Origin of the sequence: uncultured Phocaeicola sp. (genome assembly GCF_948499155.1) — a bacterium.
Classification (GTDB): domain Bacteria; phylum Bacteroidota; class Bacteroidia; order Bacteroidales; family Bacteroidaceae; genus Phocaeicola; species Phocaeicola faecalis.
Map to the genome: position 1 here is coordinate 1 of NZ_CAOOSE010000030.1, position 46530 is coordinate 46530.

The following is a 46530-nucleotide window of genomic DNA, read 5'->3' on the forward strand; positions in this document are numbered from 1 at the left end:
GAGAAAAGCAAAACCAAAAAAACGTGTGATCCTTCCGGATCCGGTATTTAATGATCAGAAGGTTTCTAAATTCGTAAATCACTTGATGTATGATGGAAAAAAGAATACATCTTATGAGATCTTCTATGCAGCACTGGAAACAGTGAAAACAAAACTTCCTAATGAAGAAAAATCAGCTTTGGAAATCTGGAAGAAAGCTTTGGATAATGTAACTCCGCAGATTGAAGTAAAGTCTCGTCGTGTAGGTGGCGCTACTTTCCAGGTTCCTACTGAAATTCGTCCTGATCGTAAAGAGTCAATCTCAATGAAAAACTTGATTCTTTTCGCTCGTAAACGCGGTGGTAAATCAATGGCAGATAAACTGGCAGCTGAGATTATTGACGCTTTCAACGAACAGGGTGGTGCTTATAAGCGTAAAGAAGATATGCACCGTATGGCTGAAGCTAACCGTGCATTCGCTCACTTTAGATTCTAATCAAGTAATAATTAATAAGTAAAGGACGAAGATGGCTAAACATGATTTGCATTTGACCCGCAATATCGGTATCATGGCTCACATTGATGCTGGTAAGACAACGACTTCAGAACGTATTTTGTTCTACACTGGCTTGACTCACAAAATTGGTGAGGTGCATGATGGTGCAGCAACAATGGACTGGATGGAGCAGGAGCAGGAACGTGGTATTACTATTACATCTGCTGCTACTACTACTCGTTGGAAATATGCGGGAAATACTTATAAAATAAACTTGATTGACACTCCGGGACACGTTGACTTTACTGCTGAAGTAGAACGTTCTTTACGTGTCTTGGATGGAGCTGTTGCAGCTTATTGTGCGGTTGGTGGTGTTGAACCTCAGTCAGAAACCGTATGGCGTCAGGCTGATAAATACAATGTGCCTCGTATTGGTTACGTTAATAAAATGGACCGTTCTGGTGCTGACTTTTTCGAAGTTGTTCGCCAGATGAAGGATGTATTAGGCGCAAATGCTTGCCCTGTGGTAATTCCTATTGGTGCTGAAGAGAGCTTCAAAGGAGTTGTTGATTTGATCAAAATGAAAGCTATTTTGTGGCACGATGAAACAATGGGTGCAGATTATAGCGTAGAAGAAATTCCGGCGAACTTGGTTGATGAAGCTAATGAATGGAGAGAGAAAATGCTCGAAAAAGTGGCTGAATTTGACGATGCTTTAATGGAGAAATTCTTTGATGATCCTTCTACAATCACTGAAGAAGAAATCTTGCGTGCTTTGCGTGCAGGTACATTGAAAATGGATATCGTTCCGATGTTCTGCGGCTCTTCATTCAAGAATAAGGGAGTTCAGACATTGCTTGACTATGTTTGTGCGTTCTTGCCTTCTCCGTTGGATACACCTGCTATTGTAGGTACTAATCCGACTACAGGAGCAGAGGAAGACCGTAAACCTAGCGAGGATGAAAAAACATCAGCTTTGGCATTTAAGATTGCAACTGACCCCTATGTCGGACGTTTGACTTTCTTCCGCGTTTACTCTGGTAAGGTAGAGGCTGGTTCATATATCTATAACACTCGTTCGGGTAAAAAAGAACGTGTATCACGTTTGTTCCAAATGCACTCAAACAAACAGAATCCTGTAGAGGTGATTGGAGCTGGTGATATTGGTGCCGGTGTTGGTTTCAAGGATATCCGTACAGGTGATACGTTGTGTGATGAAGATGCACCGATCGTATTGGAATCAATGGAATTCCCTGATCCTGTAATTGGTATTGCAGTTGAACCTAAGACTCAGAAAGATTTGGACAAGTTGTCTAATGGCTTGGCTAAACTGGCTGAAGAAGACCCGACATTTACTGTTAAGACTGATGAGCAGTCCGGTCAGACTATTATTTCCGGTATGGGTGAGCTTCATTTGGATATTATTATCGACCGTCTGAAACGTGAGTTTAAAGTAGAATGTAACCAGGGTAAACCTCAGGTTAACTATAAGGAAGCTATCACTAAGACTGTTGAATTGCGTGAAGTTTATAAGAAGCAGTCTGGTGGTCGTGGTAAGTTTGCCGATATCATTGTGGCAATCGGTCCGGTTGACGAAGACTTTACACAAGGTGGTTTGCAGTTTATTGATGAAGTGAAGGGCGGTAATGTTCCTAAGGAATTTATCCCATCAGTTCAGAAAGGTTTCCAGACCGCAATGAAGAATGGTGTGTTGGCAGGGTATCCGCTTGATTCACTGAAAGTAGTTTTGAAGGATGGTTCATTCCATCCGGTTGACTCTGACCAGTTGTCATTCGAGATCTGTGCTATCCAGGCTTACAAAAATGCATGTGCTAAAGCAGGTCCTGTATTGACTGAACCTATTATGAAACTGGAGGTTGTAACTCCTGAAGAAAACATGGGTGATGTTATTGGTGACTTGAATAAGCGTCGTGGTCAAGTAGAAGGTATGGAATCAAGCCGTTCTGGAGCTCGTATTGTAAAAGCTAAAGTACCTTTGGCAGAAATGTTTGGTTACGTAACAGCTTTGCGTACTATTACTTCGGGTCGTGCTACATCGTCTATGACTTATGATCATCATGCTCAAGTTTCCAGCTCTATTGCTAAGGCTGTACTTGAAGAAGTGAAAGGTCGCGTAGACTTAGTATAATAAAAAAAAGCAGGGGCTACGGGTTAGCGAATGACTCTTAATCCGGCCCCACTTTATATTTAATCATTTTTTAATTTAAAATTTAATGAGTCAAAAAATTAGAATTAAACTGAAATCTTACGATCACAACTTGGTAGACAAGTCTGCTGAAAAGATCGTTAGAACAGTGAAGGCAACAGGTGCTATTGTTAGCGGTCCTATTCCATTGCCTACACACAAGCGTATTTTTACGGTAAACCGTTCGACTTTCGTTAACAAGAAGTCACGTGAACAGTTTGAATTGTCTTCTTACAAGAGATTAATCGACATCTATAGCTCAACAGCTAAGACAGTAGACGCTCTGATGAAGTTGGAATTACCGAGTGGAGTTGAAGTAGAAATTAAAGTTTAATGCATTTAAAAATTAACTGAAATGCCAGGATTATTAGGAAAGAAAATCGGAATGACATCCGTTTTCAGTGCTGATGGTAAGAATGTACCATGCACTGTTATCGAAGCTGGTCCTTGTGTAGTTACTCAGATTAAGAGTGTCGAAAAAGACGGCTATGCAGCTGTTCAGGTAGGTTTCCAGGACAAAAAGGAAAAACACACTACCAAACCTTTGATGGGACACTTTAAAAAAGCTGGTGTAACTCCAAAGAGACACTTGGCCGAGTTCAAAGATTTTGAAACAGAATTGAATTTAGGAGATGCAATTACTGTAGAATTGTTCAATGACGCTGCTTATGTAGATGTTGTTGGTACTTCTAAGGGTAAAGGTTTCCAAGGTGTTGTAAAAAGACATGGATTTGGTGGTGTAGGTCAGACTACTCACGGTCAGCACAACCGCGCTCGTAAACCGGGTTCTATCGGTGCTTGTTCATACCCTGCAAAAGTATTCAAAGGAATGCGCATGGGTGGTCAGATGGGCGGTGACCGCGTGACTACACACAACTTACAGGTATTAAAAGTGATTCCGGAACACAACTTGCTGTTGATTAAGGGTTCTGTACCGGGTTGCAAAGGTTCAATCGTAATAATTGAAAAATAATGGAAGTTAACGTATTAAATATTAAAGGTGAAGACACCGGAAGAAAGGTTACGTTAAACGAATCAATCTTCGGAATTGAACCCAATGATCACGCTATCTATCTGGATGTTAAACAGTTTATGGCTAACCAACGTCAGGGAACTCACAAATCTAAAGAAAGAAGCGAAATCAGCGGTTCTACTCGTAAATTAGGTCGTCAAAAAGGTGGTGGCGGTGCACGTCGCGGTGATATCAACTCTCCGGTTTTGGTAGGTGGTGCTCGTGTATTTGGTCCAAAACCTCGTGACTACTGGTTCAAACTGAATAAAAAAGTTAAGACATTGGCTCGTAAGTCAGCTTTGTCTTATAAAGCACAAGCAAACGCAATCGTTATCGTTGAAGACTTCACTTTTGAAGCTCCTAAGACAAAAGATTTCGTTGCAATGGTAAATAATCTTAAAATTGCTGACAAGAAGTTGCTTTTGGTTTTGCCGGAAGCTAATAAAAACGTATATTTGTCAGCTCGTAACATCGAACGTGCTAACGTAGCAATTGCTTCTGCATTAAATACTTACAAAGTATTGGATGCTGAAACCCTTGTTGTTACAGAAAGTTCGCTCAAAGCTATCGAGAATATCTTATCTTAATTTAAAAAGGAGGCTTAGATAATGGGAATTATTATTAAACCGTTGGTTACAGAGAAAATGACTGCGATTACCGAAAAGTTAAACCGTTTCGGCTTTATTGTACGTCCTGAGGCTAACAAGTTGGAAATTAAGAATGAGATTGAAGCTTTGTATAATGTTACAGTAGTAGATGTAAATACGCTAAGATATTCTGGAAAGAATAAGAGCCGTTATACTAAAACTGGACTTATCAGTGGCCGTACAAATGCTTATAAGAAAGCAATTGTTACATTGAAGGAAGGTGATACTATTGATTTTTATAGCAATATTTAATAAAGATGGCAGTACGTAAATTTAAGCCCACAACACCGGGGCAAAGACATAAGATTATTGGTACTTTTGAGGAAATTACTGCGTCAGTACCAGAAAAGTCTCTTGTAAGCGGAAAACGTGTATCAGGAGGTCGTAATAATGTCGGTAAAATGACGGTTCGCTATGTCGGCGGTGGTCATAAGCAAAAATACCGTTTTATTGATTTCAAGAGAAATAAAGACGGCGTTCCAGCAGTGGTTAAAACTATTGAATACGATCCGAATCGTTCGGCTCGTATCGCTTTGTTGTTTTATGCTGATGGTGAAAAAAGATATATTATTGCTCCTAATGGATTGCAAGTTGGTAGCACTTTGATGTCTGGAGTTAGTGCAGCGCCTGAGATTGGTAACGCACTTCCACTCGAAAACATCCCTGTCGGTACTGTAATTCACAATATTGAATTGCGTCCGGGTCAAGGTGCAGCTTTGGTAAGATCGGCTGGTAATTTTGCTCAGTTGACTTCAAGAGAAGGTAAGTATTGTGTAATCAAATTGCCTTCAGGTGAAGTAAGACAAATACTTAGTGCTTGTAAGGCTACTATTGGTAGCGTAGGTAACTCTGATCATGGATTGGAAAGCTCTGGTAAGGCAGGTCGTTCTCGTTGGTTGGGACGTCGTCCTCGCAACCGTGGTGTTGTTATGAACCCGGTTGATCACCCGATGGGTGGTGGTGAAGGACGTGCTTCAGGAGGTCATCCAAGATCACGTACAGGCTTGTATGCTAAGGGCTTGAAGACAAGAGCTCCTAAGAAACAGTCTTCTAAGTATATTATCGAGAGAAGAAAGTAATAACTGATTAATTGAGTAAATTATGAGTCGTTCATTAAAAAAAGGTCCATATATTAACGTAAAACTGGAAAGCAAAGTGCTTGCTATGAATGAAAGCGGCAAGAAGAATGTCGTTAAAACTTGGGCTAGAGCTTCAATGATTTCGCCTGATTTCGTAGGGCATACAATTGCAGTTCATAACGGAAATAAATTTATTCCTGTTTACGTTACTGAAAACATGGTAGGACACAAGTTGGGCGAATTCGCACCAACACGTACATTCCGTGGTCATGCTGGTAACAAGAAAAAATAAGCAGGATAATCTGAAGAAATAATAAAGTAATAAATAATGGGAGCAAGAAAAAAAATATCGGCTGAAAAAAGAAAAGAAGCCCTTAAGACCATGTATTTTGCAAAGTTGCAAAATGTTCCTACATCTCCACGCAAAATGCGTCTCGTGGCTGACATGATTCGTGGTATGGAAGTGAACCGTGCATTGGGTGTCTTGAAGTTTTCTTCTAAAGAAGCTTCTGCAAGAGTGGAAAAGCTATTGCGCTCTGCTATTGCTAACTGGGAACAGAAAAACGAACGTAAAGCAGAGGACGGTGAATTGTTTGTAACAAAGATTTATGTTGATGGTGGTGCAATGCTGAAAAGAATGCGTCCGGCTCCACAGGGAAGAGGTTACAGAATTCGCAAACGTTCAAATCACGTGACTTTGTTCGTTGATTCTAAGAATACTAATGATAATCAAAATTAAGACTAGATGGGACAGAAAGTTAATCCGATAAGCAACCGTTTAGGAATTATCAGAGGATGGGATTCTAACTGGTACGGTGGCAACGATTATGGTGACGCTTTGTTGGAAGACAGCAAAATCCGTAAATATTTGAATGCCAGACTTGCAAAAGCCAGCGTTTCAAGAATTGTTATTGAACGTACACTGAAATTGGTGACAATCACAGTTTGTACAGCTCGTCCGGGTATTATCATTGGTAAAGGCGGTCAGGAAGTTGACAAGCTGAAAGAAGAGTTGAAGAAAATCACGGATAAGGATATTCAGATTAATATCTTTGAAGTGAAGAGACCTGAGCTGGATGCTGTTATTGTAGCTAACAATATCGCTCGTCAGGTAGAAGGTAAGATTGCCTATCGCCGTGCCATTAAAATGGCTATCGCAAATACCATGCGTATGGGTGCTGAAGGTATCAAAGTATTGATTTCAGGACGTTTGAATGGCGCTGAAATGGCTCGTTCTGAAATGTATAAAGAAGGAAGAACTCCGTTGCATACATTCCGTGCAGATATCGACTACTGTCATGCTGAAGCTTTGACTAAGGTTGGTTTGCTGGGTATCAAAGTATGGATTTGCCGTGGTGAAGTGTATGGCAAGAAAGAATTAGCACCGAACTTTACTCAGACAAAAGAGAGCGGTCGCGGTGGAAATGGCAACAACAACGGTGGTAAGAACTTCAAAAGAAAGAAAAACAATCGCTAACGGATTTGAATTTTAGGAATTATGTTACAACCGAAAAAGACAAAATTCAGAAGACAGCAGAAGGGCAGTCAGAAAGGAAATGCTCAAAGAGGAAACCAATTGGCTTTTGGCTCATTTGGAATTAAATCTTTGGAGACTAAATGGATTACAGGTAGACAAATTGAAGCTGCACGTATTGCGGTAACAAGATATATGCAACGTCAAGGACAGATTTGGATTCGTATTTTCCCGGACAAACCTATTACTCGTAAGCCTGCTGATGTGCGTATGGGTAAAGGTAAAGGTGCTCCTGAAGGCTTCGTTGCTCCGGTTACTCCGGGTCGCATTATCATCGAGGCAGAAGGTGTTCCTTATGAAGTAGCTAAAGAAGCTCTGCGCCTTGCAGCTCAGAAACTTCCTGTTACTACTAAGTTTATAGTTAGACGTGATTACGATGCTCAAAACCAAAATGCTTAATTTATTATGAAGATTGCAGAAATTAGAGAAATAGCTACCAATGAATTGGCAGAAAGAATTGAAGCTGAAGTAGCCAATTACAATCAGATGGTTTTAAATCATTCTATCTCTCCGCTGGATAATCCTGCACAGATTAAGAAATTACGCAGAACAATCGCGCGTATGAAAGCAGAATTGCGTCAGAGAGAACTTAACAAATAATAATGGTCCTCATGGAAGCTAGAAATTTAAGAAAAGAAAGAACTGGTGTTGTAGTAAGTAATAAAATGGATAAGACCATTACTGTTGCTGCTAAGTTTAAGGAAAAACACCCTATTTATGGTAAGTTCGTTTCTAAGACGAAGAAATACCATGCTCATGATGAAAAGAATGAATGTAATGTAGGTGATACAGTACAGATCATGGAAACTCGTCCTTTGAGCAAAACTAAGAGATGGAGATTGGTTGAAATAATTGAAAGAGCTAAGTAATTATGATACAAGTAGAATCCAGACTTACAGTGTGTGACAACAGTGGCGCTAAAGAAGCTCTTTGTATCCGCGTTTTGGGCGGTACAAGGAGACGTTACGCCTCTGTAGGGGATGTCATTGTAGTTTCTATCAAGAGTGTAATCCCCTCTAGTGATGTTAAAAAAGGTGCAGTATCAAAGGCTTTAATTGTACGTACTAAGAAGGAAATCCGTCGTGCTGATGGTTCTTATATTCGTTTTGATGATAATGCTTGCGTATTATTGAACAACGCAGGTGAAATTAGAGGAAGTCGTATCTTTGGCCCTGTAGCAAGAGAGTTGCGTGCTGCAAACATGAAAGTGGTATCACTTGCACCTGAAGTACTTTAATTTTGTAAAAGATTTAAGTAATGAGTAAATTACATATTAAAAAAGGCGATACAGTTTACGTAAACTCTGGTGAAGATAAAGGTAAAACTGGCCGCGTGCTGAAAGTTCTTGTTAAAGAAGGACGTGCACTTGTAGAAGGTATCAATATGGTATCTAAGAGTACCAAACCTAATGCAAAGAATCCTCAGGGAGGTATCGTAAAGCAGGAAGCTGCTATTCATATCTCTAACTTGAATGTGGTTGATCCGAAGACTGGTAAACCGACACGTGTGGGAAGAAAAGAAAGTTCTGATGGAAGAACATTTGTTCGTTATGCTAAAAAATCGGGAGAGGAGATTAAATAATGAGTAATACTGCTAGCCTTAAGAAAGAATATGCAGAGCGCATTGCGCCTGCATTGAAGAATCAGTTCCAGTATTCTTCATCTATGCAAATTCCCGTACTTAAGAAGATTGTTATCAATCAGGGCTTGGGTATGGCTGTTGCAGACAAGAAGATTATTGAAGTTGCTATTAATGAGTTAACAGCAATTACTGGTCAGAAAGCTGTAGCAACAGTTTCACGCAAAGATATCGCTAACTTTAAGTTGCGTAAGAAAATGCCGATTGGTGTAATGGTAACTTTGCGTCGTGAAAGAATGTATGAGTTCCTTGAAAAACTGGTTCGCGTTGCTTTGCCACGTATCCGTGACTTTAAAGGTATCGAAAGCAAGTTTGATGGACGAGGTAACTATACATTGGGTATTCAGGAACAAATCATTTTCCCTGAAATAAATATCGATAGTATTACTAAAATTCTCGGAATGAATATTACCTTTGTAACTTCTGCTCCGACAGACGAAGAAGGTTATGCCTTGTTAAAGGAATTTGGTTTACCGTTTAAAAACTCAAAAAAAGATTAATATATTATGGCAAAAGAATCAATGAAGGCTCGTGAAGTAAAAAGAGCCAAACTTGTAGCCAAATATGCTGAAAAACGTGCTGCGTTGAAGAAGATTGTTAATTCAGGTGACCCTGCTGAAGCTTTTGAAGCTGCTCAGAAATTACAGGCTCTTCCTAAGAATTCTAATCCTATTCGTTTGCATAATCGTTGTAAATTGACTGGTCGTCCTAAAGGTTATATTCGTCAGTTCGGAATCTCAAGAATTCAGTTCCGCGAAATGGCTTCTAATGGATTGATTCCGGGCGTTAAGAAAGCAAGCTGGTAATTCTTTTTATTTTTAAATATTGTCAGGGTGGTCCTGATTAATTTAATTAATTATTTATATGACAGATCCAATCGCAGATTATCTCACCAGATTGAGAAATGCAATTAGTGCAAAGCACAGAGTAGTAGAAGTGCCTGCCTCAAATTTGAAAAAGGAAATCACTAAGATTCTTTTTGAAAAAGGCTACATTCTGAACTACAAATTCGTAGAAGATGGTCCTCAAGGAACTATCAAAGTGGCTTTGAAGTATGACACAGTAAACAAAGTAAACGCAATCAAGAAGTTGATTAGAGTTTCTTCTCCGGGTTTGCGTCAGTATACTGGTTACAAAGACATGCCGAGAGTAATTAATGGTTTAGGTATTGCTATAATATCTACTTCCAAAGGTGTAATGACTAACAAAGAAGCTGCCGAGCTGAAAATTGGTGGTGAAGTTCTTTGTTACGTATATTAATTAGGAGGATAAGCAATGTCAAGAATAGGAAAATTACCCATTAGTATTCCCGCTGGAGTAACAGTTACTCTGAAGGACAATGTAGTTACAGTAAAAGGTCCTAAAGGCGAATTAAGCCAATTTGTTGATCCCTCTATCAATGTTGCTGTTGAAGATGGACATGTGGTGTTGACAGAAAATGAAAATGCAATGTTGGATAACACAAAGCAGAGACATGCTTTCCACGGCTTGTATCGCTCATTGGTTAACAACATGGTTGTTGGTGTTTCTGAAGGTTACAAAAAAGAACTGGAACTTGTCGGTGTAGGTTACCGTGCTTCAAACAATGGTAATATTATTGATTTCGCATTAGGTTATACTCATAACATCTTTATGCAGTTGCCTCCTGAAATCAAAGTAGAAACTAAGTCAGAAAGAAATAAGAACCCTCTTATTATATTGGAATCTTGTGACAAACAGCTGTTAGGTCAGGTTTGTTCAAAAATACGTTCTTTCCGTAAGTCGGAACCTTATAAAGGTAAAGGTATTAAGTTTGTTGGCGAAGAAATTCGTAGAAAGTCTGGTAAGTCAGCCGGTGCTAAATAATTTACATAAAATTGTATTATCATGACAACAAAATTAGAAAGACGAATCAAGATCAAATATAGAGTACGCAATAAGGTTTCAGGTACTACTGAACGTCCGCGTATGAGTGTGTTTAGAAGTAACAAGCAGATTTATGTTCAGGTTATCGATGATTTGGCTGGTAAGACTTTGGCTTCAGCTTCATCTTTGGGAATGGAAGCTATGCCTAAGAAAGAACAAGCTGCTAAAGTTGGTGAACTGATTGCTAAAAAAGCTCAGGAAGCTGGTATTACGACTGTCGTGTTCGACCGTAATGGTTACTTGTATCATGGGAGAATAAAAGAAGTGGCTGATGCTGCTCGTAACGGTGGACTTAAATTTTAATCAATTATGGCAGTTAATAATAGAGTTAAGATAACTAACGATATAGAGTTAAAGGACAGATTGGTTGCTATTAACCGTGTTACAAAAGTAACAAAAGGTGGTAGAACATTCAGCTTCTCTGCAATTGTCGTTGTTGGAAACGAAGACGGTATCATTGGTTGGGGTCTTGGTAAAGCAGGTGAAGTTACAGCTGCTATTGCTAAAGGCGTAGAGGCAGCTAAAAAGAACCTTACTCGCGTTCCCGTTCTGAAAGGCACAGTTCCTCACGAACAATCTGCTAGATTCGGCGGTGCCGAAGTATTCATCAAACCGGCTTCTACCGGTACTGGTGTTGTAGCAGGTGGCGCTATGCGTGCTGTTTTGGAAAGTGTTGGTATTACAGACGTTTTGGCTAAGTCAAAAGGTTCTTCTAACCCGCACAACTTGGTAAAAGCTACAATCCTGGCTTTGGGTGAAATGAGAGATGCTCGCATGGTAGCTCAGAACAGAGGTGTAAGTATGGAAAAAGTATTTAGAGGATAAGGAGGAAATATGTCAACTATTAAGATTAAACAAGTAAAAAGTAGAATTGGTGCTCCTGCTGATCAGAAAAGAGTACTCGATGCACTGGGACTTCGCAAAATGAATCGTGTGGTTGAACACGAAGCAACTCCTTCAATTCTTGGAATGGTAAATAAGGTTAAACACTTGGTTGCCATCGTTAAGTAATTCATTGTTAATAAAAAAACTAATTACGATATGAATTTAAGTAATTTAAAACCTGCAGAAGGATCTACAAAGACCAGAAAAAGAGTTGGCCGTGGTGCTGGTTCTGGTTTAGGCGGTACTTCTACAAGAGGTCATAAAGGAGCTAAGTCAAGATCAGGCTATTCAAAGAAGATCGGTTTTGAAGGTGGTCAGATGCCTCTTCAACGTCGTGTTCCGAAGTTTGGTTTTAAGAATATTAACCGTGTAGAATACAAAGCAATCAATCTTGAAACTATTCAGAAATTGGCTGAAGCTAAAAATCTGACTAAAGTGGGAATGAATGACTTTATCGAAGCTGGTTACATTTCTTCTAATCAATTGGTAAAGGTACTAGGTAACGGTAGTTTAACTACTAAACTCGATGTAGAAGCAAATGCTTTCTCAAAGAGTGCGGTAGCTGCAATCGAAGCTGTTGGTGGTAATGCAGTAAAACTCTGATTCAATGAGAAAATCTATTGAAACATTAAAGAATATATGGAAAATTGAGGATCTGAGACAAAGGATCCTCATTACTATATTATTTGTTGCAATATACAGGTTTGGTTCTTACGTGGTTCTTCCAGGTATTAACCCGGCTATGTTAACTCAGTTGCATAAACAAACGAGTGAAGGTTTGTTAGCCTTGTTAAACATGTTCTCTGGAGGAGCGTTCTCAAATGCATCTATTTTTGCATTGGGAATTATGCCATATATTTCGGCATCAATTGTGATTCAGCTTTTAGCGATTGCTGTTCCCTACTTTCAGAAAATCCAACGTGAAGGTGAAAGTGGTAGACGAAAAATCAATCAGTATACTCGTATATTGACAATTGCTATCTTGATTTTCCAGGCTCCCTCATATCTGATTAACTTAAAGATGCAGGCTGGCCCATCACTTAATGCTTCATTAGATTGGACATTCTTTATTATTACTTCTACCATCATTTTGGCAGCAGGAAGTATGTTTATCCTGTGGCTTGGAGAAAGAATTACTGATAAAGGTATCGGTAATGGTATTTCATTCATTATTTTGATTGGTATCATTGCACGTTTGCCTCAATCTTTGTTTCAGGAAGTCGTTTCCCGTTTATCTTCTCCGGGTGCCGGTGGTATCGTTATGTTCTTATTGGAAATAGTATTCTTACTATTCGTTATTGCAGGAGCCATTCTTTTGGTTCAGGGGGTTCGCAAGATTCCTGTACAATATGCAAAACGTATTGTAGGCAATAAGCAATATGGTGGTGCCAGACAATATATTCCTTTGAAAGTGAATGCTGCGAATGTAATGCCTATCATTTTTGCTCAGGCAATTATGTTTATTCCTATTACATTAGTAGGCTTTTCTAATGCTGCTACAGCAAGTGGTATTGTACGTGCATTTGTAGATCATACTAGCTTCTGGTATAACCTTGTTTTTGCAATATTGATTATTGTATTTACATATTTCTATACTGCAATTACAATAAACCCGAACCAGATGGCAGAAGATATGAAGAGAAATAATGGTTTTATTCCGGGAATAAAACCAGGTAAGAATACAGCTGAGTATATAGATGCGATTATGTCTCGTATTACTCTGCCGGGTTCTATTTTCTTGGCTGTTATTGCTATTTTCCCTGCTTTTGCAGGTGTATTCGGAGTAAAGGCTGAGTTTGCCCAGTTCTTCGGTGGAACATCATTGTTGATTCTTGTTGGTGTGGTATTAGATACTCTTCAGCAAGTTGAAAGTCATCTGTTGATGCGTCACTATGACGGATTATTGAATTCCGGAAGAATTAAGGGTCGCTCAGGTAATGTCGCTGCATATTAATTTAGTCTGAAGATGATATTTCTTAAGACAGATGATGAGATAGAGCTGCTTCGTCAGAGTAACCTACTTGTAGGTAAAACTCTGGCTGAAGTTGCTAAATTGATAAAACCAGGTGTAACAACCAGGGAACTGGATAAGGTAGCAGAAGAGTTTATTAGAGATAATGGTGCTATTCCTACTTTTAAAGGTTTCCCAAACCAAAATGGTGATCCGTTTCCCAGTACATTATGTACTTCTGTAAATGATCAGGTTGTACACGGCATTCCGAATGATATACCTTTGAAAGAAGGGGATATCGTTTCTGTTGATTGTGGTACTTACATGAATGGTTTCTGTGGTGATTCTGCCTATACATTTTGTGTTGGTGAAGTTGATCCGGAAGTAAGAAAACTTTTGAAAACAACAAAAGAAGCTCTTTATCTTGGCATTGAGAATGCCATTCATGGAAAAAGATTGGGTGATGTAGGCTATGCGGTTCAGCAGCATTGCGAATCAAATGCTTATGGTGTGGTAAGAGAATTTGTGGGACACGGTATTGGTAAAGAAATGCATGAAGACCCACAAGTACCCAATTATGGTAAAAGAGGATATGGCACTCTATTGAAAAAAGGAATGTGTATTGCCATTGAACCAATGATTACGTTGGGCTCTCGTCAGATTGTGATGGAGAGAGATGGATGGACAGTACGCACGAGAGATAGGAAATGTGCTGCTCACTTTGAACATACTGTTGCAATAGGAGTAGGAAAGGCAGATATTTTATCCTCATTTGAATATGTCGAACAAGTATTAGGAGATAAAGCAATTTAATATGGCAAAGCAATCCGCAATAGAACAAGATGGAGTTATCGTAGAAGCATTGTCAAATGCAATGTTTCGTGTTGAGCTAGAAAACGGGCATGAGATTACTGCTCATATCTCTGGCAAGATGAGAATGCATTACATTAAAATATTACCCGGGGATAAGGTCAGAGTAGAGATGTCTCCTTATGACTTATCTAAAGGAAGAATCGTTTTTAGATACAAGTAAAAAAGAAATAAGATATGAAAGTAAGAGCATCATTAAAGAAACGTACGCCGGAATGCAAAATCGTTAGACGAAATGGCCGTTTGTATGTTATTAACAAGAAAAATCCTAAGTATAAACAACGTCAAGGATAATTTATTATTTTTGCAAAAAAAATAATTTAGTATATGGCTATAAGAATAGTTGGTGTAGATTTGCCTCAAAATAAGAGAGGCGAGATTGCGTTGACCTATGTATATGGTATCGGACGCAGCAGTTCAGCAAAAATCTTGGATAAGGCTGGTGTTGACAGAGATCTTAAAGTAAAAGATTGGACAGATGATCAAGCAGCTAAAATTCGTGAAATCATTGGTGCTGAATACAAAGTAGAAGGTGATCTTCGTTCAGAAGTGCAATTGAACATTAAGCGATTAATGGATATTGGTTGCTATCGTGGTGTGCGTCATCGTATTGGTCTGCCGGTTCGCGGTCAGAGTACAAAGAACAACGCCCGTACACGTAAGGGAAGAAAGAAAACAGTTGCAAATAAGAAAAAAGCTACTAAATAATAATTGTTGATATGGCAAAAAAAACAGTCGCAGCTAAGAAGAGAAATGTGAAGGTTGACGCTAATGGACAGTTGCATGTTCATTCTTCATTCAACAACATCATTGTATCTCTGGCAAATAGTGAAGGTCAGATTATCTCATGGTCTTCTGCAGGTAAGATGGGATTTAGAGGTTCTAAAAAGAACACTCCTTATGCAGCTCAGATGGCTGCACAAGATTGCGCTAAAGTTGCGTTTGATCTTGGCCTGAGAAAGGTGAAAGCTTACGTTAAAGGTCCTGGAAACGGACGTGAGTCTGCTATCAGAACTATCCACGGAGCTGGTATTGAAGTTACTGAAATTATCGATGTAACTCCGCTTCCTCACAATGGTTGTCGTCCTCCGAAGAGAAGAAGAGTATAAAAGATAACCCTATTTTTATATGTAACTTGATTTTGTTAATAATGGATTGCACTTTCCTTTCTGTAATCGCGGCTGCAACAAATTAAGTTCATTAGTAACAATTAAATTAGAAAAAGAAAATGGCTAGATATACTGGACCAAAATCAAGAATTGCCCGTAAATTCGGTGAAGGAATCTTTGGAGCAGATAAAGTTTTATCTAAGAAGAATTATCCTCCCGGACAGCATGGTAACAACAGAAGAAGAAAGACTTCTGAGTATGGTGTCATGTTGGCAGAAAAACAAAAAGCTAAATATACTTACGGTGTATTGGAAAAACAATTCCGTAACCTGTTTGAAAAGGCAGAGAGTGCTGCCGGTATTACCGGTGAAATCTTGTTGCAGAGTTTAGAGGCTCGCCTTGACAACGTGGTGTTCCGTTTGGGTATTGCTCCTACTCGTGCAGCTGCTCGTCAGTTGGTAGGTCACAAGCACATTACAGTAGATGGTAAAGTGGTAAACATTCCTTCATACGCTGTAAAACCCGGTCAGATTGTAGGTGTACGCGAAAGATCTAAATCTTTGGAAGTGATTGCAAATTCACTGGCAGGATTCAATCATAGCAAATATCCTTGGTTGGAATGGGATGAAAGCATCAAAGCAGGTAAGTACTTACACACACCTGAAAGAGCAGACATTCCTGAAAACATTAAAGAACACTTGATCGTTGAATTGTACTCTAAATAATAATTAATTTCATGGCGATATTAGCATTTCAAAAACCTGATAAAGTATTAATGTTGGAAGCGGATTCCAAATTCGGTAAATTTGAATTCCGTCCACTCGAACCCGGTTTCGGTATTACCGTAGGTAATGCTTTGCGCCGTATTCTTCTTTCTTCATTGGAAGGATTTGCAATCAACACGATTAAAATCGAAGGTGTAGAACATGAGTTCGCCACTGTTCCAGGTGTTAAAGAGGATGTTACCAACATTATCTTAAATCTGAAGCAAGTCAGATTTAAGCAAGTAGTAGAAGAATTTGAAAACGAAAAGGTAAGCATTACCGTTGAGAATTCTAGTGAATTTAAGGCAGGTGATATAAGTAAGTATTTGACTGGATTTGAAGTGTTAAATCCTGAATTGGTTATTTGCCATTTAGATTCAAAAGCAACTTTACAGATGGACATTACTATTAACAAAGGTAGAGGCTATGTTCCGGCTGACGAAAACCGTGAATACTGTACTGATGTGAACGTAATTCCCATCGATTCTATTTACACACCGATACGTAATGTAAAATATCAAGTAGAAAACTTCCGTGTTGAGCAGAAGACTGACTACGAAAAGCTGATATTGGAAATTACTACCGATGGTTCCATTCATCCGAAGGAAGCTTTGAAAGAAGCAGCTAAAATATTGATTTATCACTTTATGTTGTTCTCTGACGAAAAGATCACTCTTGAGACTTCTGATGTGGACGGCAATGAAGAATTCGATGAAGAAGTATTGCACATGCGCCAGTTGCTGAAGACCAAGCTGGTTGATATGGACCTCTCTGTTCGTGCTTTGAACTGTTTGAAAGCTGCCGATGTAGAAACATTGGGTGACTTGGTACAGTTTAACAAGACCGATCTGTTGAAGTTCAGAAACTTCGGTAAGAAATCGCTCACGGAGCTTGATGATTTGCTCGAGAGTCTGAATCTGTCGTTTGGAACTGACATTTCTAAGTATAAATTAGACAAAGAATAAAAAATGAGACATAATAAGAAATTCAATCATTTAGGTCGTACTGCTTCTCATAGAAGCGCTATGTTATCTAACATGGCTTGCTCTTTGATTAAGCACAAAAGAATCACTACGACTGTTGCAAAGGCTAAAGCTTTGAAGAAATTCGTTGAGCCTTTAATTACAAAGTCTAAAGACGACACTACTAATTCACGTCGTGTAGTATTTAGCAACTTGCAAGATAAAATCGCTGTAACAGAATTATTCAAAGAAATTTCTGTAAAGGTAGCAGATCGTCCGGGTGGTTATACTCGTATCATCAAGACAGGACATCGTCTGGGTGACAACGCTGAAATGTGCTTCATCGAGTTAGTTGACTATGATGAAAACATGGCTAAGACTGCAACTGCTAAGAAAACAACTCGTACTCGTCGTTCTAAGAAGAGTGCTGCTGAAGCTCCTGCTGCAGAAGCTGCAACTACAGAAGAAGCCCCTAAAGCTGAGTAATCTGTACACAACTATATATATTAAAGGTCGTAACCAAGTGGTTACGGCCTTTTTTATTTGTTTGCAATAGTTGAACAAATTCTCTTGTTGTTTGTTAATTTAATATAGGAAATGAAACAGGAAAGGCTAATTATGCTATCTTTGCAATAGAAAAACAAGAAAATGAAAGGATTCATAGCAATCATATTATTCTTTGTGCTTGCATTGGCAGGAGTCAAAACAGGGCATTTCAGCGTAGCTTCTTCGGTAGTTGTGCCGGAGCAATGTGCTGTGCAAGATGACTGTTCCACTCAGGCACATACAATAAATGAAGGTGCTATCATTCCTTTGGAAAGAGAGAGATGCCTGGCTGATATGGAGTTCAGCGATGCCCACACACTGGCCCATCGTGTAAGTACCTCAGCAGAGCGTTTATACCGTTTTTCTTCCATAGAGACCATACAATACATGAAAGCCTTATTGCGCAAATTAGCCACACGTATGGACATGCTTGCCCACTGTTCAAAACGTGTTTACGATACTTCGCGCAGCCAAAGCTGGGACGATGCCTGCGAGCATTATATCTTTGGCATGAGGCGTATTCTGATTTAGATTTTATTCTTTTACTCGTATTTTATGCATTCGTATTATCCTGTTGCTACAGGGTAATAGGGGAGTGTATAGGGATAGTTATGTTTTTCTTATTAGTAACAGAATAAAATTTGAAGATTATGAATAATGCAGTTTCAGCTGATGTAACTCTGTTTTCAAGAGTACATCCCGACATAGTAAAACGTATTAGTGTTTCGTCAGTTATTGTTTCGGCCTTACTTGCCATTGGCGGTATTGGTGCTTTCGTTACTTCCTTGCGGATGGGCGACGCCACATCTACCTTGAGTATGATATTTATGACAGCCGGTACAATTCTGCTTCTTATAGCTCTTTTTCGCCTTTTCTGGCGGAGCAAAGAATGGGTCTACACTCCCACAGGCAGTGTGACCAAAGAAGGTTCTTGTTTCTTTGATGTATGCGATTTGCATGCGTTGACCGACCAGTTGGATAAGAAAGTATTTGGCAAAGACAGTGATGTGCAAGTAAAAACTAACGGTAATGTTCGGATGGATTATCTTATTTCTCAAGATAAGAGATTTGCAGCTGTCCAGCTGTTCCGTTTCATCCCTTATACGTATGAAGCAGCATCTTCCGTGTATTATCTGACTGGACAAGATGCGCTGGGCTTCACACGCTGTTTGGAAACTAATAAATTTTGATTTTTTCTATGACTCTTTATGTTATGAAAGTAAAGCAAGCCTGTGAAGGTGAACTTTACTTGCTTAAGACGTTAATGTGATAAATTGTTGGGTGGGGTTAGTCGTTGATGACCAGCCCCATCTTTTTCATTAAAAAGCACGCATTCATGTTGCGGGCAACACCCTCACGCATTTTGTAGGAAAAAGCCAACTCATTGTTTGTGATATCTGCCTCGAAGCAATAATTGCGGATTTCATCAGGGAAGTATTCGATTAGTTTGCCCAGCAAGAGGTCATGCGTAGCGATGATGCCGTTTGCTTTCAGCGTCATCAACTGTTTGACAAGGGCAAAAGACCCTTTCTGTTTGTCCATCGAATTGGTGCCTTTCAATATTTCATCCAGAATGATAAATAATTCCTCACCCGAGTTCAGCCGGTCGATAATCTGTTTCAAACGTTTCAGTTCAGCAAAGAAATACGATTCGTTATCATTGAGCGAGTCTGAAGTCCTCAAGCTGGTTATGAGTCGGGCAGGATAGATTTCGAGCGAGTCACAACACACCGGACTGCCGATGCAGGCAAGCACATAGTTTATTCCGATAGTACGCAGATAAGTACTTTTGCCGGCCATATTCGCTCCGGTAATAATGACGAAAAAGGGGCGCGAAGGAATCTCCGCATCGTTTTTCACACATTGGTTTATGGGCATCAGCGGATGTCCCATTTCCCGGGCGCGGAAGACGAACGGCCTGTCGGCTATCACCGGATACATATAAGCCGGATGATTGAATGCAAAAGTTCCCATCGAACAGAGTGCATCCATTTCTCCGAGCGTATCCAGCCAATGCAGAAGGCAGCCCCCATATTTCCTTCTCCACTCTTCGATGCGCATCACCTGGCGGAGCTGCCAAAACATAGAGCCCTCCAAAAGTACATACATAATCAGATTATTTCTTAAATCCAGTCTGTCCAGTTCGGTCGACAACTCCTTCAGCACCTCCGTTGTCCGCTTTCCATCCGTACCGAAATTCGCTTTGAGGCGGGCAAGCAACGGTGCCTTCATCTCCTGTTCATCAATGAGTTCAATGAGTTTTGCATAAATGGAGAGGATGCGGAGTTTCTTGTCATATATTCCTTGCAGGTTAGTGACATGTTTGATAAGTCCGAAACTCGCCACCACGAACGTGCCGAAAGCAAGCCCGAGCCAACTCATCGAAATCACTCCGGCCAATCCCAATACCAATAAGACGGTATTGACCGCAGGCACAAGCCAAAGCATAGGACGGCTCCACCACATCCGGCTGAAATAAGCAGAAGATTCCGTCCATTCCTTAATCTCGTTGCGGTCGCCGGCCTCACCCTTGTAGAGCAGTCCGGTGATGCGGAAAGATTCGCGGAACTTATCATATCCGGCAAGTTCGCCGACTGCCGCCTGTCGTTCCTCTATTTCTTCCTTCTTTTCCAAAGGTTTCTGCAGCCATTCCGCCAGTTTGTTTTTTCCGAAAGAAGTGCACGTGCGGTTCATCGCCTGAAACAGAGAATGATGGCCAAAGATGTCGAGGTCTAAAGAATAGCGGTGGGCTGCGTTGACAAACTCTGCCCCTTCGTCAAACGGCTCATAGTTATTATCCAATGCCGAAATCTCGTCCCGATTAACACGGATACATGTCTCCAGCCACTCTTTTCGGAAGAAGAGTCCATTGTGGAACTTCACCAGCATCAGAAACGGTACGAACGTGAGTGCGATAATCAAACATAAGACGGCAGTTCCGGCATCATAGCCATAGATTACCCCGAAGACACCTGCCAGAAACAGGACAACCCGCAGGCTGCTGATGCGCATAATCTTGTTCTTTACTGTCTGAAGTTCCTTTCCCGCTTCGTCAATCCGTTGTTGATATTGTGCTTTTAATTCCATTTTTTTATTTGTTCATTGATAGTACTTGCAGGCAAATATAGGGAAAAATATCCCTCCTTCGTCAGTAATTATGTTATTTAGCCTTATCTGCCTGTCGTTTCGCAGCGATAAGGAGAAGTCGGGAGAATGAAACTTTAACGGAAAAAATGGATGTTTCTCTCCCGAAAAGTGTATATTTGTCAATAGAAAGAGCAACAAACACATTGATTATGAAAAAAATAGCATTGATATTGCTTTCATCCCTTATCCTGTCGGGATGTTCTCCTTATGGTATGCAGGGAAACCCGGCGGCAGTGCAGGCAGGTGCGGCCATCGGCGGTGTGCTGGGGGCCATTATAGGCGACAGGGCAGGCGGATATAACGCCTCACAGTTCGGAGCTTTGGTGGGAACAGTGGCCGGGGCTGCAGTAGGCAATGCGGTGACTACCCCCCGGCGGGACGATGGCACGGAAGAAGGATATTATATAGAAAGCCGCACGTCGCACCCGTCCTATAGCACTTCGTCGGCAGGAGGATATGACGGCTACGCACCGGCCTATTCGGGTTTGCGTGTCACGAATCTTCGCTTTATCGATGACAATCGTAATCATACGATTGATGCCGAGGAAGACAGTAAGTTGGTATTCGATGTGGTGAATGACGGTGATGCTCCCGCCTACAATGTCACTCCCATGATTGAAGAAGTGACCGGCATGAAACATATCCTTATCTCTCCGGCACAGCAGATTGCCTATATGCCGGTGGGAAATACGATTCGTTATACGGCAACAATCCGCGGCGGCAGAAAGCTGAAGACAGGAGAGGCCGTGTTCAGGGTTTATACCACGGAGAGCAACGGTGCGGTGAGCCAGACACATGAATTTTCTTTGCCCACACAGAAAAGGAAGAAATGATTTATCAAACCAAATAACACAATGAAAAAGACAAAACTATTTGCAGCACTGCTCTTGATGGCTGTGTGTGCAGGATGCGGAACGGAAAAAGAGCAGGCAACGATGGTCACGGTGGATATTGCCGGCGAACATTCAGAGAAGGAAGTGCTCCTTCAGGATTTTATGGATGTGGAATACATTCCATTGGAGACAAGTGATGAATTTGTGACTCAAGGGAGTGTGATGGATATAGGCGACAAATATCTGTTGGTGAAGAACTGGGCAAACGACGGCGACATTTTTGTTTATGACAGAAAGACCGGTAAGGGCATACGGAAAATAAACCGGAAGGGACAAGGTGCCGAAGAATATAACTTTATCAACGGAATTATTCTGGACGAAAGCAGTGATGAAATGTTTGTCAACTGTACTGCAGCGAAAAAAATCTATGTGTATGATTTGTCGGGAAACTTCAAGCGTTCCTTTGAGCACCCGAAAGATACCGAATTCATGGATGTCCTTAATTATGATAAAGACAATCTGATTTGTTATGATATGTCTGTCTATTATAAAGACGGACAGCCCAGAGAGAAAGGAAAATCCTATCACTCGCTCATTTCCAAGAAAGACGGAAGTGTCACTCGTGGCATCTATCTTCCGTATGATGTAGTCAAGGCTCCTTGTGTGCAGCAGGGAGATGGAGTGGCGATGGCTTCTGTACGTCCGATTATTCCGAACCGGGGAGAATGGCTGTTGGTTGACTGTTCTTCGGACACGGTGTATAATTATGTGCCCGAAAAAAACGAACTGGTTCCTTTCCTTGCAAAAGCGCCGACCAAGGACCCGGAGATACTCCTGACAATGGGAGCTATCACCGACCGTTATTATTTTATTCACACTGTAAAGAAAGTGTTTGATTTTACTACCGGAAGAGGATTCTTTATGAACGATTTCATGTACGATAAGCAGGACAATGCGCTTTATAAGGCAAAGGTGCTCAATAGTGATTTTGTAAAGAAACGCGGTGTGGATATGTTTTTGCGCCCAATCAATAATAATGAAATCGCGGTTGTTCAGACATTGGCAGCCGGTCAGTTGGTCGAAGCTTATCAAGAAGATGGACTGCAAGGCCGGTTGAAAGAGGTGGCAGCGGGATTGGATGAAGAAGCCAATCCGGTGGTCATGCTGGTGAAGTATAAACACTAAGATGACAGACGGTATCTTATACCCCAAACAATGGGCATTGTTTTCGAAGAATGTTACCATTGTTTGGAAAAACTCTTTCCATTGTTTGGGAAAAACCTCACGAGAGTTTTTGAGGTATATATTTCCTGCTTTTCTTCCGGAAAAAGTGATTGAGCAGGAATAAATGCAAATCATGTTTCACACATATCGTGGGGATAACGTACTGTCGTACAGTGACTTGTTGTGAAACGTACTGCATGGGCGAAATCTGTCACAGGAAATTGTTATAATGAAAAAAGGTGGAAGAGTTTTTCGTTATAGCAGTTGCCTGATAAAAGACCAAGGTCTTTTTAAAAAACTCCTTCACCTTTTTCAAAGACTTCAAGGTCTTTTTTCAAAACCTCAAGGTCTTTTTTGAGTACTCCATCGTCAGTTCTTATTGATGATGCTTTGAATTTCTTGCAATGTTAAGTTTCCGGTGATGATGATGATGGTAAGCTCATTCTGTTCCTCGCTCAGCAATACGAATTCCTTTTGCTTTTCCTTATCATGTTTCAAGAAAATCGTAGTCTTCTCACCTTCATCGTTGATGCGCATCAGCTCCTCGTAACCGTTCTTGGGGTTGATATAGCTGACATCTTTCTTTATCTGCGCAATGACAGACGCCTTTTCACAACTCAGAATCTGAATATTGTCCAACTTACTTGCCATTTTTCCGATATTGACACCCTCGGCTTTCATATCGGGCATCAGACTGAGCATCGCTTTGGATATATATACAGATGTAACACCTTCCATATCGGCATACTTGTCAAAAAAAGAGTCCTGTGCATAAGTGAATAATGAGCAGAGGGACAGTAACAGGGTAATAATATATGTACGTTTCATCACTTTAAGTTTTTAATTCGTTTCAATTGTTGGTTTACATTCTCTTGTATCTTTTCGGTGGTCTCGTGTACCGTTTCCACTTGTTGCACTCCCTTATTGAGCGCAGACGAAAACATGAGCAGTGCTTTTTGAGCCTCTGCGTATGCTTCGGCAGGAGAAGCGCAGGTATCTTGCGGGGTAGGAGATGTGTAAGGTTTATACAGATACATTCCTACCGAGAAGAGAAGGAGCAGACTGGCGGCAATGCTGCCCATCCACTGCAAGCGGATGATGCGTGTACGCTTTTTTATCTTCATGGTTCGCCGTTCGCGCGTATCCCATTCGTCTATCAGACCGCTTAATTTACTTTCCAGACCTTCGGGCGTTTCCGGTTCAGGTTGGGAGGCGAGCTGCGCGAAGAGTCTTTTCTCGGCAAGTAGGTGTGCCGGAACGTCCTCTTGTGCAAAGAACTTTTTCAGTTCTTTTTCTTCGGCCTCATTCGTTTCGCCGTCATAATATCGGACTAGTAATTGTTCTATTTCATTTACTTTCATAGTTCATAAGTTCATTAAATTGTTCACGTATCTTTTTGCGGGCACGGCTCAGCAATACACGGATATTGACGGCCGTGAGTCCGGTGGCTTGTTCTATTTCTTCGTAAGAGCAGTCGTTCACGTCACGCAGCAGGATGATTTGTTGCTGTTGCCGCGGCAACTGTCCGATTAATTTTTTTACCTGATTCGCTTCGTCTCTTTGTTCTATTTCGTGCACCATGTTGCTGTCTGTCGGGAGATTCAGCTCTTCGGGCAGTCGGCTGTCTTCGTCCGGTCTGCAGGAACGGAGGGAATCGTAGCACAAATTTTTGATAAGCGTCACACAATAAGCCTCAATGCTGGCAACCTCGGGAAGTTCGTCGCGCTTTTTCCACAATTTCAGATACGCCTCCTGCACCATGTCCTCGGCATCCTGCACATTGCCCATCAAGCGGAAGGCCACTCGATAGAGTTTGGCATGGCAAGGTAGAAATTGTTGTTTAAAACTAGCGGCGTCCATGTTACATTTCTTTTGCCAATAGTTTGGCTATTTTGCTTTTGCTCACTTTTCCCTTCAGCTGCACCAATGTACAATCGCCGTTTCCGGTGCATACGATGAGCAGTTCACGTATCACGTCATTCTTGCTTTTTGCCAGAATGCGCACCTTCTCACCTTCATCGTTTACCTGAACCAGCGTCTCGTATCCTTCAATTCGCTGTGCGTTTATCTTTTTGTTGAAGCGTTCCTGTACATTTTTTGAGCAAGCTTCCAAGTCCAGAATTCTTATTGATTTAAATTTCCGGGCAAGCTTCGCATCGTTGTCATTTCCCATAAACATCTTTCCGATGGTCATCATAAACGGTGAGATATTAATACACTCTGCGTTGGGTTCTTTCCCGAATTCATCGAAGAGGGAATTAAGGTTTTGGGCAAAACCGATGTGGCAGATAAATAATAATGCTAATGCCAATATGTACTTTTTCATGGTCTTATTTTGTTTATGTTTATACTTTAGGTAATCTTTTAAAAGCGCTTTCATTTAGATAGACGGAAGCAGAAAGAATGTTGTTACAAAGAAAAGTGTTTTTTTCTTTCAGATGGGGAAAAAATAATCGGGGGGATATGGGTTGTTCTTAGTTGCGGACAGGAAGACGCACCCATAACCATTTGGGAATGAGTCTCCAGAAGAATACCAGTACTTGATAGCGCCGGTCGATGATGACGGTTCGTTTCTTTTTGTTGAGTGCACTGATGATGTGTGCGGCTACTTTGGAAACGTTCATCAGCAGAGGGTATTTGTCGTCTTTCAGTAGCGGGGTGGCTACAAATCCGGGGCGGATGTCGGTGAAGACAATGGGTAGCCGGTTCATGTGTGCCAATTGGTCGAGGGCCTCGATGTAAGTATTCTGAAAACGTTTGGTGGCAGAATAAGCGGGAGCCGAACCCAGCCCTTTGGTTCCGGCAATGGAACTGATTACTGCCAAATGTCCGTATCCTTGTTGTTCAAAATAATGATAGGCTGCCGTCACCATGCGGATGAAACCCTCCACATTGGTGGCGGCAGTCTGTAGTTCGATATCCGGTGTCAGAGAGAGATTTTGTTTGCCGATGCCTGAGCTCAGCAAGAATAAATCCATTCCTCCCAGCTTATCTATCAGTCGTTGCAGCAAATGGGGCGCATCTTCGCGGGTGACGTCCAAGGCTTGGGCGCACACCTGTCCGGGAGCAGTCAGGAGGAGTTTTTCCAGTTCCTCTTCCCTGCGTCCGGCTATGCCTACCTGCCATCCGGCTTTCAGGTAGCCTTTGGCTACTTCCAGCCCGATGCCCGAGGTGGCTCCGATGATGACAACCCGTCTGACTGACATAGCTTGTCTTATTTAATATGTTCCAAGGCCTGTTCCAAATCAGCGATGATGTCGTTGGCATCTTCGATACCTACCGACAGGCGGATTAAGTCGGGTGCAACTCCGGCTTCCATCAACTGCTCGTCCGTCAACTGGCGGTGTGTATGACTGGCAGGGTGGAGCACACACGTGCGGGCATCTGCCACATGAGTCACGATGCAGGCCAGTTTCAGTGCGTCCATAAATTTGATGGCCTCTTCGCGGCTACCGTTCAGTCCGAAAGCGATAACGCCGCAAGAGCCGTTCGGCATATATTTCTGTGCCAGTTCATAATATTTGCTGCTCTTCAGGCCACAATAGTTCACCCATTTCACCTGTGGATTGGCTTCCAGCCACTCGGCAACTTTTTGTGCATTCTCACAGTGACGAGGCACGCGCAGATGGAGTGTTTCAAGTCCCAGATTCAGCAGGAACGCATTTTGTGGTGACTGAATGGAACCGAGGTCACGCATCAGTTGTGCGGTAGCTTTGGTCATATAGGCCATTTTGCCGAATGCCTTGGTGTAAGTCAATCCGTGGTAAGACTCGTCCGGCTGCGTCAGTCCGGGGAATTTGTCAGCGTGCGCTTCCCAGTCGAAATTACCGCTGTCTACGATGGCTCCGCCTACACTGGTGGCGTGTCCGTCCATATATTTGGTGGTAGAGTGAGTCACAATGTCGGCTCCCCATTCAAACGGGCGGCAGTTGATGGGAGTGGCGAAAGTATTGTCGACAATCAGAGGTACACCATGCTTGTGGGCAATGCGTGCAAACTTCTCAATGTCAAGTACATCGATGCTGGGGTTTGAGATGGTTTCTCCGAACAATGCTTTGGTGTTCGGGCGGAAAGCCTTGTCAATTTCTTCTTCGGGCGCATCGGCATTGACAAAAGTGCATTCGATGCCGAGTTTCTTCAATGTAACTCCGAAAAGGTTGAAAGTACCGCCGTAGATGGTAGACGAGCACACGAAATGGTCACCTGCCTGGCAGATATTAAAAATGGCATAGAAATTAGCAGCCTGTCCCGATGAAGTAAGCATGGCCCCCACGCCACCTTCCAATGCGGCAATTTTTGCTGCCACTGCGTCATTGGTAGGGTTTTGCAAGCGGGTATAGAAATAGCCCGTATCTTCAAGGTCGAATAAACGAGCCATCTGTTCGCTGGTATCATACTTGAAAGTTGTACTTTGATAAATGGGCAAAACGCGCGGTTCCCCTTTCTTCGGCTGCCATCCTCCTTGTACGCAAAGGGTGGATTTGCTAAACTTCTTATCCATGTCTATTCTTTAAGTTAATGGTTTTACTTTAAGTAAATTGAACGCAAAAGTAAGAATAATCTCTTATTTAGTGTTCTTTTATTAGGAAAAGTATTATATTTGAATGAAATTAATAAGCATAACTATGGGAGAGGAAATAAAATTCAGGCATACGATGCCGGTACAAATACGGTTTAGTGACGTAGACCAGTTCGGACACATGAACAATTCAGTCTACTTTTCTTTATACGATTTGGCAAAGACGACTTATATAAAAGATGTGTTGGGGAGCGCAGACTGGCATAAGATGGCAATTGTGGTAGCGAATATCAATGCCAATTTCTATGCACCTGTATTCTTTTCAGACCATTTGATAATAGAAACGGCTGTTGTCCAGTTGGGGCATAAAAGTTTCACATTGCTGCAACGTGCCGTGGCGACGGATACGCAGGAAGTGAAATGCGAGTGCCGCACAGTGATGGTGGGCTATGATATTGCAACCAAAGAGCCGAAGCAGATAGCTAAGGATTATAAGCAGGCGATTTGTGCTTACGAGGGCAAGACAATGGACGAGTTGGCAAAGAAGTAACCCCCTTCTTCGATATAATAAATTAATTTATGAATTATTCGGTGATTTATTAATATAATAGCTCGCCGAATTATTTTTTTATACCTTTGTGAAGAGGACGTTGTTATTGCTTCGCATGATGCCGGTCTTCTTTTTCTTTCCCTTCCCGCATAGAAATTTAATGATTTATACTTACCTTGTCTTAAAGAAGGCTTCAATAACAGCATCTTTGTTTTAATTATACCTTCTGTTTAAAAAATAATCGTTATATCATAAAATATTTCATTAAATCTATTTGTGTTATTAAATTAAGTTCTTATATTTGCGAAGTCGAATTGATTTAATATAAATGAAAAACAAGAAAATCTATCCTTGGGTGGTGGTAGGTCTTTTGTGGGTTGTAGCACTTCTCAACTACATGGACCGCCAGATGCTTTCTACAATGCAGGAAGCAATGAAAGTGGACATTGTGGAGCTCAATAAGGCTGAGGCTTTTGGAGCTTTGATGGCTGTATTTTTGTGGATTTACGGTTTTATGAGTCCGGTAGCCGGCATTATTGCCGACCGGGTGAGTCGTAAATGGTTAATCGTCGGTAGCCTTTTTGTATGGTCTGCCGTGACTTATTTGATGGGTTATGCGACTGATTTCCATGAACTTTACTGGCTGCGTGCCACCATGGGAGTGAGTGAGGCTCTATATATTCCTTCAGCACTTTCGCTGATTGCCGACTGGCATCAGGACAAATCACGTTCGCTTGCTATCGGTATCCACATGACCGGTCTGTACACCGGACAGGCCATCGGAGGTTTTGGCGCAACAGTGGCGGCCGCTTTCTCCTGGCAGCTTACCTTCCATTGGTTTGGTATTGTAGGTATTATCTATGCGCTGGTATTGGTGCTGTTCCTGCACGAAAATCCTACTCATATAAAAATAGAGAAACTTGCAAAGGAAACGCCTCGCAAGAAAGGCTCTGTCTTCAGCGGATTGGCAGTTGTACTGTCCAATTGGGCTTTCTGGATTATCCTGTTCTATTTTGCAGCTCCCAGTTTGCCGGGATGGGCAACCAAGAATTGGCTTCCGACATTATTCTCCGAAAGTCTGAATATTCCAATGGCTGAGGCAGGCCCGATTTCTACTATAACCATTGCCCTGTCATCGTTTATCGGTGTTATTGTGGGTGGTGTCTTGTCGGATAAATGGGTACAGAAGAATATCCGCGGACGTGTTTATACCGGTGCCATCGGTTTGGGACTGACGGTTCCTTCCTTGCTGTTGCTGGGCTTCGGACACAGCTTTGTGAGTGTGGTGGGAGCCGGATTACTCTTTGGAGTAGGTTATGGTATCTTCGATGCCAACAATATGCCGATTCTGTGTCAGTTTGTATCAGACAAACATCGTGGAACCGCTTATGGAATTATGAACATGACAGGTGTGTTTGCCGGTGCAGCCGTAACGGAACTTTTAGGCAAATGGACTGACGGAGGCGGATTGGGACAGGGCTTTGCCATGCTGAGCGTCATCGTTCTGGTTGCTTTGGCTCTCCAGCTATTCTTCCTGCGTCCGAAGACAGATAATATGGTAGATTAAATTATACATTAAGACAACAATGATAGTTTCAAGATTAGAGAACAGTTCACGGATAGAAAGTCTTCATCCGTTGTTCAAACAATTATTTGATTATGTAAAGACGCATGACTTGCTGAATGCTCCTTTGGGACGCATTGAACTGGACGGCGATAACTTATTTATTAATAATGTAAATCCCGAATGTGTTCCAGCCGACAAGCAAGTGCTGGAAATGCACCGTGATTACATTGATGTGCATATTCTTTTGACGGGTCAGGAAACTATCGGTTGGAAGGCTATTGAAACATTGGAACATCAGGCTCAGGCTTATCAAAAGGAGGGAGATTGTGCACTTTATAGTGACAGACCCACCTTGTTTGCCACCTTACAGCCCGGTGAGTTTGCCATTGTTTATCCCGAAGACCCGCATGCTCCGGTCATCGGTGAAGGAAAAATCAGAAAATTAATAGGAAAAGTAAAACTCTAAAAGAAATAGTTATGGAAAAGATTATTGGACTTATTGACGCACCTTTTACCCCGTTTTATGAAAACGGAGAAGTGAATTATGAACCGATTGAAGCCTATTGCCAACTGCTGGTAAAGAATGGCCTTCAGGGAGTATTTATCAATGGTTCTTCCGGTGAAGGTTATATGCTGACCGAAGACGAACGTATGAAATTGGCAGAACGTTGGGTGGAAGTTGCTCCTCAAGGTTTTAAAGTTATCGTACACGTGGGTAGCACTTGTGTGAAGTCCAGCAAACGTTTGGCTGAACATGCCCAAAAGATTGGTGCGTGGGGTATTGGTGCCATGGCTCCTCCCTTCCCGAAAGTAGGCCGTATTGAAGAGTTGGTGAAATATTGCGAAGAAATCGCTTGCGGTGCACCCGAACTTCCTTTCTATTTCTATCACATTCCTGCGTTTAACGGCGCTTTCTTGCCGATGGTAGCTTTCCTTGAAGCTGTGGACGGACGCATTCCAAACTTTGCCGGTATCAAATATACCTTCGAAAGTATGTATGAATATAACCAGTGCCGTCTTTACAAGAACGGTAAGTTCGATATGCTTCACGGACAGGACGAAACAATTCTTCCTTGTCTTGCTATGGGCGGTGCTCAGGGCGGTATCGGCGGAACAACAAACTACAACGGCAAAGAATTGGTAGGCATCATCGAAGCATGGAAAGCCGGAGACTTGGAACTGGCCCGCGAACGTCAGAACTTTGCACAGGAAGTAATCAATGTTATCTGCCATTATCGCGGTAATATTGTCGGTGGTAAACGTATTATGAAACTGATTGGTCTGGATTTGGGTAAGAACCGCACTCCATTCCAGAATATGACCGATGAAGAAGAAGCTGCCATGAAGAAAGAATTGGAAGCAATCAACTTCTTTGAAAGATGTAACAAATTCTAAATAAAACATTTGCTCTTATGAATGTAAATGAATATTTGTCGAACTGGGCAGAATGCTATAAAAGAGATTTGACTGAAAACATTCTTCCGTTCTGGTTGGAAAACGGTCTTGACCGCAAGCATGGTGGTGTATATACCTGCCTGAACCGTGACGGAAGTCTGATGGATACCACCAAGTCGGTATGGTTTCAGGGACGTTTCGGCTTTATCGCAGCCTATGCCTACAATAATATAGAGAAGAATCCCGAATGGCTGGCAGCTTCAAAAAGTTGCATCGATTTTATCGAGGCGCATTGTTTTGATGCCGACGGACGTATGTATTTTGAAGTAATGGAAGATGGCACTCCGCTGCGTAAACGCCGTTATGTCTTCTCGGAAGGCTTTGCCGCCATTGCCATGTCGGAATATTCTATTGCATCGGGAGACCGTACCTATGCCGAGAAAGCATTGGAGCTGTTCAAGCGCATCATGCACTTCCTCAATACTCCGGGCATATTGGAACCGAAGTATCTGGATACGTTGAAATCGCAAGGACATTCCATCACAATGATTCTGGTAAATACTGCTTCGCGCATCCGCGCAGCTATCAATGATCCGGTGCTGACAGAACAAATCGACCGTTCCATCAAGGCATTACGTACTTATTTCATGCATCCGGAGTTTAAGGCATTGCTTGAAATGGTAGGTCCTGACGGAGAATTTATCGATTCTATCAACGGCCGTACCATCAATCCGGGACACTGCATTGAGACAGCCTGGTTTATTTTGGAAGAGGCTAAGTATCGCAACTGGGATAAAGAATTGGTTGATATGGCATTGACAATCCTTGACTGGTCTTGGGACTGGGGATGGGACAAGGAATATGGCGGTATCATTAATTTCCGTGATTGCAAGAATCTGCCTCCTCAGGATTATTCTCAGGATATGAAGTTCTGGTGGCCGCAGACAGAAGCTGTTATTGCTACTCTGTATGCTTATCAGGCTACAGGCAATGAAAAATATCTGGAGATGCATAAGCAAATCAGCGACTGGACTTATGCCCACTTCCCTGATAATGAATATGGCGAATGGTATGGTTATCTGCATCGTGACGGAACAGTGGCACAGCCGGCTAAGGGTAATATCTTTAAAGGGCCGTTCCATATTCCCAGAATGATGATTCGCAGCTATACGCTTTGCGAAGAGATACTGAAGAAATAATATTAGACTTAATAAGGTTGAAAGCCGCAGCAACGTTGGGAAACGAAGTTGCGGCTTTTTTATTGTCACTTGAAAGAGCTATTCGGCCAAGACTTTATCCAGCCATGGCAGCACAAATTCATTTTTGAAGTAATGGTTCGGTCCGTCTACATTTACGGAGTCATAGAAAGAGGTTCTGCCGAGTCCTTCAGGCAAGTTTTTGGCAGGATTACGTGTCTCGGGTGCTGCATATTTCTGATAATGGTGTGTTTCAATGTTTTCCGGGTGTCCGCTTATCTCATAGGCTCGTTTTACTAAATTGAAGTCTCTGTCCAGTCCGCCTTCCGTCAGAATGATGGGGCGAGGAGCAAGCGAGGCCACTATATCAGGAAAGTTGAAGTATTTCCAGAAGTCGGGTATTAAATGGCGGATGGAATTGGGGAAAGGACGGCGTCCCCTTTGATCCGGTTCTGTCATTACAGTGGCTCGTTCCTGTGTTTGGCATAAAAAGTCATTGTAGACGAAAGCGTAAATGGAAGGATCCATGACGCCCAATACCATTAGAGGTTCAGTGCCCAAAGAAAATCCACTGACAACAATACGGTCTTGGCGTATGAAGGGTTGGCATTTCATCCATTCCAGCACCTGTTTATTTAGAAAAGAAGTATAACCCAAATAGCTCCATCCCAATTCCAGCAAAATGCGTGACGGAGTGTCATAATCATAACTTGTTCCGGCCAACGGTTCCAGGTCGGCTGCCTCTCCTGCCGCCGCATTGTCTACAGCCACTGCGATGTATCCTTGTTTTGCAATATTTAAAGCCATGGCCGCCCGCATATTGCTGGCAGAGACTTCTCCGATGAGGTTTTCTTTCGTCATACCCGAGCCGGGGATGCATAGTACGGCAGGACCGGGACTTTGGGCCTTGTCGGGAATCAGTATATAAAAAGTAGAAACACAGTGAGGCAGTGGGTAGAATTCCCATTTTTCTTGCCGATAACCATCTTTCTGTATTTTCTCTATACAGACAGGCACCGGTTGATCGGTGATGTGGGGATGATGCATGATTTCTATCATGGCTGTCCGTACTCCTTTTTGCCATTCGGCAAATTCTTGCCGGGTGAAGTCATGCCGGAATGCATAGAGTGGTTTAGTATCTTTGAGCATGGCATGTACTACTCCGTAGGTGCTGAGATAACGTCCGTCATTTCGTTCGGAACAAACGGTTTTATGTTTTTCCGGAGAAAATGTTGTTTGCGCAAATAGCATTGACGATGACAGGCAGACGATGAGGAGAACTGCCCATTTCTTCATTTTAAGTTTTGTTTTCTGCATGATTAGATTGTATGAGGTTATCATTTTGAGGCTAAGATAATAAATTGGAAATGAATTGTGGTGAATTTACCATAGAAAATTAAAGAGGACACCCTCCCGGGCATCCTCTTCCAAAATCAATGTTAAAATCGACTATATCTGTAATACAGATGTCTTTTAATTATTTATATCCCGGTGTTTGAGTCAATTCCGGATCTTTGGTAATCATATTGGTTTCTATCGGCCAGTATAATTTGTAAGCCTCTGCTTCGGTTAAGATTGCCTTCTTGCCATCTTTACTTCCTTCAGGACAGAATACCAGATGTTTGCCTCCTTTGGTTAATGTCATACGTTTCAGGTCATACCAGCGTTGGCCTTCACCTAACATCTCTTTATCTTTTTCATGTAGGATAGCCAGTTCGTTTTCTGTAAAACTACCGTTGGTGTAGCCATATTTAGCCGCATCCCAATTTTTGCCGTAAGCACGTTCGCGTATCTTGTTTATATAGGTAGCTACATCTCCGCCTTCCATATTTGCTACTTCGGCCATCATCAGGTATACACCGGCCAAACGATAAGCAATGACATCAGCATCCCAAATATAACGGTTGATGGATTCATCGAAGTGTCCCATTATTTTCTTGTACACTGTACCTGCCAATGAGTTGTCCTTACGTGAATAGGCTCCTAGGAATGTTGCATCACGGCGACTGTCTGTCTTGTCATAAGACAGGTAGAATTCCGGCAGATATTCTATGCGTTGCATACCGGTGGTGCTGACTTTCAGCGTATCGCCCATAGGCTTTCCGTTTTCGTCATTGAAACCTACAGTTTTGAATGCCCCGGTCTGATAGTTGTATATGAAGGCCGTAAATGGGTTGGATGCTTCTCCTTCCATATATCTTACGGCAAAAATAACTTCATCATTACCTTTATTGTTTACGCTGAACACGTCCTCGTAGTTTGATTGTAAGGCGAGACCATAATTGTTCATCAGACTTTGCAGGTGATTCTTGGCTACACTTAAGTCTGCATTGTTTGCTGTATTGTCATCTACTGAGACTTTGGCATTCCATAAGTAAACTTCGGCAGCCAAATATTCAGTAGCGGCTTTTGACCAATAGCCTTTTAAATTCTTTCGGTTATTGGGATCGAAAGAGTTGTTATTTCCAAAGTGGTCAAGTGAAGCTTTTAAGTCTGCTTTGATTTGTTTCATGACTTCAGAACCGGCAGAACGCTTCATATAAAGGTTGTTCGGGTTGAAATCACCGTTTACTACCGGGTTCGGATCTAAGCGCAGAGGCAAAGTACCATAAGTGCGATACAGTCCGAAGTAATAGAAAGCGCGCAGGCCGTAAGCTTGTCCCAGATAATAGGCTTTTTCTTCTTCGGTCATATAATCGGCTTCCAGTGTCTTCTGCAACATGATATTTATATTGGCAATGCATCCATATATGTTACCGAAGTTTGTGATTCCCGGAGATTCGGCATTCAGGGCCTGATTTACGATACCTTGATAAGAAACTGAAGTTCCGTCTACGGCTACATCAGGAATGCTGGTTCCACCGCGTGCTTCGCCCAATACATATTGCTGCTGGAATATTTGGTCACGGAAGTTTTTGTGTATTCCGTCCATATAAGCAATCACATGTTCTTTTCTTGTCCAGAAGTTACCGCTTCCGTAAGTGTCAATGGGAGCCAAGTCCAAAGCATCGCAACCTGTCATGCCGACAGCAAAAGCGAATGCACTGAAGCGAAATGCTAATTTTAATATTTTATTTCTCATAATTGTAGTCTTTTTTATTTATTAGATTAGAATGTTAAGTTAACCCCAAACAAAATGGTACGCGGCAATGAATAGCCTTGTCCGACTGCACCGTTGTCTTTCGGGTTGGCTTCGGGAGAACCTACGTTTTTCGCACCGGTGATGTAACCCAGGTTCTGTCCTGTAATAGAGACTTCGGCGCGTTGCATCTTCAACATTTTGGCTACAGACTCAGGCAATGAATAGCTCAGTGAGATTTCGCGGATAGCCAGGTAGTCACCTCTGTATGCAAACATGGTAGATGCGATGTAGTTGTTCTTTCCGTTTTGGTCGGCAAACAGGTAACGCGGGTATTTGGCGTTCGGATTGCTTTCTGACCAAGTGTCATAGTACATTGTGGGGGTATTGTAGGTTCCTTGGTAACATCCCATGAACCATGGAGTGGTACTTTGTGATCCACTGTTTTCATACAACCAGAAGCCTAGGGCATAGTCAAAGCGTCCGTATAGTTGGAAGTTTTTCCATCTGAGGGTAGTGTTGAAACCGCCGGTCCAGCGTGGAGAGGTAGCTCCTACTTTTACTTTATCGAATTCATCGATTACGCCGTCTTTATTCACGTCATGGAACTTCGTGTCACCCGGTTGGATGGGGAAGTTTGTGGTAGCATTCTGTTGGTCAGCTGTTAGTTTGTTCCATGCTTCAGGGCCATAGTAGGTTCTGGAACCATATTTTCTTACCAAGTTACCCGGGATTTCATCGTATGAACGGTAAATGCCATCCGCTTGGTATAAATAAAGCATACCCGGTTCCTGACCTTCTTGCTGTCCGCCTACCCATTTTTTCTCATCTCCGTTTCCGGTATATACTTGGAATGCATTGATACGGTTTCTTTCCATGCCATTGTCCGGTAACGAAACGATTTTATTCTTATTGAATGCGATATTTCCCGATGCACTCCATGTCCAGTCCTTGTTGTCGATAATTTTTCCTGAAAGTTCTATTTCAATACCTTGGTTACGGAACTCACCGTTGTTGTTTGTTACGGATGAGAAACCGGTAGAGGTGGGGAAGCTTAGCGCTGCATATTTGTCCGATGTCAGTCGGTTGTAGTATGTCAGGTTAGTGTTCAGTCGGTTGGCAAAGAAACTCATGTCCGCACCTACTTCAAAGGTGGCAGTCTTTTCCCATCTCAGGTTCGGGTTGGGAAGTTCTGTAATCAGATAAGACGTATTTCCGTTATAGTTGAATGAACCGCTGCTATTGCTTGAACCGTAGCTTCCCTGCAGGGTATAGGCACCAATACCTGATGCATTACCGTTGATACCGTAGCTGGCACGCAATTTACCGAATGACATTACGGGAATAGCGTCTTTAATGAAGTCTTCACGTCCGAAAATCCATCCGGCAGATACTCCGGGGAAGAATCCCCAACGGTTGTCGCCCAACAGAGAAGAGTAACCATCGCGGCGGAAGACGAATGACAATAGGTATTTGTCCTTAAAATCATAATTTAAGCGTCCGAAGAATGACAGGATACGTTGCTTTTCGTGCCATGAATTGATAGTACGCTTGCCTTCGCCCTTATCGGTCAGTGACAGGTCAGGAAGGTCATCGGTAGGTGCGCCTTGACCTTTTGCCTCAAATCCGCGTTTGTACTTGTTGTAGTATTCCATACCCAACATCACTTCTACATGATGGTCGCGGAAGAAGGTTTCGTTATAGTTCAACACGGCATTGTAAGTTTGGCGGAAATCGCGGTCATAATAAGCTGTAGCCGATCTTGTGCGCACAAAGTTTCCGGGAGTATTTTCATAATCCTTTGTGAAGCTTTCCTGATATGTTTCAGAGTAATACCAGTTCATGTTGGCTGTTAATGACAGATTTTTTAGGAAATCAATCTTGAAGGATTGGCTCATTGTGAACTTATCGCTCTGATTATCATTCCACCATTGGTCGGGTTGATACATTTGATTACCGTCGGCGGTACCCGGACCTAGTTTCATGTTGCCTTCTTCATCCTCGAAAAGAACTGTAGGAGGAAGTGAGCGTACTCGTCCGAAATAGTTTAACTCTGAACCATTGGAACCGGGCATGTTCTTCCAGTTGGCACGGTTATAGTTCAGTGACGAAGTGGAAGTAAGCCAGTCTGCGATTTTATAACTGGCATTGGTAATGAATGAATAGCGTTCGTAGAATGTATTAACGGGAACACCTTCCTGACGGTTGTATCCCAAACCGGCGTAGTAGGTACCACGGTCATTACCACCGGACATATTGATGTTGTAGTCCTGTGAGAATGCGGGATCATTCAGGTTATATTTATCTACATCTGTATTCTTGTATAAAATTTCTTTGCCGGTAATAGGGTCTGTCACTGTCTGCCATCCTCTACCTAACAGATATTTGTTGTCCTCGTTTAAGAACTGAGTACTGTAAATATCCTGATCCAGATTGTTTCCGGTACCGAAAGGTTGCTTACCATTCAGGTAGTTTTCATAACCTGTCCAGTAAGTTTTAGTCTTTCCTTCTTTGTCTTGGAATAAGTGTCCGGCATCCCAGTGTGCTTTACGCATCGCTTTAATATATTCGCCTGCTTCCAAAAATTCATAGGGAGTGCGTGCATAGCTCAAACCTAATTTGGCCTTGAAATTAATTTCGCGGAAACCAGCTTTACCTCTTTTGGTGGTAATAAGGATTACACCGTTACTGGCACGTGCACCGTAAAGTGCAGTAGCACCGGCATCCTTTAATACATCCATAGACTCAATGTCTTCAGGGTTGATGTCACTCATAGAGTCTCTGAGCTGTCCGTCTACTATAACAAGTGGAGAACCGGTTCCATCCAAGTTGGTACCACCACGCAAAATAATGGTAGGAGTTGCACCGGGACTACCTGATGACTGGATAACCTTCAAGCCGGCTACGGCACCAGACAATGCTTGTGCAGGATTGGAGTGCATACCTACGTTCAAACTTTCCTGTTTTACTTTAGAAATTGAGTTCGTTACTTTGGTGCGCAATTGTTGACCACCATAACCGGTAACCACAACCTCTCCCAGCATTTCTGTATCGTCTTTTAATGTAACGTTTAGGGGCTGGCCATTCCATTTTACTTCTACCGTTTTATATCCAACGAAAGAAATCTGGATGATATCCCCTTTCTTCACGTTACTCAGAGAGAAGTCACCATCAATGCCGGTGATTGTTCCGTTCGTTGTACCTTTTACTACTACAGATGCACCAATAACGGTTTCACCTGTGGTGTCTTTCACAATACCGGTACAAGAGCCATTTTGTTGTGTGATTTTCACGTCGGTTATACCGGGTTCGGCAACCGCGTAAGCTGTTCCTGTAGAGACGCCCATTAAGAACAGCAACGTACTGACTGACTTTAGCCTTTTTAACATAGCTGTGATTTTTTTTATTAGTGTTTATTATAGCAAGAAATTATTTTCTAATTAAGTTCTTTTAGAACTCTGCAATAATTTGTATTTAGGTTTACGCTGCAAATATATTATATTATTTATTAATGCAAACATATTTAAGAAATTATTTTTAATATATACCCAATATTTTATCAATATTGAGCACATATCATCTCTAAATCTTATATAAATAATCTTATTCGGCTGTAGATAGATAAAATATTATCCACCGATATTCGCATAATTAGGTAGAATTATGGTAGATACAAAAGCCATATTACACCTATATATATACTCCATCAAATGGTATACAGGTCTTGTGGCAATGTTGCAGAGTTCTAAAAGAACTTAGTAAATGATTAAAATGTCGTGGCATGAGCTTCCTCTGGATAATGGGAAATTGGGAGATAAAGAGAGGGAGAGAGGTAGGCGCGTGTGGTCTATATATGAGGTTCCTTGAACCTGGAGAATGTAGAAGAATATAAATATAATGGAAGAAGTAAATGTGTCAAAACTCTCCTTTTATCGAAATCACCCTCGCTACAACTACTTGTGGCGAGGGTGACTTTTAGCTTATGAGGGTTTCGACCTCTTCTTATATATTATCTATAAGACTTTTCTAATATTTCCAGTATCTCATCGTCGGTTATGGGACGCGGATCAAGTGTGAACAAGCCTCCCATCGTGTCGCGTGCGTTCTGCAATATTCTAGGGAAATCATCGGGCCGGATGCCATACTCACTTAATTTTAAGTGGTTCACGCCACATTCTTTTTGCATTGTTATCAGTGCGTCGATGAAATCGGATGCACGATTACTCTTCTTTTCGGTCATCACTTCGGCCATCTTCATGTAACGTTTGGTGCAGTCGTGGCGGAAAGTTTCAAAGTAGGCTTCAGAAAGTGCTATCAGTCCGGCTCCGTGAGGAAGTTGCGGATAGTAGGCACTCATGGCATGTTCCAGCGAATGTTCGGAAGTGCAGCTGGAGGTGGATTCTACCATTCCGGCCAGTGTGCTTGCCCAGGCAACCTTGGCGCGTGCTTTCAGGTTTTGGCCGTCGGCTACGGCTACCGGCAAGTATTTGTATAATAAGCGGATAGCTTCCAATGCATATAGGTCACTGATAGGAGTCGCACAGTTGGCAATGAAACCTTCGGCAGCGTGGAAAAAAGCATCAAACCCTTGAAAGGCAGTAAGCTTGGGTGGGATGGATATCATTAATTCAGGGTCTACAATGGAAAGGGTAGGATAGGTGAGGGGAGAACCGAAACCTATTTTCTCTTGTGCTGTTTCATGGGTGATTACTGTCCACGGATCCATTTCGGTGCCCGTGCCCGCTGTTGTGGGAATGGCTATAATAGGTAGAGCCTTGCTGATGGGGCGTCCTTTACCTGTCCCTCCTGAAACGTAATCCCAATAATCACCGTCATTGCATGCCATTACAGCGATACTCTTGGCGGAGTCAATAGAACTTCCTCCTCCCAGTCCGACCACAAAGTCACATCTTTCTTCGCGACAGATGGCAGCTGCTTCCATTACATGTTCTTTGATTGGGTTGGGAAGTATTTTATCGTAAACTACCGTCTCTACATGATTCAATCTCAGTTGGGCGAGTACTTTTTGCAGATATCCATATTTTCGCATGGAAGTGCCCGCAGAAATAACAACCAATGCTTTCTTACCCGGTAATTTTTCACTTGATAACTTATTGATTTCCCCACAACCGAATATCAGTTTGGTAGGGATGTACAAACTAAATACAGGATTTGCTTTCATGTTCTTTCGTATTTAAAGTTTCACTGATAACAAATGTAGGAAAATAATAGTTTTGGTGTTTAAGTAAATTGTTAAATTTTACATACTGCCGGGTTTTACTCCTTTTCTTTATTCAGTTTGAGATAGATATGTTTGTAAACTCCCATTCACAGGACTTTGTCGAAGAGAGTGAATTCAAGTCCCTCTTTTTAATATCCAGTTTTTGGTAAGGGCTGTCAGAACGCTGATGATATTGTCTATAGTCTGTCATTCTGAACGTTAGTTAAGAATCTGTTAAGCGTTATTTTGTGTTTATGGATTCTTTTTTCGTTTCCTTGTCACAAATTCTTCGAAAAAGATATCCCGATTGTCTGTAACAGTTCCTTTGTAGGGGTATCTTCTACCTGGATGGTGGCATAGGCGATAGGGGTGGCGGATGCCTTGTCGGTCACTATGCCTCTGATGGTTTGTGTCAGATTCTGTGCTGTGATAGAAAGGCATAGACATGCCATAAACAGACTTAGTCTCGTAATTCTGCAACGAAACAATTAGCGTAAATAGAGATAACCCATATAAATTCGCTATATTTGCACGCTTACATGTGAGAAAAGAATGCTACTATGATTAATACATTAACTTCCTTACGGCTCTTTTTTGCGCTGATGGTTTTCGGGGCGCATTGTTATGTCGTTGATTCCATCTTTTCAACTCATTTCTATAAAGAGGGGTTTGTGGGCGTGAGTTTCTTCTTTATATTGAGCGGCTTTATTATCGCTTATAATTATCAGCAGAAGCTGGTGGAGCGGAAAGTGTCGAAACGTCAGTTTTGGGTGGCACGAATTGCCCGTATCTATCCATTGCATATAGCGACCTTATTGGGAGTGGCCGTGATAGGTAATCTGTTGCATCCGATGGGTTGGGGGGAAGGATTGAGGCATTTTATTCCTGCGCTGTTCCTTTTGCATCCTTTTGTTCCTCGGATGGATTACTTTTTTTATTTCGGTAGTCCTTCGTGGAGTTTGGGATGCGAACAGTTGTTTTATCTCTTGTTTCCGTTTTTGGCCCTGTTATTTTATAAAAAGCAGCGGTTGGTGGGAGTCTTGTTAGTTTGTGCCGTGGTGGTTCCTACGCTGATGTCACTGACGGATGAGGCGAATATCCGTGGTTATTGGTATGTGAATCCACTGGCCCGATTCCCTGATTTTCTGGTGGGTATGTTGCTTTATCGGGCTTATGGGTGGTGCCGTTCCAAACAGTTGTCTTTTTCTACAGCGTCATTGCTCGAAGTCGGGGCGGTATGTATCTTCCTGCTGTTCTATATGGTTTCGGAGGACTTGGTTCCCAAGGTATACCGTTATTCCTGTTATTATTGGATTCCGATTTCGTTGGTTCTGTTGGTATTCTCTTTGCAGAAAGGGTTCCTTTCCCGCATTCTATCCAATAAATATCTGGTTGTCGGCGGTGATATCAGTTACAGCTTTTATCTGATTCATTTGTGGGTTATACTGGCTTATGTGGAATTGGCGCAAACATACGATTGGCACATCAGCCTGTATATCAGTATCCCGCTTATCTTTGCAGTTACTATCGCATTGAGCCTGCTTTCTTATTATTATTTTGAGAAACCGGCCAACCGCTTGGTAAAACGAATTTTAAATAAATAACAATAACTATTTCATGGAAAAACAATTATCAGAAAAACTGCCGCGTATTGAGGTGGTAGATGCTTTGAGGGGATTTGCTGTGATGGCAATTCTTCTAGTACATAACTTGGAACATTTTATCTTTCCGGTTTATCCTACAGGAGACCCCGGATGGCTGAATATTCTGAATGACGGAGTCTTTAACATTACTTTTTCTTTGTTTGCCGGAAAAGCTTATGCTATTTTTGCTTTGCTGTTCGGGTTTACATTCTATATTCAGTCGGCCAACCAGCAACGGAAAGGGAAGGATTTTGGCTATCGCTTCCTTTGGCGTCTAGTCTTATTAGCCGTTTTTGCTACTGTTAATGCTGCTTTTTTTCCGGCAGGAGATGTCCTGTTGCTGTTTGTTGTAGTGGGTGTCGTATTGTTTGTGGTGCGCAAGTGGAGTGATTGTGCCATTTTGCTTACGGCTATCCTGTTCCTTTTGCAACCCGTAGAGTGGTATCATTATATAGTCAGTCTGTTCGACCCTTCGCATACGTTGCCCGATTTGGGAGTAGGACCGATGTATCAGGAAGTGGCAGCTTATACGAAAGAAGGAAACTTTGGAGAGTTTATATGGGGGAATATCACTTTGGGACAGAAAGCCAGCTTGTATTGGGCATTGGGGGCCGGTCGCTTTTGGCAGACTGCCGGCTTGTTTCTGATGGGACTGTATATCGGCCGTAAGCAGCTTTTTGTTTCTTCCGAAGCCAATACACGTTTTTGGGTGAAGGCACTCATTATCTCTGCCATCGCATTTGCTCCGTTGTTTCAGTTGAAAGAATTGGTGATGGCAAGTGGCAGTCCGCTTGTTCAGGGAACAGTAGGAACGGCTTTCGATATGTGGCAGAAGTTTGCATTCACGGTAGTGCTGGTTGCATCTTTTGTGTTGCTTTATCAAAAGGAAGGTTTCAAGAAGTTTGTGTCCAATCTTCGCTTTTATGGAAAAATGAGTTTGAGTAATTACATTGGGCAATCCATTGCCGGAGCTATCATTTATTTCCCATTCGGATTGTATCTCGCTCCTTATTGTGGCTATACGCTTAGTCTGATTATCGGGTTTGTACTCTTCTTCTTGCAAGTTTATTTCTGTAAATGGTGGTTGAAGAGTCACAAACAAGGACCGCTGGAAGGCATTTGGCATAAATGGACATGGTTGGGAGCAAACAAGTGATTTGTTGCAGAAAGTAAGACACGCATATCGAATAATGAAAAAATATTTACGTATGAAAAACCAAATTGCATTATTAGGCTTGTTGGCTTTATGTACTCACTCTCAGATGAGTGCGGCATCTCCTCAAAAAAGTATTTATCATAAAGGCTGGATTGACTTTAATAAGAATGGAGTGATGGATATTTATGAAAATCCCAAAGCTTCATTGGAAGATCGTGTGCAGGACTTGTTGAGTCAGATGACCCTTGATGAGAAAACTTGCCAGATGGCTACACTTTATGGTTCGGGACGCATCCTAAAAGACGCATTGCCTCAAGAAAGTTGGAAAAACGAAATATGGAAAGACGGTATTGGAAATATTGATGAAGAGCATAACGGTCTTGGCAAGTTCCGTTCAGAGTATGCTTTTCCTTATACCAAGCATGTAGATACAAAGCATACCATCCAGCGTTGGTTCATTGAAGAGACCCGTCTGGGCATTCCGGTTGATTTTACGAATGAAGGGATACGCGGACTGTGCCACGACCGTGCCACTTATTTCCCGGCCCAGTGTGGACAAGGTGCTACTTGGAATAAAGAACTGATTGCGCGTATTGCCGAAGTGGAGGCGCTGGAAGCCGATGCTTTGGGGTATACCAATATCTATTCTCCCATTTTGGATATTTCGCAAGACCCCCGCTGGGGACGCTGTGTGGAAACGTATGGTGAAGATCCCTATCTGGTGGGACAACTGGGTAAACAAATGGTAACTACCCTTCAAAAGCATAATTTGGTTGCCACTCCCAAGCATTTTGCCGTTTACAGTATTCCTGTGGGCGGACGTGACGGGCAGACACGTACCGATCCCCATGTGGCGCCGCGCGAAATGAGAACGCTTTATCTGGAGCCTTTCCGGGTGGCTTTTCAGGATGCGGGTGCTCTGGGTGTGATGAGCTCTTATAATGATTATGACGGTGAGCCGATTAGTGGAAGTTATCATTTCCTGACCGAAATTTTACGTCAGGAATGGGGATTCAAGGGCTATGTGGTTTCTGACAGTGAGGCAGTGGAGTTTGTTGCAGGCAAGCATAAGGTGGCTGATACATACGAAGACGGTATTGCGCAGTGTGTCAATGCCGGTCTGAATGTGCGTACTAATTTTACCGCTCCCGATGAGTTTGTAATTCCTTTGCGTAAAGCTATTGCCGATGGAAAGATTTCCTTTGATACGGTGGACAAGCGTGTGGCGGAAATTCTTCGTGTAAAGTTTTGGTTGGGGCTGTTCGACCATCCGTATCGCGGTGATGGAAAACTGGCCGAGAAGATTGTACATAGCAAAGAGCATCAGGCGGTGGCACTTGATGCAGCCCGTCAGTCATTGGTTCTGCTTAAGAATGAGAAAGAGATGCTGCCCTTGTCCAAGTCGATTCGGAAAGTGGCCGTTATCGGTCCGAATGCCGAAGAGAAAAAGCAGCTCATCTGCCGTTACGGACCCACCAATGCACCGATAAAGACTGTTTTTCAGGGAATAAAGGAAATGCTTCCCGATGCAGAGGTGGTTTATCGGAAAGGGTGTGACATTGTAGACCCGCATTTCCCGGAAAGTGAAATCCTTGATTTCCCGAAGACGGAAGAAGAAAGCAGGCTGATGGATGAGGCGGTTGCTGCCGCGCAAAATGCAGAAGTTGCCATTATGGTGCTGGGCGGTAATGAACTGACGGTAAGGGAAGACCGCTCGCGTACCAGCTTGGAACTGCCTGGCCGTCAGGAGGAGTTGCTGAAAGCTGTGATGGGCACAGGCACACCGGTAGTGCTGGTGTTACTTGACGGTCGCGCGGCAACCATTAATTATGCGGCGGCTACTGTTCCGGCGATATTACACGCCTGGTTTCCCGGCGAATTTTGCGGACAGGTAGTGGCTGAGGCTCTGTTTGGAGACTATAATCCGGGTGGAAGGCTGGCTGTGACTTTCCCGAAATCAGTAGGACAAATACCCTTTGCCTTTCCTTTCAAACCAGGCTCGGATGTTCCGGCAAGCACTTCGGTTTATGGTGCACTTTATCCTTTCGGATATGGTCTGAGCTATACTTCTTTTGTGTATAGTGATTTGCAAATAACTCCTAAGGAACAGGGGGTACAGGGCGAAGTGAATATAAGTTGCAAAGTGAAGAATGCGGGCAAGGTAAAAGGAGATGAAGTGGTACAACTTTATTTGCGTGACGAAGTGAGCAGTGTCACTACCTACACGAAAGTGCTGAGGGGCTTTGAACGTATCTCTTTGGAACCAGGAGAGGAAAAAATCGTTCGTTTTAAACTTTGTCCGCAGGATTTAGGGCTGTGGGATAAGAATATGAACTTCTGTGTAGAGCCGGGAAGTTTCAAAGTTATGGTTGGAGCTTCATCGGCGGATATCCGTTTGGAGGGAAACTTTGAGGTTATATAAACGTCATTGGGAAAGTCCCCTGCTGCTGCCTAATGAGGGTGTCAAAACTAAGTTAAACCAAAGAAGAACTTTGAACCTGCAACTTGGGCATCCTGAAAAGCAAGAGAAAGAGTCGTATCATTACTCGAAACAGAGTGCGATACGGCTCTTTTAAGTTTGGTAGTTACCATCTGTCACTTTCTCGGAAGGGTCATTTTTGTTTTGACCCTCAAAGGTATGAGTTTCATCGCGAAGTGGAAGCTGAAGAAACCGGTGGTAAATATTGGGTGAGAAAAACGGCAGATGTCATGGTGGCGGAGGAAGGATTCTTCCTTCCTCCTTTCATTGGCCGTGGAAACGCCCTGCTGGTAGGGGTTCCGGTAGTGAATGGACATCCTGTATTGTCGTTTCATCCTCCTTTCATTTGTAATATTTCTTCCGGATTTAATTTTTTCTATAACGCTTTCATTTACGGTAGGGGCGGACACATGGGTCCGCCCAATGGCTTAAAGTGAACTGTTCTCAGGCAGACACACGGGTCTGCCCCTACAGAAAACGGTAGTCTAAAAAGATGAGACACAAGGGAATTGCTGGAGGCAGATTGTGAAGGGACTCGGGAAGCACGGCTGAAGGGAGGGTGAGGGGATGTGTTGTCATTCTTAACCGACTGATTATGTGAGTGTTTTGATTAAAATGTAAGGATGAACGGAAAGAAGGATGACCGGCTTAATGAGGGGATGATGCAATCTGACCCTACATGAAAAACATACCGAGCTTTATTAAAAAGATGCCGAGGTTTTTAAAAAACATCAAGGTCTTTTTTAAAAACATCAAGGTCTTTTTTGCAGCATGGAAGTGTGTCAAAACTAAACCGGGCTATCCCATCGTCAACTGTAGGGGCAGGGTTCGCCTGCCCGAAGACACAAAGCAAACTGTTTTCGGGCGAGCAAACCTCTCCCCTACGCACGAAACGACAGCATTATCCACATTTTGCCCCCCCCCCCCCCCCCCCCCCC

58 protein-coding genes are annotated in these 46530 nt (G+C 42.4%); 46 read left to right on the top strand and 12 right to left on the bottom strand.

Features of this window, described 5'->3' with window-relative positions; all coding sequences use genetic code 11:
- The 34 genes from rpsG to QYT14_RS16275 all read left to right on the top strand — a co-directional run.
- Positions 1-475, top strand: a 475-nt coding sequence (gene rpsG / locus QYT14_RS16110; protein ID WP_289826395.1) for a 30S ribosomal protein S7, incomplete at its 5' end; no start/stop codon positions are given.
- Positions 476-506: 31 nt separating this feature from the next.
- Entirely contained in the window at positions 507-2624 is a 2118-nt protein-coding gene (gene fusA, locus QYT14_RS16115; RefSeq protein WP_005844844.1) for an elongation factor G, read from the top strand.
- A gap of 85 nt (positions 2625-2709) precedes the next feature.
- A complete protein-coding gene (gene rpsJ, locus QYT14_RS16120; RefSeq protein WP_002558075.1) occupies positions 2710-3015 on the top strand; it encodes a 30S ribosomal protein S10 in 306 nt (101 codons plus the stop codon).
- Between the two features lie 21 nt (positions 3016-3036).
- Positions 3037-3654 carry a 50S ribosomal protein L3 gene (gene rplC, locus QYT14_RS16125; RefSeq protein WP_237039486.1) on the top strand — a complete coding sequence of 206 codons (618 nt, stop codon included), beginning with the start codon at positions 3037-3039 and terminating at the stop codon, positions 3652-3654.
- On the top strand, positions 3654-4280 hold the full coding sequence (gene rplD / locus QYT14_RS16130) for a 50S ribosomal protein L4 (protein ID WP_237039487.1): 627 nt from the start codon (positions 3654-3656) through the stop codon (positions 4278-4280). Before rplC ends, rplD begins: the two co-directional genes overlap by 1 nt.
- 21 nt (positions 4281-4301) lie before the next feature.
- On the top strand, positions 4302-4592 hold the full coding sequence (gene rplW / locus QYT14_RS16135) for a 50S ribosomal protein L23 (RefSeq protein WP_237039488.1): 291 nt from the start codon (positions 4302-4304) through the stop codon (positions 4590-4592).
- Positions 4593-4597: 5 nt separating this feature from the next.
- Positions 4598-5419: a 50S ribosomal protein L2 gene (rplB, locus tag QYT14_RS16140; protein ID WP_237039489.1), complete on the top strand. Its 822-nt coding sequence runs from the start codon at positions 4598-4600 to the stop codon at positions 5417-5419.
- A gap of 22 nt (positions 5420-5441) precedes the next feature.
- On the top strand, positions 5442-5711 hold the full coding sequence (gene rpsS / locus QYT14_RS16145; RefSeq protein ID WP_178797807.1) for a 30S ribosomal protein S19: 270 nt from the start codon (positions 5442-5444) through the stop codon (positions 5709-5711).
- 36 nt (positions 5712-5747) lie between these two features.
- Positions 5748-6158, top strand: a complete 411-nt coding sequence (gene rplV / locus QYT14_RS16150; RefSeq protein ID WP_005941874.1) for a 50S ribosomal protein L22 — start codon at positions 5748-5750, stop codon at positions 6156-6158.
- Positions 6159-6164: 6 nt separating this feature from the next.
- The gene (gene rpsC, locus QYT14_RS16155; protein WP_237039490.1) at positions 6165-6896 is read left to right on the top strand and encodes a 30S ribosomal protein S3; all 732 of its coding nucleotides are present in this window, start codon (positions 6165-6167) and stop codon (positions 6894-6896) included.
- A 21-nt stretch (positions 6897-6917) separates the two neighbouring features.
- Entirely contained in the window at positions 6918-7352 is a 435-nt protein-coding gene (gene rplP, locus QYT14_RS16160) for a 50S ribosomal protein L16 (RefSeq protein ID WP_005844860.1), read from the top strand.
- A gap of 6 nt (positions 7353-7358) precedes the next feature.
- The gene (gene rpmC / locus QYT14_RS16165) at positions 7359-7553 is read left to right on the top strand and encodes a 50S ribosomal protein L29 (RefSeq protein WP_005941868.1); all 195 of its coding nucleotides are present in this window, start codon (positions 7359-7361) and stop codon (positions 7551-7553) included.
- Between the two features lie 11 nt (positions 7554-7564).
- The gene (gene rpsQ, locus QYT14_RS16170; protein ID WP_237039491.1) at positions 7565-7822 is read left to right on the top strand and encodes a 30S ribosomal protein S17; all 258 of its coding nucleotides are present in this window, start codon (positions 7565-7567) and stop codon (positions 7820-7822) included.
- A 2-nt stretch (positions 7823-7824) separates the two neighbouring features.
- Positions 7825-8190 (top strand): 50S ribosomal protein L14, encoded by a 366-nt coding sequence (gene rplN, locus QYT14_RS16175; RefSeq protein ID WP_005941865.1) that lies wholly within the window; start codon positions 7825-7827, stop codon positions 8188-8190.
- A gap of 20 nt (positions 8191-8210) precedes the next feature.
- Entirely contained in the window at positions 8211-8534 is a 324-nt protein-coding gene (gene rplX, locus QYT14_RS16180; protein WP_005941862.1) for a 50S ribosomal protein L24, read from the top strand.
- Positions 8534-9091 (top strand): 50S ribosomal protein L5, encoded by a 558-nt coding sequence (gene rplE / locus QYT14_RS16185; protein WP_005941860.1) that lies wholly within the window; start codon positions 8534-8536, stop codon positions 9089-9091. The genes rplX and rplE overlap by 1 nt, the downstream gene beginning before the upstream one ends.
- 6 nt (positions 9092-9097) lie before the next feature.
- Positions 9098-9397 carry a 30S ribosomal protein S14 gene (gene rpsN, locus QYT14_RS16190; protein WP_005941858.1) on the top strand — a complete coding sequence of 100 codons (300 nt, stop codon included), beginning with the start codon at positions 9098-9100 and terminating at the stop codon, positions 9395-9397.
- A 58-nt stretch (positions 9398-9455) separates the two neighbouring features.
- Positions 9456-9851, top strand: coding sequence for a 30S ribosomal protein S8 (rpsH, locus tag QYT14_RS16195; RefSeq protein ID WP_005941856.1), 396 nt, complete (start codon positions 9456-9458; stop codon positions 9849-9851).
- Positions 9852-9866: 15 nt separating this feature from the next.
- On the top strand, positions 9867-10436 hold the full coding sequence (rplF, locus tag QYT14_RS16200; protein ID WP_288325767.1) for a 50S ribosomal protein L6: 570 nt from the start codon (positions 9867-9869) through the stop codon (positions 10434-10436).
- Between the two features lie 21 nt (positions 10437-10457).
- Entirely contained in the window at positions 10458-10799 is a 342-nt protein-coding gene (rplR, locus tag QYT14_RS16205) for a 50S ribosomal protein L18 (protein ID WP_237039492.1), read from the top strand.
- A gap of 6 nt (positions 10800-10805) precedes the next feature.
- Positions 10806-11321 (top strand): 30S ribosomal protein S5, encoded by a 516-nt coding sequence (gene rpsE, locus QYT14_RS16210; RefSeq protein ID WP_005941853.1) that lies wholly within the window; start codon positions 10806-10808, stop codon positions 11319-11321.
- A 9-nt stretch (positions 11322-11330) separates the two neighbouring features.
- Positions 11331-11507, top strand: a complete 177-nt coding sequence (gene rpmD / locus QYT14_RS16215) for a 50S ribosomal protein L30 (protein WP_005941851.1) — start codon at positions 11331-11333, stop codon at positions 11505-11507.
- Positions 11508-11537: 30 nt separating this feature from the next.
- A complete protein-coding gene (gene rplO, locus QYT14_RS16220) occupies positions 11538-11984 on the top strand; it encodes a 50S ribosomal protein L15 (RefSeq protein WP_005941849.1) in 447 nt (148 codons plus the stop codon).
- Between the two features lie 4 nt (positions 11985-11988).
- Positions 11989-13335: a preprotein translocase subunit SecY gene (gene secY / locus QYT14_RS16225; RefSeq protein WP_237039493.1), complete on the top strand. Its 1347-nt coding sequence runs from the start codon at positions 11989-11991 to the stop codon at positions 13333-13335.
- Positions 13336-13347: 12 nt separating this feature from the next.
- Positions 13348-14145 carry a type I methionyl aminopeptidase gene (gene map / locus QYT14_RS16230; protein WP_237039494.1) on the top strand — a complete coding sequence of 266 codons (798 nt, stop codon included), beginning with the start codon at positions 13348-13350 and terminating at the stop codon, positions 14143-14145.
- A 1-nt stretch (position 14146) separates the two neighbouring features.
- Positions 14147-14365 (top strand): translation initiation factor IF-1, encoded by a 219-nt coding sequence (infA, locus tag QYT14_RS16235; RefSeq protein ID WP_002558052.1) that lies wholly within the window; start codon positions 14147-14149, stop codon positions 14363-14365.
- A gap of 14 nt (positions 14366-14379) precedes the next feature.
- Positions 14380-14496, top strand: coding sequence for a type B 50S ribosomal protein L36 (gene ykgO / locus QYT14_RS16240; RefSeq protein WP_002558051.1), 117 nt, complete (start codon positions 14380-14382; stop codon positions 14494-14496).
- A gap of 33 nt (positions 14497-14529) precedes the next feature.
- On the top strand, positions 14530-14910 hold the full coding sequence (gene rpsM / locus QYT14_RS16245) for a 30S ribosomal protein S13 (protein ID WP_005941839.1): 381 nt from the start codon (positions 14530-14532) through the stop codon (positions 14908-14910).
- An 11-nt stretch (positions 14911-14921) separates the two neighbouring features.
- Positions 14922-15311, top strand: a complete 390-nt coding sequence (gene rpsK, locus QYT14_RS16250; RefSeq protein WP_005675443.1) for a 30S ribosomal protein S11 — start codon at positions 14922-14924, stop codon at positions 15309-15311.
- A 119-nt stretch (positions 15312-15430) separates the two neighbouring features.
- Complete coding sequence (rpsD, locus tag QYT14_RS16255; RefSeq protein WP_005941835.1) at positions 15431-16036, top strand: 30S ribosomal protein S4; 606 nt, start codon at positions 15431-15433, stop codon at positions 16034-16036.
- Positions 16037-16047: 11 nt separating this feature from the next.
- Positions 16048-17040 carry a DNA-directed RNA polymerase subunit alpha gene (locus QYT14_RS16260; protein WP_005941832.1) on the top strand — a complete coding sequence of 331 codons (993 nt, stop codon included), beginning with the start codon at positions 16048-16050 and terminating at the stop codon, positions 17038-17040.
- 3 nt (positions 17041-17043) lie between these two features.
- A complete protein-coding gene (rplQ, locus tag QYT14_RS16265; protein ID WP_288325768.1) occupies positions 17044-17523 on the top strand; it encodes a 50S ribosomal protein L17 in 480 nt (159 codons plus the stop codon).
- A gap of 162 nt (positions 17524-17685) precedes the next feature.
- Positions 17686-18114, top strand: coding sequence for a hypothetical protein (locus QYT14_RS16270; RefSeq protein WP_237039496.1), 429 nt, complete (start codon positions 17686-17688; stop codon positions 18112-18114).
- 119 nt (positions 18115-18233) lie between these two features.
- The gene (locus QYT14_RS16275; protein WP_237039497.1) at positions 18234-18773 is read left to right on the top strand and encodes a hypothetical protein; all 540 of its coding nucleotides are present in this window, start codon (positions 18234-18236) and stop codon (positions 18771-18773) included.
- Positions 18774-18870: 97 nt separating this feature from the next.
- Here QYT14_RS16275 and QYT14_RS16280 read toward each other — a convergent pair whose 3' ends face one another.
- Positions 18871-20670: a MutS family DNA mismatch repair protein gene (locus tag QYT14_RS16280; protein ID WP_288325769.1), complete on the bottom strand. Its 1800-nt coding sequence runs from the start codon at positions 20668-20670 to the stop codon at positions 18871-18873.
- Positions 20671-20876: 206 nt separating this feature from the next.
- Between QYT14_RS16280 and QYT14_RS16285 the strand changes: the two genes are divergently transcribed.
- Positions 20877-21563, top strand: coding sequence for a hypothetical protein (locus QYT14_RS16285; protein WP_288325782.1), 687 nt, complete (start codon positions 20877-20879; stop codon positions 21561-21563).
- 21 nt (positions 21564-21584) lie between these two features.
- Positions 21585-22748: a 6-bladed beta-propeller gene (locus QYT14_RS16290; RefSeq protein ID WP_237039499.1), complete on the top strand. Its 1164-nt coding sequence runs from the start codon at positions 21585-21587 to the stop codon at positions 22746-22748.
- A gap of 408 nt (positions 22749-23156) precedes the next feature.
- Here the strand turns inward: QYT14_RS16290 and QYT14_RS16295 are convergent, their stop codons facing one another.
- From QYT14_RS16295 to QYT14_RS16320, 6 genes are all read right to left on the bottom strand, one after another.
- Positions 23157-23615, bottom strand: a complete 459-nt coding sequence (locus tag QYT14_RS16295; protein WP_022507739.1) for a DUF4252 domain-containing protein — start codon at positions 23613-23615, stop codon at positions 23157-23159.
- Entirely contained in the window at positions 23615-24148 is a 534-nt protein-coding gene (locus QYT14_RS16300) for a hypothetical protein (RefSeq protein WP_237039500.1), read from the bottom strand. Before QYT14_RS16300 ends, QYT14_RS16295 begins: the two co-directional genes overlap by 1 nt.
- On the bottom strand, positions 24135-24647 hold the full coding sequence (locus tag QYT14_RS16305; RefSeq protein ID WP_237039501.1) for an RNA polymerase sigma factor: 513 nt from the start codon (positions 24645-24647) through the stop codon (positions 24135-24137). The genes QYT14_RS16300 and QYT14_RS16305 overlap by 14 nt, the downstream gene beginning before the upstream one ends.
- Before the next feature lies 1 nt (position 24648).
- A complete protein-coding gene (locus QYT14_RS16310; RefSeq protein WP_288325770.1) occupies positions 24649-25113 on the bottom strand; it encodes a DUF4252 domain-containing protein in 465 nt (154 codons plus the stop codon).
- 148 nt (positions 25114-25261) lie between these two features.
- Entirely contained in the window at positions 25262-25993 is a 732-nt protein-coding gene (locus QYT14_RS16315) for an SDR family NAD(P)-dependent oxidoreductase (protein WP_288325771.1), read from the bottom strand.
- Positions 25994-26001: 8 nt separating this feature from the next.
- Complete coding sequence (locus tag QYT14_RS16320; RefSeq protein WP_237039504.1) at positions 26002-27288, bottom strand: O-acetylhomoserine aminocarboxypropyltransferase/cysteine synthase family protein; 1287 nt, start codon at positions 27286-27288, stop codon at positions 26002-26004.
- Positions 27289-27412: 124 nt separating this feature from the next.
- Between QYT14_RS16320 and QYT14_RS16325 the strand changes: the two genes are divergently transcribed.
- The 5 genes from QYT14_RS16325 to QYT14_RS16345 all read left to right on the top strand — a co-directional run bounded on the left by QYT14_RS16325 (position 27413) and on the right by QYT14_RS16345 (position 32017).
- Positions 27413-27856: a thioesterase family protein gene (locus tag QYT14_RS16325; protein WP_288325772.1), complete on the top strand. Its 444-nt coding sequence runs from the start codon at positions 27413-27415 to the stop codon at positions 27854-27856.
- 328 nt (positions 27857-28184) lie between these two features.
- Positions 28185-29423 carry an MFS transporter gene (locus QYT14_RS16330; protein WP_237039505.1) on the top strand — a complete coding sequence of 413 codons (1239 nt, stop codon included), beginning with the start codon at positions 28185-28187 and terminating at the stop codon, positions 29421-29423.
- A gap of 19 nt (positions 29424-29442) precedes the next feature.
- Entirely contained in the window at positions 29443-29889 is a 447-nt protein-coding gene (locus QYT14_RS16335) for a YhcH/YjgK/YiaL family protein (protein WP_237039506.1), read from the top strand.
- Between the two features lie 11 nt (positions 29890-29900).
- A complete protein-coding gene (locus QYT14_RS16340; protein ID WP_237039507.1) occupies positions 29901-30818 on the top strand; it encodes a dihydrodipicolinate synthase family protein in 918 nt (305 codons plus the stop codon).
- A gap of 17 nt (positions 30819-30835) precedes the next feature.
- Positions 30836-32017 (top strand): AGE family epimerase/isomerase, encoded by a 1182-nt coding sequence (locus tag QYT14_RS16345; RefSeq protein WP_288325773.1) that lies wholly within the window; start codon positions 30836-30838, stop codon positions 32015-32017.
- Positions 32018-32095: 78 nt separating this feature from the next.
- Here the strand turns inward: QYT14_RS16345 and QYT14_RS16350 are convergent, their stop codons facing one another.
- The 5 genes from QYT14_RS16350 to QYT14_RS16370 all read right to left on the bottom strand — a co-directional run bounded on the left by QYT14_RS16350 (position 32096) and on the right by QYT14_RS16370 (position 40766).
- Positions 32096-33310 carry an alpha/beta hydrolase family protein gene (locus QYT14_RS16350; RefSeq protein ID WP_288325774.1) on the bottom strand — a complete coding sequence of 405 codons (1215 nt, stop codon included), beginning with the start codon at positions 33308-33310 and terminating at the stop codon, positions 32096-32098.
- Positions 33311-33491: 181 nt separating this feature from the next.
- Complete coding sequence (locus QYT14_RS16355; protein ID WP_288325775.1) at positions 33492-35096, bottom strand: RagB/SusD family nutrient uptake outer membrane protein; 1605 nt, start codon at positions 35094-35096, stop codon at positions 33492-33494.
- 26 nt (positions 35097-35122) lie between these two features.
- Positions 35123-38482 carry a TonB-dependent receptor gene (locus QYT14_RS16360; protein WP_288325776.1) on the bottom strand — a complete coding sequence of 1120 codons (3360 nt, stop codon included), beginning with the start codon at positions 38480-38482 and terminating at the stop codon, positions 35123-35125.
- Between the two features lie 620 nt (positions 38483-39102).
- Positions 39103-40275: an iron-containing alcohol dehydrogenase gene (locus tag QYT14_RS16365; RefSeq protein ID WP_288325777.1), complete on the bottom strand. Its 1173-nt coding sequence runs from the start codon at positions 40273-40275 to the stop codon at positions 39103-39105.
- A gap of 317 nt (positions 40276-40592) precedes the next feature.
- On the bottom strand, positions 40593-40766 hold the full coding sequence (locus tag QYT14_RS16370; protein ID WP_288325778.1) for a hypothetical protein: 174 nt from the start codon (positions 40764-40766) through the stop codon (positions 40593-40595).
- A gap of 108 nt (positions 40767-40874) precedes the next feature.
- On the opposite strand from QYT14_RS16370, the gene QYT14_RS16375 reads away from it, so the two are divergent.
- The 5 genes from QYT14_RS16375 to QYT14_RS16395 all read left to right on the top strand — a co-directional run.
- A complete protein-coding gene (locus QYT14_RS16375) occupies positions 40875-41918 on the top strand; it encodes an acyltransferase (RefSeq protein ID WP_288325779.1) in 1044 nt (347 codons plus the stop codon).
- Between the two features lie 13 nt (positions 41919-41931).
- Positions 41932-43113, top strand: coding sequence for a DUF418 domain-containing protein (locus tag QYT14_RS16380; protein WP_288325780.1), 1182 nt, complete (start codon positions 41932-41934; stop codon positions 43111-43113).
- 106 nt (positions 43114-43219) lie between these two features.
- Complete coding sequence (locus QYT14_RS16385) at positions 43220-45535, top strand: glycoside hydrolase family 3 N-terminal domain-containing protein (RefSeq protein WP_288325783.1); 2316 nt, start codon at positions 43220-43222, stop codon at positions 45533-45535.
- Between the two features lie 134 nt (positions 45536-45669).
- The gene (locus tag QYT14_RS16390; RefSeq protein ID WP_288325781.1) at positions 45670-46029 is read left to right on the top strand and encodes a hypothetical protein; all 360 of its coding nucleotides are present in this window, start codon (positions 45670-45672) and stop codon (positions 46027-46029) included.
- Between the two features lie 242 nt (positions 46030-46271).
- The coding region (locus tag QYT14_RS16395; RefSeq protein WP_289826413.1) for a hypothetical protein at positions 46272-46530 on the top strand (259 nt) is incomplete at its 3' end.

Excerpts from the sequence above, each read along its gene's own strand:
- fusA (WP_005844844.1), top strand. The coding sequence starts at position 507 with ATGGCTAAACATGATTTGCATTTGACCCGCAATATCGGTATCATGGCT.
- rpsJ (WP_002558075.1), top strand. The coding sequence starts at position 2,710 with ATGAGTCAAAAAATTAGAATTAAACTGAAATCTTACGATCACAACTTG.
- rplC (WP_237039486.1), top strand. The coding sequence starts at position 3,037 with ATGCCAGGATTATTAGGAAAGAAAATCGGAATGACATCCGTTTTCAGT.
- rplD (WP_237039487.1), top strand. The coding sequence starts at position 3,654 with ATGGAAGTTAACGTATTAAATATTAAAGGTGAAGACACCGGAAGAAAG.
- rplW (WP_237039488.1), top strand. The coding sequence starts at position 4,302 with ATGGGAATTATTATTAAACCGTTGGTTACAGAGAAAATGACTGCGATT.
- rplB (WP_237039489.1), top strand. The coding sequence starts at position 4,598 with ATGGCAGTACGTAAATTTAAGCCCACAACACCGGGGCAAAGACATAAG.
- rpsS (WP_178797807.1), top strand. The coding sequence starts at position 5,442 with ATGAGTCGTTCATTAAAAAAAGGTCCATATATTAACGTAAAACTGGAA.
- rplV (WP_005941874.1), top strand. The coding sequence starts at position 5,748 with ATGGGAGCAAGAAAAAAAATATCGGCTGAAAAAAGAAAAGAAGCCCTT.
- rpsC (WP_237039490.1), top strand. The coding sequence starts at position 6,165 with ATGGGACAGAAAGTTAATCCGATAAGCAACCGTTTAGGAATTATCAGA.
- rplP (WP_005844860.1), top strand. The coding sequence starts at position 6,918 with ATGTTACAACCGAAAAAGACAAAATTCAGAAGACAGCAGAAGGGCAGT.
- rpmC (WP_005941868.1), top strand. The coding sequence starts at position 7,359 with ATGAAGATTGCAGAAATTAGAGAAATAGCTACCAATGAATTGGCAGAA.
- rpsQ (WP_237039491.1), top strand. The coding sequence starts at position 7,565 with ATGGAAGCTAGAAATTTAAGAAAAGAAAGAACTGGTGTTGTAGTAAGT.
- rplN (WP_005941865.1), top strand. The coding sequence starts at position 7,825 with ATGATACAAGTAGAATCCAGACTTACAGTGTGTGACAACAGTGGCGCT.
- rplX (WP_005941862.1), top strand. The coding sequence starts at position 8,211 with ATGAGTAAATTACATATTAAAAAAGGCGATACAGTTTACGTAAACTCT.
- rplE (WP_005941860.1), top strand. The coding sequence starts at position 8,534 with ATGAGTAATACTGCTAGCCTTAAGAAAGAATATGCAGAGCGCATTGCG.
- rpsN (WP_005941858.1), top strand. The coding sequence starts at position 9,098 with ATGGCAAAAGAATCAATGAAGGCTCGTGAAGTAAAAAGAGCCAAACTT.
- rpsH (WP_005941856.1), top strand. The coding sequence starts at position 9,456 with ATGACAGATCCAATCGCAGATTATCTCACCAGATTGAGAAATGCAATT.
- rplF (WP_288325767.1), top strand. The coding sequence starts at position 9,867 with ATGTCAAGAATAGGAAAATTACCCATTAGTATTCCCGCTGGAGTAACA.
- rplR (WP_237039492.1), top strand. The coding sequence starts at position 10,458 with ATGACAACAAAATTAGAAAGACGAATCAAGATCAAATATAGAGTACGC.
- rpsE (WP_005941853.1), top strand. The coding sequence starts at position 10,806 with ATGGCAGTTAATAATAGAGTTAAGATAACTAACGATATAGAGTTAAAG.
- rpmD (WP_005941851.1), top strand. The coding sequence starts at position 11,331 with ATGTCAACTATTAAGATTAAACAAGTAAAAAGTAGAATTGGTGCTCCT.
- rplO (WP_005941849.1), top strand. The coding sequence starts at position 11,538 with ATGAATTTAAGTAATTTAAAACCTGCAGAAGGATCTACAAAGACCAGA.
- secY (WP_237039493.1), top strand. The coding sequence starts at position 11,989 with ATGAGAAAATCTATTGAAACATTAAAGAATATATGGAAAATTGAGGAT.
- map (WP_237039494.1), top strand. The coding sequence starts at position 13,348 with ATGATATTTCTTAAGACAGATGATGAGATAGAGCTGCTTCGTCAGAGT.
- infA (WP_002558052.1), top strand. The coding sequence starts at position 14,147 with ATGGCAAAGCAATCCGCAATAGAACAAGATGGAGTTATCGTAGAAGCA.
- ykgO (WP_002558051.1), top strand. The coding sequence starts at position 14,380 with ATGAAAGTAAGAGCATCATTAAAGAAACGTACGCCGGAATGCAAAATC.
- rpsM (WP_005941839.1), top strand. The coding sequence starts at position 14,530 with ATGGCTATAAGAATAGTTGGTGTAGATTTGCCTCAAAATAAGAGAGGC.
- rpsK (WP_005675443.1), top strand. The coding sequence starts at position 14,922 with ATGGCAAAAAAAACAGTCGCAGCTAAGAAGAGAAATGTGAAGGTTGAC.
- rpsD (WP_005941835.1), top strand. The coding sequence starts at position 15,431 with ATGGCTAGATATACTGGACCAAAATCAAGAATTGCCCGTAAATTCGGT.
- QYT14_RS16260 (WP_005941832.1), top strand. The coding sequence starts at position 16,048 with ATGGCGATATTAGCATTTCAAAAACCTGATAAAGTATTAATGTTGGAA.
- rplQ (WP_288325768.1), top strand. The coding sequence starts at position 17,044 with ATGAGACATAATAAGAAATTCAATCATTTAGGTCGTACTGCTTCTCAT.
- QYT14_RS16270 (WP_237039496.1), top strand. The coding sequence starts at position 17,686 with ATGAAAGGATTCATAGCAATCATATTATTCTTTGTGCTTGCATTGGCA.
- QYT14_RS16275 (WP_237039497.1), top strand. The coding sequence starts at position 18,234 with ATGAATAATGCAGTTTCAGCTGATGTAACTCTGTTTTCAAGAGTACAT.
- QYT14_RS16280 (WP_288325769.1), bottom strand. The coding sequence starts at position 20,670 with ATGGAATTAAAAGCACAATATCAACAACGGATTGACGAAGCGGGAAAG.
- QYT14_RS16290 (WP_237039499.1), top strand. The coding sequence starts at position 21,585 with ATGAAAAAGACAAAACTATTTGCAGCACTGCTCTTGATGGCTGTGTGT.
- QYT14_RS16295 (WP_022507739.1), bottom strand. The coding sequence starts at position 23,615 with ATGAAACGTACATATATTATTACCCTGTTACTGTCCCTCTGCTCATTA.
- QYT14_RS16300 (WP_237039500.1), bottom strand. The coding sequence starts at position 24,148 with ATGAAAGTAAATGAAATAGAACAATTACTAGTCCGATATTATGACGGC.
- QYT14_RS16305 (WP_237039501.1), bottom strand. The coding sequence starts at position 24,647 with ATGGACGCCGCTAGTTTTAAACAACAATTTCTACCTTGCCATGCCAAA.
- QYT14_RS16310 (WP_288325770.1), bottom strand. The coding sequence starts at position 25,113 with ATGAAAAAGTACATATTGGCATTAGCATTATTATTTATCTGCCACATC.
- QYT14_RS16315 (WP_288325771.1), bottom strand. The coding sequence starts at position 25,993 with ATGTCAGTCAGACGGGTTGTCATCATCGGAGCCACCTCGGGCATCGGG.
- QYT14_RS16320 (WP_237039504.1), bottom strand. The coding sequence starts at position 27,288 with ATGGATAAGAAGTTTAGCAAATCCACCCTTTGCGTACAAGGAGGATGG.
- QYT14_RS16325 (WP_288325772.1), top strand. The coding sequence starts at position 27,413 with ATGGGAGAGGAAATAAAATTCAGGCATACGATGCCGGTACAAATACGG.
- QYT14_RS16330 (WP_237039505.1), top strand. The coding sequence starts at position 28,185 with ATGAAAAACAAGAAAATCTATCCTTGGGTGGTGGTAGGTCTTTTGTGG.
- QYT14_RS16335 (WP_237039506.1), top strand. The coding sequence starts at position 29,443 with ATGATAGTTTCAAGATTAGAGAACAGTTCACGGATAGAAAGTCTTCAT.
- QYT14_RS16340 (WP_237039507.1), top strand. The coding sequence starts at position 29,901 with ATGGAAAAGATTATTGGACTTATTGACGCACCTTTTACCCCGTTTTAT.
- QYT14_RS16345 (WP_288325773.1), top strand. The coding sequence starts at position 30,836 with ATGAATGTAAATGAATATTTGTCGAACTGGGCAGAATGCTATAAAAGA.
- QYT14_RS16350 (WP_288325774.1), bottom strand. The coding sequence starts at position 33,310 with ATGAAGAAATGGGCAGTTCTCCTCATCGTCTGCCTGTCATCGTCAATG.
- QYT14_RS16355 (WP_288325775.1), bottom strand. The coding sequence starts at position 35,096 with ATGAGAAATAAAATATTAAAATTAGCATTTCGCTTCAGTGCATTCGCT.
- QYT14_RS16360 (WP_288325776.1), bottom strand. The coding sequence starts at position 38,482 with ATGTTAAAAAGGCTAAAGTCAGTCAGTACGTTGCTGTTCTTAATGGGC.
- QYT14_RS16365 (WP_288325777.1), bottom strand. The coding sequence starts at position 40,275 with ATGAAAGCAAATCCTGTATTTAGTTTGTACATCCCTACCAAACTGATA.
- QYT14_RS16370 (WP_288325778.1), bottom strand. The coding sequence starts at position 40,766 with ATGGCATGTCTATGCCTTTCTATCACAGCACAGAATCTGACACAAACC.
- QYT14_RS16375 (WP_288325779.1), top strand. The coding sequence starts at position 40,875 with ATGATTAATACATTAACTTCCTTACGGCTCTTTTTTGCGCTGATGGTT.
- QYT14_RS16380 (WP_288325780.1), top strand. The coding sequence starts at position 41,932 with ATGGAAAAACAATTATCAGAAAAACTGCCGCGTATTGAGGTGGTAGAT.
- QYT14_RS16385 (WP_288325783.1), top strand. The coding sequence starts at position 43,220 with ATGAGTGCGGCATCTCCTCAAAAAAGTATTTATCATAAAGGCTGGATT.